Raw genomic sequence first — 57,671 nt, 5'->3', positions numbered from 1 at the left:
AAGCGAGCTGCACAAGCGCATCATCGGCCAGGATGAGGCCGTGTCCGCATTGAGCCGTTCCATCCGCCGCGCACGTGTTGGCTTGAAGGATCCGAAGCGTCCGTCCGGTTCGTTCATCTTCGCCGGCCCCACCGGTGTTGGCAAGACCGAGCTGGCCAAGACGCTCGCCGAATTCCTGTTCGACGACGAGGACGCGCTGATTCGTGTCGACATGTCCGAATTCTCCGAGAAGTATGCGGCTTCGCGCCTGTTTGGTGCTCCTCCGGGATACGTCGGCTACGAAGAGGGCGGCGAACTCACCGAGAAAGTGCGTCGCAAGCCGTTCTCCGTGGTGCTGTTCGATGAGATCGAAAAGGCCCATCCGGATATCTTCAACACGCTGCTGCAGGTGTTGGATGATGGTCACCTGACCGATGGGCAGGGCCGCAAGGTGGACTTCAAGAACACCATCATTATTCTGACCACCAATCTTGGTACTCGTGACATCGCCAAGGCCGCCAACACCGGCTTCAACTTGGGCGTCAACACTGAGTCGAGCTACCAGCGCATGAAGGATCAGGTCTCCGCGGAGCTGAAGCAGCAGTTCCGTCCGGAATTCCTGAACCGTCTGGACGACATCATCGTGTTCAAGCAGCTCACCGAGCCACAGGTGCGTCAGATCGTCGATCTTGACGTCAAGCAGCTCAATGAACGCTTGTTCGATCGCCACATGTCGCTCGAGCTTACCGACGCTGCCAAGGATCTGCTCGCGCAGAAGGGCTTCGATCCGTTGCTGGGTGCGCGTCCGCTGCGTCGCGTGATTCAACGCGACGTCGAAGACGCCATTTCGGAGAAGATCCTGATGGGCGAACTCGAAGATGGTCAGCGCGTGAAGGTCGATGCGGAAGGCGAAGGCATTCTGGGCGAGTTCACCTTTACTGGTGAAGCGTTCGAAGATCCAAACACGGAGCCTGTTGAAGCCGATACTGCTGAAACTGAAGTTGCACCGGCTGACGCTGAGGCACCTGCCGAATCGACGGAATCCGCAGAATCCGCCGAATAAGCAATCGGTACGCAAATAACGCAATAAACAAGAGGCCTTGAAATCATGTGCAATGATTTCAAGGCCTCTTTGTATGTCTTTCGCATACCGGAAATAATTCAGAATCCAATGAGTTACAACGTCAGCAAATCAAGATCAGTATCGATCGACGTGTTGCGGGTAAACAGCGTACGCCCCTCGCGTACCGAACGAAGCACTTCGCAACGCTCATATACGGCATCAAACACGCTGGAAGCATCAAGCACAATGAAGCTTGCCGGCTTGCCCGCCTCAAGACCATACGAATCTCGCATGCCGAGCGTGGTCGCACCATTGACCGTCAGGAACTTCAACGCATCATCGATCTCCTCAAAACTCATCATCTGCGCCAGATGCAGCACATAATCGAGAATCAGCATCATATTGCCGTTACCGACCGGATACCAGGGATCCTGCATGGAATCTTGACCAAGCGACACGTTCACTCCGGCCTCGGTGAGTTCCTTGACTCGCGTGATGCCGCGATGCTTCGGGAACGTGTCTTGACGCCCCTGCAGATACAGATTTTCCGTAGGCGCGCAGGCGAAATTGATATGTGAGGCCTTCAGCAACTTGGTCAGATGGAAGAAATAGGCATTGTCGGCCGATCCCAAGGAGCAAGTGTGGCTTGCCGTGGTCTTCGAACCAATACCGGCGCGATAGGCGAGTGCGGACAGCAATTCAAGATAACGTGAGTTTGGATCGTCGGTTTCGTCACAATGCACGTCGATGAGTTTGTTGTACTTCGAAGCCAGTTCGACCACGGTGTGCATGGAACGTTCGCCGAACTCACGGCACTGCTCGAAATGCGGAATGCCACCGACACAATCAGCACCCATTTTCAGACCTTCCTCAACCAAATCCGCTCCGGATTCGCCATGAGGACCTTCATAGGAGTACATGCCCTCCTGCGGGAAGGAGACGATCTGCAGCGTGACAGTATCTTTCAGTTCCTCCTTAAGCTCCAGCAGGGCTTTGAGCGAGGTAAGATTCGGATCGGTCACATCGGCGTGCGAACGAATGAACTGCACGCCATGACGCATTTCCTTGGCGATGCCGATTTTCGCGCGTTCTTTGATCTCGTCGACAGTGAGATCTGCTTTGGTTTCACTCCAACGCTGAATGCCTTCGAACAGGGTGCCTGACTCGTTCACCGCGCCGGGCTTGCGTGCGGTAAAGACGTAATCAAGATGCAGATGGGTGTCGCAGAATGGTGGACAGACCAGCTTTCCGCCCAAATCGATGACTTCCACGCTCGCCATATCTTTGCCTTGTGCTTCGAGTGTTGCTTTGAGATTGGGTGCAATGCTGATGAACTTGCCGTCTTCGACGAGAATATCTTGGATTGCCGCTGTTTCGGCTGCGGTGCTGTCTGGCATGCCGGTGGCGATGTGTGCGTTGGTGAACAGTTGCGTGTTCATAATCGCTCCTTCCAATACGAGTTTTCATGCGAGTTTTCGGGTTCCGGCAGACGTTTTGTCATATGTCCATTGGGTTACGGAAGGGAACCTTTGACGTAATCGTTGATGGTTATTGTCGGCGTATTGCTTTGCGGTCACGTTACTTGATGTGACATGTGTATTACTTCGGATTGGACGGTTTGTATGGCTGTTACGGTGAGGGAAGTGCTCGATGATGCCTTGGTTGCGACGGCGGAACCACAGGTTGAAGTTGCTGGCGATAGCTTGGATAATCCGGTGCGTTGGGTGTTCACCAACGAACGCGAGGACGTCGCCTCATTTCTGGCGGGAGGTGAGCTTCTGGTGGTGGAGGGGCGATCTTTAGTTGCGGACGGTCGTGAAAAACGTGCGGACGAATATGTGAAAAGCCTCGTGAATGCTGATATTGCGGCATTGATGGTCGAATTGGTTGAAGAAGTCACCCAACTGCCGAAAATGTTGGTGAAGGCAGCCAAGCATGAAGGGCTTACGATTATTGGATTGCGCCGTCGCATTCCTTTCGTCGATATCTGCCAGAGCGTCAATACCATGATTGTGCGTGGTCAGATGCGTATGCAGATGCAAGTGGACGTTATGTCAACTTCGTTGCGTTCTGAGCTTGCTCAGGTGTCCAATCCCAAAGCCGTTGCCGATAGCATCGCGAACCTGTTCGGTGAGGATGTGGTCATATTCGACGTGGACGGTCTTGAAGTCGCCCGAGCTGGACAGAACATCAATACCGCTACAGATTGCGGCATTGTGCTTGCATTGGAGGAACAGAAACGGCCTTTGGGTGCTTTGGAGATCAGCCAGCGCAATACGGTGTTCGATGAAGCGATGTGCAGAAGGATCGAACAGATTGCCGCTCCGGTTTTGGCACTGTATCTCGATGGAGGAGCGCGCGTCGGCATGGTGGCGCATCTGATTGCGGGGCCGGAAGATGGCGTGCATGTTTCGTCGATGGAGGCGCGTGAGGGCCATGCCATGCTTGATGCGTTGGGATTCGCCGCTTCGGGCGTGTATATGCCATTTGCCATGAAACTCAAGTCGGTGTCCAACGCCATGCCGGCAATCGTGTCGATGATCGACGATTTCGAATCCAACGGCGGTTGCGAATCGATCTGTTTGTTGGAAGGCGATTTAATGATCGGTTTTCTCGCAGCGCAAGACAGCGGCGGCGATGCGTCGGTATTTTCAGATCGGTGTTTGCATGCGTTGACGCAAGTCGCTGCAAACGAATACGTATATACCGTGCATGGCCGCGCAGCGTTGGACACGATTTCATTGATGGACGCGTTCGGTGCGTTGCGCAGTGTGATCCGAACATGCATTTCGAACGATGCGGAATGCCCGTATGGAACCCTCGAATGTGTGGATTCCTCTTTGCTGGAACGCATGTTGGGAATGGAACGTACCGATGAGGCCGTGCGCATGGTGATCACGCAGACGGTGGGGTATGAGCTTATGCATAACGCCATGCTGATCGACACGTTGTGCGCTTGCTTCGACAATCTCGACAACAAGACCGGCGCATGCGAGCAATTAGGTATCCAACGGCAGACGTTGTACAACCGATTGGACAAAGTGACACAGATCGTGGGTATATCGCCTACCGATAAAATCAGCTGGTCAATGCTGCTTTTAGGCGCGAAAATAGCGAAATCGCAACATAATCACACCGTATCTTCCACTTCGACGCTGTAAGCAAGGGGAACTTGGCAAAACGTCAAAAACAAATGGTTGCGGTTTAACAATCAGTTCACTTTGGCGCAAATACTTCGGGCGATAGTCAGAGTCACAACGTTCGCCGGGTATGAAGAAAATGCGAACGTACAGACAGATTCAGCAGAAGAAAGCAGGTGACATGATGAGTGCCAGTGCAACAATCGCAACCGCCAACAGGGCTTCCGTGTCTGAACAGTCCGAAGAGCAGAAGATGGTCAAGAAAGTGGCCGTCTCGTCTTTCCTCGGCAATTTCATTGAATGGTTCGACTACGCTTCCTATTCCTACTTCGCGGCCACCATCGCTCTGGTGTTTTTCCCGTCCGGCAATCACACGGTCGCCATGCTGCAGACGTTCGGCGTGTTTGCACTGTCATTCGTACTTCGTCCGATCGGTGCACTGTTTTGGGGCAATTGCGGCGATAAGAAAGGACGCAAGGGCGCTCTTGCGATTTCCATCATGTTCATGTCGGGTGCATCGTTCCTGATTGGCTGCCTGCCGTCATATGCTGTGATCGGCATTTTCGCTCCGGCACTGTTGCTGCTGCTTCGTATGGTGCAGGGCTTCTCCGCTTCCGGTGAATATGCCGGCGCCGCAACCTTCCTTGGCGAATACGCGCCGACCAAGAAGCGTGGCATCTACTGCTCGTTGATTCCGGCATCCACCGCCATCGGTCTGCTCGTAGGCTCCACGCTCGCCACCGTGATGACCGCTTCGCTGAGCTCTGATGCACTGACCTCTTGGGGATGGCGTATTCCGTTCCTCATGGCCGGCCCGCTTGGTCTGATCGTGCATTTCATCCGTACCAAGCTCGCTGATTCGCCGGTGTATGCTTCCATGACCGAAGCTTTGGACGACAAGCAGCAGTTCGCTTCCACCACTAAGAGCATCTCCCCACTGCGCGAGCTGTTCCAGAACCATTTCAAGACTCTGGTCATCAGCTTCGGCGCCTGCGTGCTCAACGCGGTCGGCTTCTACACGGTGCTCACCTACCTGCCGACCTATCTGAGCGACACGGTTGGCATGGCTGCCGCACAGTCGTCCACCATCACCACCATCTGCCTGGTACTGTATGTGGCTTTGGTGTTTGGCATGGGTCACATCTCCGACACGTTCGGACGCAAGAAGGTGCTGATTGGTGCATGCGTGGCCTTCATCGTGCTCACTGTTCCGGCCTTCATGGCGCTGAACACCGCACAGTTCTGGCCGGTGCTGATCGTTGAGCTCGCCATGTGCGCCACCTTGACCGCCAACGACGGTACGCTTTCGAGCTACCTGACTGAGACCTTCCCGACATCGGTTCGTTTCACCGGCTTCGCATTCAGCTTCAACCTTGCCAACGCCATCTTCGGTGGAACCGCACCGTTCATCGCAACCTGGCTGATCTACACCACCGGTTCGAGCATCGCTCCGGCCTGGTACATGGTGGCGGTGTCCGCCGTGGCACTGGTCGCCATGATTCTCTCTCACGAAAACACGGATAAGGATCTGAGCCGCATCTGAGAAGAAACGGTTTTATGAGACAATTCCTCGAAACAATAAACGCCGTCCCTGAAACATCGATTGCAACATCGATTCGCGGGGACGGCATCATCGCAATCATTATCAATTGTTGAAACGCAAACCAACAACAGCACATAAAGGAGCAATCATGAGCAGCAGCCGTCGGATGGACCATATGACCTGGCCGGAAATCGAAGCATCGAAATCAAAGCCGGTTATTGTGCCAATCGGCTCCACCGAACAGCATAGCCAGCATCTTCCCCTTGGTGTGGACGCCATGATCGCCAGCCATGTGTCTGAAGACCTCGCCGAACGCATCGACGGCATCGTGGCACCGACCATGAACTACGGGTACAAGTCGAAGCCACTTTCCGGGGGCGGCCCATTGTTCCCCGGCACCATCGACATGAACGGTGTGACGGTGATCAATCAAATGCATGATGTGCTTGGCGAGCTGATCGCGGACGGTTTCACCAAAATCGTGGTGATGAACGCGCATTTCGAAAACGAGGCGTTCATTATCGAGGCAATCGATCTGATCACCCGCGAAACCGGGGGAGTGGCCACCATCGTCGAAACCAACTGGTGGGATCCGCTGCCGGAGAACGTGGTCGAGCAGGTGTTCGACGGACTCGTGTTCCCCGGGTGGGCGTTGGAACATGCCGCAGTGACGGAAACCTCATTGATGATGCATTATGAGCCGGAACTGGTGCATATGGACCGTGTGATCGACGAAGGCAATGTTATACCGAAGGCTTACGTGCGCTATCCGGTGCGCAAGGGCGACGTTCCGGATTACGGCGGACTGGCCACTCCTGCAGGTTCCAGCGCCGAACGAGGCAAGCTCATCGTCGATGCCTGCATTGATGCGGTGGCCGATATTTGTGCTGCCGAATTCGGCGCATGATAGTTGAATATTCTGTATGGTGATTGCGCATGTGAGAGCACATGCGATCATACGAAGAAGGCTGGTATGTAACGGATTTTGTCACGTACCAGCCTTCTTGATTATGCCTGAGTGAAGTCCAACTGATATTTGACCGCATCTCTGTGGCGCAACCAAATATCAGGATTTGCGACTTATTTGATGGCGTTCAGCCACTGCTCCTTGGTGGCCTTCTCGGATTCAAGCTTGGCCTTCTTCTTCGGATCGGATTCGGCTGCGATCTTTGCGTCAAGCTCGGCGAGCTGCGCGTTGAGCTGCTCCTCGAAGGAGGATTTGCGGGCGTCGGCTTCCGGATCGGACTGCTTCCACGCGGCATCCTCTACAGCCTTGATCTGCTTGTCGACGGCGTCGAGGCGACCCTCGATACGGCGTACTTCGTCGCGTGGTACATAGCCGATCTGATCCCACTCCTCCTGAATGGAGGCGAGAGCCTGACGAGCCTGCTTGGCGCTTTCCTCATCCTTAACGGGAACAAGCGCCTCGGCCTTGACCAGCAGAGCTTCCTTCTTGGCGAGATTTTCCTTCTCAGAGGAGCTGATCTGATCACGATCGGCCTGACGCGCGTTGAAGAATGCGTCTGCGGCGGCGCGGAAACGCTCCCACATGGCGTCATCATCACGACGACCGGCGCGACCGGCCTTCTTCCAACGATCCATCAGCTCGGTAAACTTGCGGGAAGTCTCAACCCAAGCGGTGGAATCCTGAAGTGCCTCGGCCTCCGCGATGATGGCTTCCTTGGTCGCCTTGGCGGAATTACGTTCTTCGTCACGGCTCTGCACCCACTTGCGGCGGGCGAAATTAAACTTGGTGCGAGCCGCGGAGAAGCGGGACCACAGGGCATCTGCGTCTTCCTTATCGATACGGATGTTGTTGCGCTGGTGTTCCTGCCACTGCTGGAAAAGTGAACGGAACTTGTCGGCAGTGGAACGCCAGTTGGTGTTTTCGTCAAGGGAATCAGCCAATGCCTCGGCCTTCTCCACAATGGCGGTACGCTCCTCAAGAGCCTTGGCGATGGCAGCCTTGCGTGCCTCGGTCAACGCGGTTTTCTTAGCCGCGCCTTCCTCCTTCAGTGCCTCGAACTGGGCCTTGAGAGCGGCCAGATCGCCCACCACTGCCGGCTTTTCGGTTTCCACGGACAACGTCTTGATGGTTTCGTCGATTTCGCGGGACTTCACATTATTGGCCTTGAGCTTGTTGGCGAACAGGTCCAGCTTGGCCTTCAGATCAAGGTAACGGCGGGCATACAGGGCCAGCGCCTCTTCCTTGGAGGCGTCAGGGAACTGGCCGACCTCACGTTCTTCTTCGCCGTCCTTGACGAACACGGTGCCATCATCGGCGACACGGCCGAACGCTTCGGCGGCCTTCACATCAGTATCGGAGAATCCGGTGGACGCTGCAGCCGGGGCGGTGTGCTGCGGAGCCTTCTTGGCGAAGGCTGCAGGGCTCGGAGCGTGCGGCTTCATTGAAGCAGGGCTCGGAACGGCCGGTTTGCTGGCCTTGACTGCGGGCGTCGTCGCCTGCTCGGTGGTTTCATTAATGTTCTCGGACGCGGTGACATTCTCGTCGGCCATGGCCAGCTCCTTTAAGTAAGCTTCATGTAGTGCAGGGTATGCGGATCATACGAACGTGCTTCCAAAGCTTGAAAAACGCGATGCATTTTCCGCAACCTCATTTATTATAGGGAATCGTGGCAAAAGGCGCATCTATTTCAGGATTTCCAGAGTGGCTCCCCTCTGAACGTGTTGTGGAGCAGCGTGTTATCGACACGCTCCGTGAAGTTTTCGAGCTCAATGGCTTCATAGGCATTGAAACTCGTGCGGTTGAGCAGGGTTCGAGCCTGCTCAAAAAAGGCGAGACCAGTAAAGAGATTTACTTGCTGAGCCGTCTTCAGGAGGTCGGTCATGAGTCCGACACTCCGATTGAAGATCGCCTTGGTCTGCATTTTGATTTGACTGTTCCGCTGAGCCGTTATGTCGTTGAGCATTCGGGTGATTTGGCGTTCCCGTTTAAGCGTTGGCAGATTCAGAAGGTCTGGCGTGGCGAACGTCCTCAGGAAGGTCGTTTCCGCGAGTTCGTGCAGGCCGATATCGATGTGATCGGCAATGGTGATCTACCGGATCATTATGAGGTTGAGTTGCCGCTGGTCATGGTATCGGCTTTGGAACGTCTGCGCGAGTTCGGTCTGCCGAAGGCCACCGTGCACGCGAACAACCGCAAGCTCTCCGAAGGTTTCTACCGTGGTTTGGGCCTGAACGACATCGAAGGCGTGCTTCGTGAGATCGACAAGCTCGACAAAATCGGTGCCGACGAAGTGGCCAAGTTGCTGGTGGAAGGTTGCGGAGCCAACGAGAATCAGGCTCGTGCGTGCCTTGAGCTCGCGGAGCTTACCGCCGCCGATGGTGCGGAGCTGTCCAGCAAGTTCGACGCGTTGTGCGAGAAGCACGACATCGCCAATGATTCCGAGGCGTATGCGCTCGCACGTCAGGGTCTTGACACGTTGGCGATGATTGTTGACGAGGCCGCTCGTATTCGCCCGGGCTCCGTGATTGCGGATCTGAAGATCGCCCGCGGCTTGGATTATTACACCGGTTCCGTGTATGAGACGTTCCTTGACGGTGCAGCCTCGCTCGGATCTATCTGCTCCGGAGGTCGTTACGACAACCTCGCATCGCAAGGCAGCAAGAAGTACCCGGGTGTGGGCCTGTCCATTGGCCTGTCTCGCTTGGTTTCGTATATGCTGCACACCGCCGGTGCCCACGCGAATCGTGTGTCCCCGGCTTCTGTGCTCGTGGCCGTGTGGAACGAGGAGGACCGTTCCGCGTCCAACCTGATCGCCAACCAGCTGCGTGCCCGTGGCATCGCCGCTGACGTGGCTCCGACCGCGGCCAAGCTCGGCAAGCAGATCAAGTATGCCGACAAGCTCGGCATTCCGTACGTGTGGTTCCCTGCAGACGAGTCCGCGCAAGACGCTTCGGACGAAGTCAAGAACATTATCACAGGCGACCAGCAGCCGGCCGACGCACAGTCTTGGGAGCCGGATACTGTGTATGCCCAGCAAACCGTTACTGTAGAAGCCTGAAATCGCAAGACTTCAATCAAGAGAATAAGGAATAGGGGAAGCATGAGCCAGACGGCTTATAGAACACATCATGCAACCGAAGTGACCGAGGAACTCGTCGGTCAGAAGGTGACGCTCTCCGGTTGGGTTGATCGTCGTCGCGACCACGGCGGCGTGGCCTTCATCGATCTTCGCGACAACACTGGTTTGGTGCAGGTTGTCATTTACGACGAGGACATGGCACGCCCGCTGCGTTCCGAGTTTGTGATTCAGGTTGTAGGCGAGGTCCGCCTGCGTCCGGACGGCAATGAGAACGATCATCTCGCCACCGGCAAGATCGAGGTCGTTGCCGAAAGCATCGAGGTGCTTGCCAAGTCCGATGCGTTGCCGTTCCAGGTGTCCACCGCTTTGGAGAACGAGTCTGAGAACAAGCTGCCGGGTGAGGAAGTTCGTCTCAAGTACCGTTATCTCGATCTGCGTCGTCCGTCCATGCAGCGCAATCTGAAGTTGCGTTCCCAGATGTCGAAGGCCGCACGCCACGCTCTGGAGGAGATGGGTTTCGAAGAGGTCGAGACTCCGACCATGATCAAGTCCACGCCGGAAGGCGCCCGCGATTTCGTGGTGCCGGCCCGTTTGGTGCCGGGTTCCTGGTACGCATTGCCGCAGTCCCCGCAGTTGCTCAAGCAGTTGCTCATGGTCTCTGGCGTGGAACGCTACTACCAGCTGGCACGTTGCTACCGTGATGAGGATTTCCGTGCCGACCGCCAGCCGGAGTTCACCCAGCTTGATATGGAAATGGCATTCGTGGATCAGGAAGATGTGATGGCCATGGCCGAAAAGGTCATCGCCGCCATCTGGAAGTCCGCAGGCTATGAGATCCAGCTGCCGATTCAGCGCATCACTTGGCAGGAAGCCATGGATAAGTATGGCTCCGACAAGCCGGATCTGCGTTTCGGCAATCCACTGATCGAGCTGACTGACTACTTCAAGAACACTCCGTTCCGCGTGTTCCAGGCTCCGTACGTCGGCGCGGTGCTCTTCAAGGGCGGCGCAGCCACGCCTCGCCGCCAGTTCGACGCTTGGCAGGATTGGGCCAAGCAGCGCGGCGCCAAGGGCCTTGCCTACGTGGTGTTCGCTGAGAACGGCGAGCTCAAGGGACCTGTTGCCAAGAACCTGTCTGAAGAGGAACGCGCTGGCCTGAAGGAAGCCGTTGGCGCGGAAGACGGCGATGCTGTGTTCTTCGCCGCAGGCCGTCGCACTTCCGCTCAGGAGCTGCTGGGTGCCGTGCGCGTGGAATTGGCCGATCGTGCCGGTCTGCTCAAGCCCGACGATTTCGCGTTCACCTGGGTTGTGGACTTCCCGCTGTTCAAGGCCGCCGACGATCCGGATGATGACGATGTGGCGGTCGGCCACTCCAAGTGGACTTCCATGCACCACCCATTCACCATGCCGTCCAAGGATTGGATCGACACCTTCGACAAGGATCCGGAACACGCCATGTCCGATTCCTACGACATCGTATGCAACGGTAACGAAATGGGCGGCGGTTCCGTGCGTATCCACCGTGATGACATTCAGGACCGTGTGCTCGATGTGTTGGGCATCACCCCTGAAGAGGCTGCCGACAAGTTCGGCTTCCTGCTTGAAGCCTTCAAGTACGGTGCTCCGCCGCACGCCGGCATTGCTCTCGGTTGGGATCGTACCGCCGCCATCCTGGCTGGCGCCGACTCCATCCGCGACGTCATCGCCTTCCCGAAGGCTGGCGGCGGTCGTGATCCGCTGACCGGCGCCCCGGCTCCGATTTCCGACGAACAGCGTGCGGAAACCGGCGTTGATTATGATCCGGAAGAAGACGAAGACTGATAGCGTTTTCGCTTTGAGATAACAGGCTGTCTTTGCATGAGAGACCGTGCAAGGACAGCCTGTTTTTATTGTTTACGTTGTCTATTTTCTCTTGCTGCCGGTATGGTGGAGCAAAGATGAGTATCTGAAATATTATGAGAAAGAACTGAATCTGTAGTATGAATTTGAAACAATCGTTGGAAAAACATGATTTTCATGGTGTCTGGATGCGGCTTCTTGCGTTGGCGATGACACTGATTATGGCAGTGAGTGCACTCGTCGCATCCCCAGTCAGCGCTAACGCCGCCGAAATCGGAAATCCCTCCGCAGTCAAGGGCAAAACCTACGCGGTTGGTACTGATACCACGTTCGCACCGTTCGAATATCGGGAGAACGGCAAGATGACCGGTATCGACATGGAGCTGATCCGTGCCATCGCCCAAGAAGAAGGATTCGAAGTCACCATCCAATCATTGGGTTTCAATGCGGCATTGCAGGCTTTGAGCTCCAATCAGGTGGATGTGGTGATCGCAGGCATGTCAATCACCGACGAACGCAAGGCGACCTACGATTTCTCCAATCCTTACTTCCAGTCCGGCATTCAGATGGCCATCGCTGAAAACAACGATAGTATTACCAGCTACAAGGATCTTGACGGTAAAACCGTTGTTGCGAAAACCGGTTCGGAAGGCGAATCCTACGCCAAACAGCATGCGAGCGAGTATGGCTATGCCGTGACTTCTGTGGACCAATCATCAACCATGTATGAGATGGTCAAATCCGGTAATGCGGACGCGGTATTCGACGACTATCCGGTGCTTGCCTACGGTGTTTCCCAAAATAACGGTTTGAAGATCGTGACCCCGAAGGTGCCGCACGGCGAATATGGCATGGCCGTGAACAAGGGCAAGAACGCTGACCTTCTGGCCGCCATCGACGATGGTTTGAACAAGCTCATCGCTTCAGGCAAATACGAGACGATCGTCGCGCAATATCTGGGCGAAGCCGGCGCGAAGGAACAAGTCGAGGCGATTTCCGGCAAGGTCACCGATAATGGCCCCGATGGTACGGCTCAGAAAAAAATCGGTTTCTTTGGACTTGTCAAACAATCGATGCCGGCTTTGCTGACCGGTCTGAAGAACACGTTGCTGATCACCTTGCTGTCGTTTGCGGTCGCGCTGGTACTGGGTGTCGCTTTTGGCTTGATGAAGGTGTCCGAAAACAAGATTCTGGAAGGCATAGCCAAGGTTTACATCGCAGTGTTTCGCGGTACGCCGATTCTGGTGTGGGCGTTCTTCTTCTATTTTGGTGTGCCGCAGCTGATCGGGCACAGCGTGAACATTTGGGTTGCGGGCGCGTTGACGTTGTCGCTCAATTCCGGCGCATATCTGGCGGAAATCGTGCGTGGCGCCGTGCAGTCAGTTGACTCTGGTCAGATGGAGGGCGCACGTTCGCTTGGTCTCAACCATCATCAGGCCATGGCGCGCGTGATCATGCCTCAGGCCACTGCGATCGCCATGCCGTCGATCATCAACCAGCTGGTCATTATGATCAAGGATTCCTCGCTGCTGCTGGCCATCGGCTTCGGTGAACTGCTGTATCAGGCGCAGCAATTGTATGCGGCGAACTTCCGCGTCACCGAAACGCTGCTGATCGTCGGTGTGATGTACTTCGTGGCCATCACCATCCTCACATGGCTGGCCAATATCGTTGATAGGAAGGTGAATCGATGAGCGAGAACGGCAATCGCGGCAACAATGATGGCGAAGTGATCATCGACGTCAAGGATCTGCACAAAAACTATGGCCATACGGAAGTCATCAAAGGCGTCGATCTTACGGTACGCAAGGGCGAGGTAATCTGCATCATCGGACCGTCCGGTGCCGGTAAATCCACCATATTGCGTTGCCTGAACGGACTCGAACGGGCCTCCAGCGGCCAGATTGTGGTCAACGGCCATGATTTGGGCGATCCGCACGTGAATATCGACCAGGTGCGTGAGCAGGTTGGCATGGTGTTCCAGCATTTCAACCTGTTCAACAACATGAGCGTGATCGACAACATCACCCTCGCGCCGAAACTGGTGCATAAGGAAACCGACGAGCAGGCGCGTGAACATGCGATGGCATTGCTAAAAACCGTGGAATTGGCCGAAAAGGCCGATGTTATGCCGAAATCGTTGTCAGGCGGTCAAAAGCAGCGTGTGGCCATCGCGCGCTCCTTGGCCATGCGCCCGAAAGTCATGCTGTTCGACGAGGCCACATCGGCGCTCGACCCGGAAATGGTCGGAGATGTGCTCGAAGTCATTCGTGAACTGGCCGAAGAGGGCATGACCATGGTGTTGGTGACCCATGAGATGGGTTTCGCCCGCGAAGTGGCCACCCGTGTGATCTTTACGGATGCTGGCGTGATCGAAGAGGAAGGCACTCCGGATGAGATCTTCAACCATCCGAAGAGCGAGCGTTTGAAGGCATTCCTTTCCAAAGTGCTCTGACGGTTTTGACAGGGTGGCATGCGGATTACGGTGGTAACGTGATGAACGTGCCATCGTAAAAGGTTCGCATACGAATCTGCATGTAAAAGACAGGCGAATGTAGGATGAAATTCATCTTGCGTTCGCCTGTCTTGCTCATTCTCGTTGCTTGGCGTTCCTACGTTGGAATACATGAGTATTGGTGATATGTGGCGCCGCGTTGCGGACGGTTTCAAATCCAAGGTTTCCGAACGAGCGGTGTTCGGTGCGGTGGCCGTATTGTTCGTAATAGCCGTGCTGGCTATCGAATTGCCGCGATTGTGGTAGCTGCCATCATGGTGCGTGAGATATCAGCATTGCGTCCGATAACGCGCTATGATGCATTTTGAGATAACGCTGTCTCATATTCTGAGCATGTCAGGGGTGGTAACAGCCGCGGAAACATGTCTTCCATATACTGCCCATATGACAGATATCAAAGAAACGCAAGAGACGCGCCCAATCATGCCGGGTGCGGAAGACAGCGGCCGACCGCTGGTCGAATTGACCCACGTTGAAAAGCACTACGGTGACTTGCATGTGCTCAAGGACATCAACCTCACCGTCAAGAAGGGCGAGGTGCTGGTCATCGTCGGTCCATCCGGTTCCGGCAAGTCCACGATGTGCCGCACCATCAACCGTTTGGAAACCATTGATTCCGGTGATATTCGCATTGATGGAAAGCCATTGCCCCAGGAAGGCAAGGAGCTCGCCAGCCTGCGTGCCGAGGTCGGTATGGTGTTCCAGTCGTTCAACCTGTTCGCCAACAAGACAATTCTTGAGAATGTGACGCTTGCGCCGATCAAGGTGCGCCACATGGATAAGAAGGCGGCCGAGGATCTCGCCATGGACCTGCTCTCCCGAGTGGGAGTGGCTTCGCAGGCTTCCAAGATGCCATCGCAGCTTTCCGGCGGTCAGCAGCAGCGTGTCGCCATCGCCCGAGCGCTTGCCATGCAGCCGAAGGTCATGTTGTTCGATGAGCCGACGTCCGCGCTTGATCCGGAGATGGTCAATGAAGTGCTTGACGTCATGGTGGAGCTGGCTCATGAAGGTATGACCATGCTGTGCGTGACCCACGAGATGGGCTTCGCGCGCAAGGTGGCCGACAAGGTTGTGTTCATGGCCGACGGCCAGATTCTTGAGCAGAGCACGCCGGAGGACTTCTTTGAAAATCCGAAGACCGATCGTGCCAAGGACTTCCTGTCGAAGATTCTCACCCACTGAAATGACTGACGGGAATAAGACAGAAGAAGGATTTTCGATATGAAACTTTCTATGAGGGCGAAGCGTATGCTGCGCAGGGCTATGGCGGCCTTCTGCGCGTTTGCATGCGTGTTCGCAGTGTCCGCATGTGGTGCGGACGATGCCGATGGCAAGATTCGCGTCGGCATCAAATTCGACCAGCCTGGTCTGGGCTTCAAGAAGTCCGGCACCTATGTTGGCTTCGATGTGGATGTGGCCAAGTACATCGCCAAGAAGCTTGGCTATTCCGAAGACCAGATCGTGTGGAAGGAGGCGCCGTCGAAGCAGCGTGAGGCCATGCTGCAGAATGGCGATGTCGATTTCATCGTTGCAACGTATTCCATCACTGACGAGCGTAAGAAGGTTGTTTCCTTCGCGGGACCGTACTTCGTTGCGGGTCAGGATCTGCTGGTTCGCAAGGATGAAACCTCCATCAAGGGTCCGGAGGATCTTAACGGCAAGCGTCTGTGCTCCGTGACCGGTTCAACTTCCGCGGTTACCGTCAAGGAGAAGTTCGCCAACGAAGTGCAGCTCATGGAGCAGCCGGGTTACGCGGAATGCGCTACTGCACTGTTCTCGGGCATCGTTGATGCGGTGACCACCGACGATATTATTCTGGCAGGTCTTGCCTCCGCTTCGCGTGGCCGTCTGCGTGTGGTCGGCAAGCCGTTCACCCAGGAGTATTACGGCGTCGGCATCAAGAAGGGCGATACGAAGCTGGCCACCCGGATCGACAACGCCATCGCCGATATGATTCAGGATGGTTCTTGGAAGCGTGCCATCTCCGACAACACGAAGGGCACCGCATACACGCCGAACGCGAAGTACAATCCGCCGGAGCCGACTGAGGGGGAGAAGTAATGGAAGCGTTCATCTCATTGTTCAGCCAGTACAATGTGCCGGCTGCGTTCTTGGTGAACATCGAACTGACCTTGTGGTCGGCGTTGTTCTCCACGATTCTTGGCGTCATCCTCGTGATGATGCGCATTTCTCCGGTCGCATCGTTGCGTGTGGTATCGGGCGCTTATGTCGAGTTGTTCAAGAACCTGCCGTTGACCATCATCATGGTGTTCATGGTGCTAGGCGCCTATGCGCAGTTGAAGCTCAGCTTCTCCGACACGTTCGCCACGAACTTCTTCTGGCTGGCCGTCACCGGCTTGAGCCTGTATACGGCGGCTTTCGTGTGCGAATCGCTCCGATCCGGCATCAACACGGTGCCTCTCGGTCAGGCTGAAGCCTGTCGCGCATTGGGATTGAACTTCATGCAGTCCGCCACCCAGATCATTCTGCCGCAGGCATTCCGCGGCTCTGTGGCGCCGTTGGGTAATACGCTCATCGCATTGCTGAAGAACTCCACGGTTGCGGCCGCGGCATCCGTCGCCACCGAAACTTCGTCGTTGATGAGCGAAATGATCGAATACCGTTCTGACGTGATTATTCCGATCTTCCTTATCTTCGCGTTCGGTTATGTGATTCTGATCATTCCGATCGGCATGCTGACCACGTATCTGTCCAACAAGCTCGCGGTGAGGAGGTGACGCACCATGGCAAGCAATGAAAGCGCGGTGCTGTTCGACCAGCCCGGTCCTAAGAGCCGTAAAACCATTCGTATCGTCAATTGGATCGCAGGCATCGCCTTCGCGATCGTAGTTGTGTTGATTCTCATGAGGCTTCACAATCCGCCGGATGGCGAGAACCAGCTGAGCTGGGAACTGTGGAAGCCGGCTCTTGATGCCGAAGCGTGGACCGACTTCTATTTGCCGGGATTGTGGGCTACTATTCGCGCCTCCGTGCTGGCAGTGATTGGCGCGGTCCTGTTCGGTTTGCTGTTCGGTATTGGCCGTCTGCTTCCGAACATCGTGATTCGTGCGATTTCCGGCGCCGTCGTTGAGTTCGCCCGCGCGGTCCCTGTGCTGTTGCTCATGATCTTCTTCTGGCGTTGGTTCGCTTTTGCCGGCATGGCAAGCCCGGCATATTGGGCTGTTGTACTCGCATTGGTGATCTATAACGGTTCAGTGGTGGCTGAGCTCGTTCGTTCCGGCGTCGGCAACTTGCCGAACGGCCAGCGTGAGGCGTCGCTCGCCTTGGGTCTGACTCGCACGCAGTCGCTGATGGAAATCGAAGTGCCGCAGGCCATTTACGCCATGCTTCCTGCCGCTGTGACGCAGTTGGTGGTGGTGCTGAAGGATACCGCCCTCGGCTCGATCATCATGTATACCGATCTGTTGCAGGAATCACGCCGACTCGGTTCGATGTACTTCAATATTCTGCAGACGCTAGTTGTTGCCGCCGTCATCTACTTCATCGCATGCTGGCTGTTGAGCCGACTTGCGGAATGGCTGCCGGAACGCATGCAGAAGCACACCGCGGCACCTGCCGAACCGGAACCAGTTGCGCCGATCGCCATTATGGATCCGTCGAATGTGAACCAGATCGCCGTGGCCAAGGAAGTCATGCCGCTTGGCGGTGCCCAACGCCTGTACCATGTGCATCATCGTGGTTCCAACGCGTCGATCCGCCATTGGCGTCAGACCCGCTACGTTCAGGGATTCGACGAGACGCATCCGGAAAGCCAGGTTGAGTTCGACAAGAACGGCAGGCCGATCAAAGATACGGCCAAGCAGGACAAGCTGAAATTTGACAAGCCGAAGTCCGACAAATCAAAGGGTGATAAGCCCAAGCAGTGACGTCATTTGATCTGCGAAAACCGATAGGGCGCTGATTTCTTGCAGAGAGCGAGGAATCAGCGCCCTATTGCATGAAAGAAGTCAGGCAAAACGTAAGAAAAGCAGTATGCGGCGATTGGGTGTGGCGATGCCACGTTTCAATCGCCGCATAGCTTATTATCAGGGGATAAGCAAGGAGGCTTGTCATGCCAGACAAAGACAAGGATGCGAAGATGTCGTCCATTGCGAAGACGTTGAACAAGGTTGAGGACAGACTTGAGAAGGGGAAGAACTGCAGTTCCGTTGCCGAGGGGCTCGCGAACGTCGCCAAAGCGAGCGAATTGCTCAGCTCCGTATGGACGTTGCCTCCCGGTCAGCTGCTACGATTCCACCACGATACGAGGGTCGCTGGAATCGACGGCGATTCCACGCCGGGCTTTGACGGCAACAAAGACGATGCGGAACGGTTCATTGCGATCAGTTCTTCCGAAATCGCACGATATCAGCGGCTGATGTACGCCAATGGCATGAAGGGATCCCGCCGTCGTCTGCTAATTATTCTGCAAGGCATGGATGCATCCGGCAAGGGCGGCATCGTACGTCACGTGTTCAGCCAAGGTGATCCGATGGGAATGCATTATCACGGTTTCGGTGCTCCCACAGGCGAGGAAAAAGACCATGATTATTTGTGGCGCATCAAACGGGAACTGCCGCAGAATGGTTGGATCTCCATTTTCGATAGATCGCAATATGAAGATATCGTCATGCCACGCATTTACAAAACATATCCGGAGGAGGTATGGCAGGCACGATATGACGAAATCAACCGATTTGAATCGCAATTGGTTGCGGACGGATGCTCCATCATCAAAATATTCCTTGTGGTGAGCAAAGAAGAGCAGAAGGAGCATTTCCTCGGCAGGCTGGAAGATCCGACCAAATATTGGAAGTTCGACCCCAGCGACCTTGAAGCGCGTGCCCGTTGGGATGACTACATGGCAGCATGGCAGGACGTGTTCGCACGTACGAGCACTGAGCAGGCGCCCTGGTACCTGGTGCCTGCCGACAATCGTTGGTATTCAAGGGCGGTCGTGTCCGAACTGCTCCGCAACGTATTGAAGAACATGAACATGATCTGGCCGCCCTTGGAAGTCGATGCCGACGAAATGCGACGTCAGTTGGAAACGCTGTAGTCGAAGAACACGACTTCGCCGCTCGACTGTGTGGTATCCAGATCGACGGTTCCGGTGATGGCCCAATCATGGTCGCCATCGGAATCGTCGATGATCTGACGCACTTTCCAGCTGTGTTCGCTGTTCTCCTTGGAATCGTCGAGGATGAACAGCTCGCCACTACGGGCTTTCGCATCCGTGTTGACGTATTCGTGCTCATCGTAGAAGTCATCGAGCGCATCCCCCCATTCGTGCACGCCATAACCCCAGTCTTTGTCAAGCGCGCCAAGCTCATCGGACTTGTCGAGATCCATAAGCTGTACGCGGCGGAACATGGCATTGCGTACGAGCACGGTGAGGCCTCGACGATCTTCCACCACGGACTGCTTCGCACCGGGCGCGGCCAGGTTCGCGGCGGCTTCGGAAGCGTCGGTGCCGACTCCCGCGTTCTCCCACTCGTCGACCAGCGAGGAGTCGATGGAACGAACCACAACGCGCAGCCAGGAGATGATGTCCCGTAACTGTTCGTTACGCTTCTCCAAAGGAACGGTACGTGCCAGCGTGCGATATGCGTCAGATAGATAGCGCAGCAGCGTGCCTTCGGAGCGGGCGATGTTGTAGCGCGAGATGTAACCAGTGAAATCGGAGGCCGTTTCGACCATGTCCCGGATCACCGATTTCGGGCTCAACCAGTAATCGTTGGCCCAAGGCACATCATGGCGGTACTCGTCGAACGCCGCTTGAAGCATGTCTTCCAGTGGTTTCGGATAGGTGATTTCCTGCAAGCGGTCCATGCGCTCGTCATAGTCGAGGCCATCTTCCTTCATGCGAATCATCGCCGCATCGCGAGCTTGACGTTCCTGCGCGCGCAACACCTGCTTCGGGTCCTCCAACGTGGCTTCCACCATGGAAATCACGTCAAGCGCGTAACTTTCCGATTCCGGATCAAGCAGTTCCAACGCGGCCAGCAGGAACGGGCTCAACGGTTGGTCAAGTGCGAAATCATCCGGCATGTCGACGGTCATGAAATAGTCCTTGCCACCATCGTCGCGGTCTTCTGCTTCGATCACATTCGTGTCGAACAGCGTTTGGAAGATCTCGTCGGCACGATCATGAAGACGCTTCTTCTGTTCCGGAGTCTGCGCCGAATCGTCGATCAGGCGATCGATGCGGTAGCGTGCGTCGCCGCCCTGCGCTACTTCGTTCAACACCATGGAATGCGTGACCTTCATATGTGGCACCAAAGTTTCAGGGGCCGCGTCGATCAGCTTGTCGAACGTGTTCTCATTCCACGTGACAAAACCTTCTGGCGCCTTCTTGCGCTTGACTTTCTTGAGTTTCTTGGGATCATTGCCTGCCTTGGCGAGGGCCTTGGCGTTCTCGATTTCGAATTCCGGCCCTTCGGCAATGACCAAGCCTTCCGTGTCGAAGCCCATACGTCCCGCACGCCCTGCGATCTGATGGAATTCGCGGGCACGCAGTTTGCGCATTTTCGTGCCGTCAAACTTGGTCAATGCGGTCAACACCACGGAATGGATGGGCACGTTGATACCGACGCCCAACGTGTCGGTGCCGCAGATCACCGGCAACAAACCCTGCTGGGCGAGCTGCTCGACCAAACGACGATAGCGGGGGAGCATACCCGCATGGTGAATGCCGACTCCGGTGCGCAACAGACGTTGCAAAATCTTGCCGAATGCGGTGGTGAACTTCGTGCCCTTGATCGCCTCCGCAATGGCGGCACGTTGTTCCTTGCTGGACACGCCCGTGCTTGCCAGGGCGTTCGCCGTCTCCAATGCGGCGTCTTGGGAGAAATGCACCACATAAATCGGTGTTTCGCCTCTGCCGAACGCCAGTTCGACGGTCTTCTCCAACGGGTCGAGCGTGTACTCGTACGTCAACGGCACCGGGCGCGGCGCATTGGCGATGATGTCGACGTCCGTATCCGTCATATCCTCCAGTTTGTCGGCGATCGCATCGACGTTGCCCAATGTGGCGCTCATCAGCAAAAACTGCGTGTTCGGCAACGTCAGCAGCGGAACCTGCCAAGCCCAACCGCGCTCCGCATCGCCATAATAATGGAATTCGTCCATCGCCACACAGCCGACATCGGCATGACGGCCCTCACGCAATGCCTGGTTCGCGAGAATCTCCGCAGTGCAGCAGATGATCGGAGCATCGGCGTTGATGTGCGTGTCTCCGGTGATCATGCCGACGTTCTCACGACCGAACACCTCCACCAGATCAAAGAACTTCTCAGACACCAACGCCTTGATCGGAGCCGTGTAATATGAGCGACGGCCCGTGCACAGCGCCGCGAAATGCATGCCCAACGCCACCAGTGATTTGCCGGAGCCGGTGGGTGTGTTCAAAATGACATGGTCGCCCGCGAGCAGGTCCATGATGGCCTCTTCCTGATGGGGCCACGGCTCAACGCCTTTGATGTCCGCCACCCACTCGAAAAAGCGCTCGTAGATCTCGTCCGTGTCGATGTTGCGCTCGCCATCGCTCCAACTCGGCGCCAACGCGCCCAAAGAACCGTAATTCATATCGTCAGCCATGATTGCCAGTCTACCGTCTGGCATGAACTCGAACGTCGAACGTGTGTTCGAATTACTGCGTATGTTGCGGTACAGTAGAAGTTATGACTGAGGATTTGTTTGGCGCGATGGACGCTCCCGAAGACATGACGCGTCCGCTGGCCGTGCGCATGCGTCCGTCGAGCGTGGACGAAGTGGTGGGCCAGTCGCGGGTGTTAGGGCAGGGCTCTCCTCTGCGCAGGCTCGCCAATCCGGCGTCCAAAGGCTCGCTGACGGCACCGAGCTCCATTATTCTGTTCGGACCTCCAGGGGTCGGCAAAACCACGCTCGCCTATATTGTGGCCAAACAATCCGGTCGAGTCTTCGAAGAGCTTTCCGCAGTCACCTCCGGCGTCAAGGACGTGCGGGACGTGCTCAGACGAGCCCATGACCGTCTTGTCGCGGAAGGCAAGGAAACGGTACTGTTCATCGACGAGGTGCACCGGTTCTCCAAATCGCAGCAAGACGCATTGCTGCCAAGCGTGGAAAACCGTGACGTCACCTTCATTGCGGCCACCACGGAAAATCCAAGCTTCTCGGTCATCAAACCGCTGTTGAGCCGATCCGTGGTCGTCAAACTCGAATCGCTGGAACCCGACGACCTGAAAACGCTCATCAACAGGGCCATCGAAAGCGAGCGTGGACTTAAAAGCGAAGTCAAAATCAACGACGAAGCCGTTGACGAAATCGTGCGCATGGCCGGAGGTGACGCACGAAAAACATTGACGATCCTTGAAGCCGCCGCAGGGGCGCTCACCGGAGACAAGGCACGCAAAAAAGGCGCGAAACGGCCGATCATCACTCCCGACGTGGTGTCGCAGGTCATGGACGTGGCCACCGTGCGCTACGACAAAGACGGCGACGACCATTACGACGTGATCTCCGCATTCATCAAATCCATGCGTGGATCCGACCCGGACGCTACCATGCACTACCTGGCACGGATGTTGCGCGCGGGCGAGGATCCGCGATTCATCGCACGGCGCATTATGATCGCAGCTTCCGAGGAAGTCGGTATGGCGGCTCCGCAGATACTGCAGGTCACCGTCGCGGCGGCACAAGCCGTGGCCATGATCGGCATGCCCGAGGCGCGCATCATTCTCGCGGAAGCCGCGCTCGCCGTTGCCACCGCTCCGAAGTCGAATGCCAGCTACAACGCCATCAACAGTGCGCTCGCCGATGTGGACGCGGGATTGATCGGTCAAGTGCCATTGCATTTGAGGAATGCGCCGACCGCCCTGATGAAAAGTTGGGGCAATCATGAGGGGTATCGGTACGCGCACGATTGGCCAGGAGCCGTAGCTCCGCAGCAATACATGCCGGACGAGCTGGTAGGGCGGGAATATTACCATCCGAACGATCGCGGTTACGAGCATGAGATCAAACCGAGATTGGAGAAAATTCGCAAAATCCTGCATGAGAAGGATGGTGGTCAAACCGGTGACTCTGATCGAGCCTAGTGTGGTGTCAGTTCTCATTCTTCGTTGCCGTTGGACTAGGGGTCCGCTAAAATTCTTCGTTGGGGTTGATGCTTGCTTGCTATGAGCAAGGCCCATGCGTCAATCGCGGCGTCGCACATGGCCGCAGGAAAAAGTGCGCGGAAAGTGATTATGCAAGAACGGAATACAACGCTCGAAACCACCAGCCATATCAGTCGAAACAGTAGCGAAAACGTCAGAAAAATGCCAGACGAACGCATCCCCGGCAAACTCATCGGAGCGATTGTGGCGGTCGGCTCCCTCGCCTTCATTGGCATTCTCACCGAAACCGTCATGACGGTACTGTTCCCGCAACTTATGCGGGAATTCAACGTCGATACCGCAACTGTGCAATGGATCACCACCATCTATCTGCTGGTGGTGGCCGCAACCATGCCGTTGTCGTCGTACCTCAACCGTCGGTTCAAGCATCGCACGCTGTTCCTTGCCGCGGTGTCGCTTGCGGTGCTCGGTTCGTTGATCATGATCGTCGGCCATGCGTTCCCGGTCATTCTCACCGCCCGCGTGATTCAAGGCATGGGTTCCGGTGTGGCCACGCCGCTGATGATCAACATCATTCTTGAGCAGTCGCCAAAGAGCAAGGTCGGACGATTGATGGGCGTTGGCTCGCTGGTCATTACTGTGGCTCCGGCAATTGGACCGACCGTGGGCGGCGCGGTGTCGAGTATTCTGCCATGGCGTGCGATTTTCGTAATCGTCATTCCGGTTATTCTGCTGATTTCGCTGCCTGTCGGTTTGAAATGCATCGAACAGCATCGTCCGACGGAAGAAGCGCGTCTCAATCCGTTGCAGTTTGTTTCGATTGTGCTTGCGCTGTGCGGATTGGTGATGTTCCTGAATCAGGCTGGTGTTGCGGTCAGCGCTGCGGTTGCCGGCAGTAGCGCCACGGTGTCGGCGGTGTTCGCCGTGGTGAGTCTGATAGTTGGGTTGGGTTCGCTGTTGTTCTTCGGCTGGTCGTCGAAGCGTTCGTTCTCGCCACTGATTCGTTTGGGATGGCTACGTGATCCGATGGTGTTGTTGCATTTGGTCGCCTATATGCTGCTGCCGATCGTCGGCATTGGTTTTGGCTATGTGATCACCAATGTGGCGCAGCTTTCGTTGGGCACCAGCGCGTTCCTCGCCGGTGCTTTGGTGTTGCCCGGCGCTTTGATCGGTGCGTTCTTCGCACCGGTTGGCGGTATGCTGTATGACCGTTTCGGACCGGTACGTCCGATTCTCGGCGCGTTTTTCGCCGCGATTTGCGGGCCGATTCTGCTGCTGGTATTTTCCATGCGACTGACACCCGTCACGCTTGCTGGTTTCTACTTCATTTTCGGACTTGGTTATTCGCTCGGTTTTTCCAATATCATGACCAATGCGTTACGCAATATCGCGCCTCAGTTCATGCCGGACGGCAATGCGGTGTTCAATACCTGCCTGCAGTTTGGTGGTGCCGCCGGTACAGCACTCTTTTCCACGATTCTGTCGGTGGCTCAGGCCGGTTCGGGCGAAGAGGTCAGTGATGCGTTCCGTCATGCCACAGCCGTCGGCGGAAGTTGGACGTTCGCCATGATGATTGCCATTGTCTCCGTAGCCATCTGCTGTCTGATTGCGGCATTCCGAATCGGCGCAAAACGTAAATAGCCGGCTATAGAAAAAGCCTGTAGCATAATGTGAGGAAAGCGCTGCGTTAGGAAATGCCGGCTTGTTATGCTGTCTCTACCATTTATCGAGAGGACAGCAATGAACAATCAACGTCCGCGTAGCAGCATTACCGCCGGTCTGATCAAGTCAATCGCGGCAGCGCTTTCCATCGTCGCGCTGCTTGTGGGCTGCGGATCCGTGGGAGCGAAAGATACCGTAACCGAAGTCGCCAGTGCCGATAAGGTGGTCAGCGTCAACGTTACGGAACCGTCGAACGGTCTGCTGCCAAGCGATACCAGCGACATGTCCGGCTGGAAGATCGTCAGCCAACTGTACGACGGTCTGGTCACATTCGATGCGGAAGGCAATGAAATACTGGTCGAAGCCGAATCGATCACGCCAAATGATGACGCTTCCGAATACACCATCGTGCTCAAGCCGAATTTGACCTTCTCCAATGGTGAGAAGATCACCGCCGACACGTATGCGAAAAGCTGGTCGTTCGCGGCCAACGCGGCCAACGGACAGGTGGGAGCCTCCATTTTCGAAGACATTCAGGGCTACGATGAGCTGCAGGATGCTGAAGGCTCCAAAACCGCGCAGCTATCCGGCCTTACCGTGGTCGACGACACCACGCTGAAGGTCAAGCTCACAGCGTCGAACTCGGCGTTCCTGTACAAAATCGGAGACATCGCCTTCTTGCCCATGCCGTCCGAAGTTATCAAAAACCCCAAGGAATACGGGCAAAAACCGATTGGCAACGGTCCGTACAAGCTGAAGGCGTACAAAAGCGGCGAAGAAATCATTCTTGAAAAAGACGACTCCTACAAGGGGCCGCGCGAAGTCAAGAACGCAGGCATCGATTTCAAGGTGTATCAAAGCCTTGACGCGGCCTATTCGGATCTGCTGGCAGGCAATCTTGACGTGCTCGATTCCATTCCTACCTCCGCGATGAAAACCTATCAGAACGAAAAGAACATCACCGCCGTCAGCAAGCCCGGTCCGTCGTTCTCAGCATTTACGATTTCACAGAATCTCAAGCATTTCCAAGGTGAGGAAGGCAAGTATCGCCGTCAGGCCATCGCGCATGCCATCGATCGTAAGAACATCGCTGGCTCGATTTTCGGCGGTACCGTGACGCCCGCCGCCGATTTCCTCGCTCCCGTGATCAAGGGATACGATACAGATCTTGACGCTGATGGCGTGCTTACGTACGATGAGGCGAAAGCCAAGGGATTGTGGGCGAAGGCGGATGCGATTTCGCCATGGAGCGGAACGTTCCGCATCGCATACAGCGCCGATGGCACCGACAAGGAATGGGTGGAGGCTGCGGTCCATTCCATTCGCAACGCTCTTGGTATCGATGCTGAAAGTTACCCATTCGCCACGTCCAAAGAGCTGAGGAGCGCCATTCAGGAGCGCACCATCGATGCGGCGTTCAAGTCGGGCATGCAGTCAGACTATCCGCATCCGGAAGGCTACTTGGTGCAGGCATATGATTCTTTGGCCGCGGATGGCAAGGGACTGAACAACGGCGATTACAAGAGTGTTGAATTCGATGCGCTGATTGATCAGGCTGCGGCCGAAACCGATCTGGACAAGGCCGTGAGCCTGTACCAGCAGAGCGAGCGTGTGTTGCTGAAGGATCTGCCGGTGATTCCTTTGTGGTATACCAACGTGACCGCGGCTTCGACCAAAGGTGTGGAAGTGAACTACAACTATATGGGCGTTCCTGAATACAACACCATCGTCAAGTAAGTTCGTCAAGCAGTCCCTCAAAGACGCATATCGAGGTGCACGAAGACTCCACTGTCAGCGCAATTTCGTTCCCAGTCGCTTCGAAGCGGTAGGCTGTGAAGCTATAGAGAACACAGGAAAAGGAGACAAGGTGAGCAACTTCAGTGCACCTCTGCCCGTCATGGCCGGCGAAGACATGCCGGCAGGGCCCGCCGATCCGATTTTCAACCGTCTGCTGAAAGACCGCATCATCTGGATGGGCGAGGAAGTCAAAGATGAGATGGCCAACCGCATTTGCGCGCAGATGCTGATGTTGGCCGCCGAAGATCCGAAGAAGGATATTTGGCTGTACATCAATTCTCCGGGAGGATCCATCACCGCAGGTATGGCCATTTACGACACCATGCAGCTCATCGAGCCTGACGTGGCGACCGTTGGCCTGGGTATGTGCGCATCCATGGGCCAGTTCCTGCTGAGCTCCGGCACTAAGGGCAAGAGGTTCCTGACATCCCACGCCCGCGTGCTCATGCACCAGCCTTCCGGCGGCATCGGCGGTACCGCAACCGACGTGCGTATCAACGCCGAGCTGATCATGGACATGAAGAAGACCATGAGCGAACTGACGGCTGAGCAGACCGGCCACACGGTTGAGGAAATCTACCGCGACAACGAGTACGACCACTGGTTCACTGCGCAGGAAGCGTTGGAATATGGCTTTGTGGACAAGCTCGTCTCCACGCACGACACGATGAACGCCACCAAGGGAGAGTGAACATGGCAAGCGAAGAATCCCAGTTCGTAGCCCGAGCAGAGCGACTTGCGGGTCCGGCCGGAGTGGTCGGATTCCAGGCGGCGGCTGCTCGCGAAGCAGCTTTCGCGCCGCAGAACCGCTACGTTTTGCCGCAGTTCGAAGAAAAGACCCCGTACGGTTTCAAAAGGCAGGATCCGTACACCCGTCTGTTTGAAGACCGCATCATCTTCATGGGCGTGCAGGTCGATGACACTTCCGCCGATGACATCATGGCCCAGCTGTTGGTGCTCGAAAGCCAGGATCCGAACCGCGATGTGATGATGTACATCAATTCCCCGGGCGGATCCATGACGGCCATGACCGCCATCTATGACACCATGCAGTACATCAAGCCGGACGTGCAGACCGTGTGCCTCGGTCAGGCCGCTTCTGCGGCCGCCATCCTGTTGGCAGCCGGTGCCAAGGGCAAGCGTCTGATGCTGCCAAATGCCCGCGTGCTCATCCATCAGCCAGCCATCGACCAGGGTTTTGGCAAGGCCACGGAAATTGAAATCCAGGCCAAGGAAATGCTGCGTATGCGCGAATGGCTTGAAAATACACTGGCCAAACATACCGGTCGTGATGTGGAGAAGATTCGCAAGGATATCGAGGTTGACACCTTCCTGACCGCTCCGGAGGCCAAGGAATACGGCATCGTCGACGAGGTGCTGGAACATCGCGGCTGAACGGTTGTTGTGGCAATCTTGGCCGAAGGTCGAGTCGCGCATCTTCACAAATCAATACCCCTGCCAGGCGTCGGCAGGGGTATTGTGTTTTCAATGACGATCGCATGGCGTCAGTTGTTCAATGGCAGGTACGAAAAACAAAGGGGTGCGAATGGGACGAGTGGTCAGCTATAACGACGAAGTGTCACGATGCACGTTCTGCGGTAAAACGGAAAATCAGGTACGCAAGCTCGTTACCGGGTCGGGCGCGGCCATTTGCGACGAATGCATCGAGCTATGCGTCGACATCATTTCCGAAGAACGTGTCAAGGATGCCCAGCTGAATACGTTGCAGTTGCCGAAACCGGCCCAGATCAGCGCCTATCTCGACAACTATGTGGTTGGGCAGGAGTCAGCCAAACGTACGCTTTCCGTGGCTGTATACAACCATTACAAGCGCGTCAACATGGAAATGCACGAATCCACGGAATTAAGCGATCGTGCAACCCGCGAAAACGACGATCCGTTGGCTGGCGTGCAGGTGGCCAAATCGAATATTCTGCTGCTGGGACCTACCGGTGTGGGCAAGACGTATCTTGCGCAGACGCTGGCGAAAGTCATGAACGTGCCGTTCGTGATCGCTGACGCCACCACGCTCACCGAAGCCGGTTATGTGGGTGACGATGTGGAAACCGTGCTGCAACGCCTTATCCAGGCCGCTGACGGCGATGTGGCGCGTGCGCAGCAGGGCATCATCTATATTGACGAAATCGACAAGATAGCGCGCAAAAGCGGCGAGAACACGTCTATTACGCGCGATGTGTCAGGTGAGGGCGTGCAGCAGGCCCTGCTGAAGATTTTGGAAGGCACTGTGGCTTCCGTGCCTGTGGAAGGTTCACGCAAACATCGGGAAATGGAGACGGTGCAGATCGACACCCGCGACATTCTGTTCATTTGCGGTGGTGCTTTCGTTGGACTCGCCGATATTGTGGCACAGCGCCTAGGTGCTCGCGAAAGCGGATTTGGTGCGGCCTGGCATGATCACGAGGTGCCGAATCGTGAGCTGCTTGCCCAGGCCTCGGCCGACGATCTTGCCGATTTCGGTTTATTGCCTGAATTCATCGGCAGATTGCCGGTGGTGAGCGTGCTTGAGGAGCTTACGGAGGATGATTTGGCGCGCATCCTGGTCGAACCGGAAAATGCGCTGGTCAAGCAGTATCAGAAGTTGTTTGCGATCGATGGGGTGACGTTGACGTTCACCGAGGATGCGGTGCGGCAGATTGCGGCCACGTCGATTCGCAGGGGTACGGGAGCGCGCGGCTTGCGGTCGATTATTGAGAAGACCTTGGAAGATACGATGTTCCAGCTGCCGAGTATGACCGGCGTGTCGGAAGTGGTGGTGGATGAGGCTTCCGTCAATGGCTCCGGCACTCCGAAACTGCTGAAGGTTTCGACGGAGGAGATTCCCCGCAGGCGCGCCGCGTAGCGTTTGCGGCGTGTCGCATACACATTCGTAAGATTTCAGATTTCGTAGGGTTTTACGCAATTGCAATCCATATCTGAAATCCGCGGAAACAAGTGCGACACGCCGAGATTTTGCTGCGCGGCCATTTGGGTGTATCTTATTCGAGTTGCCGAAAACAAGCAACGTTGCGCGAGTAGCCCAGCGGATTAGAGCAGCTGACTACGGATCAGCAGGTCGCAGGTTCGAATCCTGTCTCGCGCACCGGCCACCGGTCATCAGGTGGCATAAACAAATGAGATGACGTTGCGCGAGTAGCCCAGCGGATTAGAGCAGCTGACTACGGATCAGCAGGTCGCAGGTTCGAATCCTGTCTCGCGCACATGAACCTCCCTCGCGAAATGCGGGGGAGGCTTTCGTTTTCTGAGAGTAACGGCGGCGCTGCCGTGAGTACTGTTCAACCAATGCAATCGACGCAAACCCACCAGCATGCCTATGTAAAGCGGCTTTTGCCGAGATACGGTCGGTTTCTCTCCGGGCGAACGGTGTGGTACAAGAAAAGCCGCCATGCCGAATAAAACTGTGAGCCCCAGTGAAAAAGACGGTTTGGAAACATAAACGCCGACACCTCTCGGTACACTGGAACCGCTATTGAAGCGTCTGCGCATGCCAATACCGCAGACGCTTTTCTTAAGTGAATGGCGGGCCGTGGATACTCACGGCAACAGACGGGAGAGCAATGACCGAACGTAAGCAGGGACTCTGGGCGAAAATACGATATATCGCCGCTTCCGATCGCATATCGGGTTTGATTATGCTCGGTTTCGCACTTGCCGGTCTACTGCTTGCGAACCTGCCATTTACGGCACATGCGTTCGAAGAGCTGGAGAGCTTCCGCATCGCCATTCCCCACACCAATATCGACATGGGATTGGGCCACTGGGTACAAGACGGCCTTTTGACGGTGTTCTTCCTGACCGTTGGACTGGAATTGAAGCAGGAACTTACTACCGGCTCACTGGCGAATCCCAAGGCGGCTGCGGTGCCGATGCTGTGCGCGGTCGGTGGCATGATGGCCCCGCCGGTGTTATTCTTATTGACGCTGTTCTTGTTCTCCGGTTTCGGTTCAGATTCGCTGGTCATCGCTTCCGGAACGAGTTTCACATTGGGTGAGATGTCCCACGGTTGGGCGGTTCCTACAGCCACGGATATCGCGTTTTCGCTGGCCGTGCTTGCCTTGTTCGCCAAGGCGTTGCCAGGTTCCATTCGCGCGTTCCTGATGACATTGGCTACGGTGGACGATCTGCTTGCCATCATTCTGATCGCGGTGTTCTTCTCCTCGGTGAACGCATGGTACTGGTTCGTCGGCATCGCCGTGTGTGCGGTCGTATGGTATTTCCTCGTGCGTATGCGCAAAGTGCCATGGTTTGCCGTGGCCATCGTCGGTATTCTGGCTTGGGTGATGATGTTTGAAGCCGGTGTGCATCCCACCTTGGCTGGCGTGTTGGTGGGTCTGCTTACTCCCGCGCATGAATGCTACGGCGAAAAGACTCCACGTGCCGAACGTTATGCGGATAAGCTGCAACCGTTTTCCGCGTTGCTGGCCTTGCCGATTTTCGCGCTGTTCGCCACAGGCGTGCATTTTGAATCGTTGACTTTGGCGCTGTTCGTTTCGCCGGTCGTTGTTGCCGTCATGGTGGCGTTGGTGATCGGCAAGCCTTTGGGCATCATGATTACGGCCTGGCTTTCCACGCACGTGGCTGGATTGAAGATGGCTAAGGGGCTGCGTGTGCGCGACATGTTCCCCGCAGCCTGCGCTTGCGGCATTGGCTTCACCGTGTCGTTCCTGATTTCCTCGCTCGCATATAAGGATGCCGAATTATCTGCGGAGGCACGCTTCGGCGTGCTTGTTGGCTCCATGGTCGCGGCGGTGATCTCCGGTATTCTGTTAAGCCGTCAATCGAAAAAGTTCGAACTGACCGCTGCCGCATCGTCGAAACATAAGCATCATACTGCCGACGAGGACGCTGCCGGGGAAGTGGAATCTGTGCTTGAAGACGGCACCGTTGTGGTCAGCCAGATGATCAACACACATCCAAAGGTCAAATAACGACGCTCTGGCGTATGGCATTCTGCGCCATACGCCAGACACAACAAAAGCCGACGCTTATCACATATTGTGAGCGTCGGCTTTTTGTATGAGGAAACGGTAGGCCGCTGGGAACGGCCATACTAGCGTTTGACTGCCACGAGCAGACCCGTACCGGTCGGAGTGAGCGCGGTGATGAAACGTTCATCGGATTCCACGGTTTCCAGCAGGGTACGCATGGCAATGGATTTAGCGTCGCGGTTGGCGGGATTCAATACGCCACCTGCGGAAGTCGCAGCGTCGAAAGCGAGCACATCTGTGAACACGATCACACCATGCTTCTTCAGCAGGCGGGGAGCCTGGTCAAAAGAGGCAGCATAATTTTCGGCATCGCCGGCAACAACGATCAAATCGTATGTTTCGGCGTTCAAACGCGGCAGAAACACGTTGACAGGAGCATTCACTGCGCGAAGCGTGGTCTGCGTTTCGTCGGAAAGACGATTGAACAACGTGCGAATCAGCGCAATGCCTTGGGAAGAGGAATCGACCGCGGTAAGCTGCCCCCTGTTATCCAAACCATTGACAAGCTGCAACGTTTCCACTACGGAACCGGTGCCGACGGCAATCACTGACGACGCATCCACCATATGCACCAGCATGCGCAACAACTCCGCCTGTGCCGCGGAACCCTGCGGAATGCCCGCTTCTTCGGCGTGGGTACGAATGGCGTTCAGATTGGTCGACTGGCGTGAGAACGCATGATCTTCAACGTATTCCCAAGACTTGGCGAGATTGGTGTACGACGTTCTATCCATGGGTTCAGCGTTCCTTGACTTGGGCGATTAGTTGCCAGATTTCCTCGCCGACGTCGATGCCACGTGGGCATTCGCGGGTGCAGGCGCGAACCGACTGACATGCTGCGATGCCGTCCGCGGAATCAATGGCATCCATACGAGCATTCGCCTGACCATCTCGCGAATCATTGATGAAGCGAGACGCGGTAATCAACGCCGCTGGACCGATGAACGCCTCGCCTCCGGCGTACACTGGGCAGCTTCCTTCGCAAGTGCCACAGGCAATGCAATTGGCGAGCAGCTCATATTTGGCAAGCTGCTGAGGATTCTGCAGATATTCGAAAGCGTTGATTTTGCCGTCTTTGGTGGTGGCTAATTCGTTATTGGCCTGCAAATACGGCTTAAGCTTCCTGATCTGATCGAGCATCTGATCGATATCGGCAACCAGGTCACGCTGTACGGGGAAACCCGGCAGGGGAGCGAGCTCGATTACGCCAAGATCGCCTGAAGAAACGGAAACGGCGTCATCTGCAAGCGACGCATCTGCGTCTCCGGTATGGCGGAATCCCTCATCGTCCACTAATACGGTATTCGGCTGCTTGGCCCAATCCCTGACGGAAGCGGTACATAATAGCGTCGGCGTGCCATTGATGGACACCGCGTCGGAGCCGCACATGCCATGACCGCAGGAATAGCGGAATGCCAAAGTCGGATCTACGGTTCTCTTGATCTTCAACAGGCAATCAAGCACCGTGTCTTCCGGGCGCACACGCAACGTGTAATCCTGCACCCACTGCTTGCCGCGGAGACGGCGACGCGCCGACGCGCCGGAATCTCCGAACGGAGAGCTTTTCCTGGCGAACGGGGAGCCCCCGCGTTCGCGGTCGCGGGCACGTTCGGGGCGCGGGGCGAACCTATTGACCCGCAACGTCACCGTGTTCATGCCGTTTTCCATGCCGCTCATCTACTCGCCTTTCCAATAAAAACCGACAACAAGTTTGCCATACACCGTGCCCAGAGGGATCAGTACTCACGGGCCTTTGGCGGCATGTTCACAATATGTACCGGCTGCCAGGAGATTTGTCCGGAAGCATCCACCATGGAATGGGCGAGGAACTGCTCATCATCACGTTCCGGGAAGTCAAGACGTTTCAATGATCCGCGGGACTCATGGCGAGCGTCGGACGCCGCAAGCACGGCCGAACCAAGCTCAAGCAGATGTCGCACCTCCCAAATGGCGGTGATCTCCTGATTGAACGTGGCGGAATCGGAATGCGCATGCAAAACCTGGGCGCGGGCTTCCAGATCGCTACGCAATACGGCCTGCGCCTGCTCGATGCTGTTCGCATCGCAGCGCACGGCGACCGCTTTTTCCATAACGGATCCTAAGTCGGCCATAAGCTGATACGGATTATCCGAAGCGTGCTCGTCGTCTTCGGGAAGCTGCGTCAGAAGATCCTTCAATTCAGAGGAACGTGCATCGGCGGCCTGCCGCACGTCGTCTGTTCCATCTTCGGCCTCTTCAACGGCTTCGGCCATCGGATCATTCACCGGAGCGGCGGCGATGCGTTCCGCAAGCGCCTTGCCGGAACGAGTGCCGAACAGGCAGGCATCCAGCAGGGAGTTGCCGCCAAGACGGTTCGCGCCGTGCACGGATACACACGAGCATTCGCCGGCTGCGAACAGGCCGTCAACGATGGCGCGTTCGCCGTCAGTCCAACGATATACCTCGCCGTTGGTGGTGATCGGAATGCCGCCCATGGTGTAGTGTGCGGTCGGTTTGACCGGCACATAATCCTTGGTCGGGTCAAGATCGGCGTACTTTTCGATGGTTTCCACCACCTGAGGCAGCACTTCATGCATATGGTCGGCATCAATGCCGGTCATATCGAGCCACACGCAATCCTTCGGGCCATCTGGATCCTTCGGATCCGCCACGCCACGTCCGGCGTCGATTTCAGCGGTGATGGAGCGGCTGACCACGTCTCGCGCAGCCAGATCGGCGTGCCCGGGAGCGTACTTTTCCATGAAGGCCTCGCCATCGGCATTACGGAGCACGCCACCTTCCGCGCGGGCCGCTTCCGACAGCAGAATGCCGGTATGTGCCAAGCCGGTCGGGTGAAATTGTACGAATTCGTTGTCTTCCAGCTGCAGCCCGGCATGCAGTGCGAGCGCCATGCCGTCGCCGGTCAGATCCCACGAATTGGATGTGGTGTGGAACAGGCGGCCTGCGCCTCCGGTGGCCAGAAGCACGTTGCGCGCATGAATGGCGTGCACTTGACCTTTATGGGTGTCGAATGCCACTACGCCTTCGGCTTTGGTGCCATCTTCGTTGATCACCAGATCGGTTACATACCATTCTTCCGCGAATTCGACGCCTTCCGCCACGCACTGTTGCCACAGCGAGAAGAGGATCTGATGGCCGATGCGGTCTGCGGCGTATGCGGCTCGGCGAACCGGTTCCTTGCCGAAATCCTTGGTGTGCCCACCGAAACGACGCTGGGCGATGTGCCCGTCTTCGGTGCGGGAGAACGCCACGCCGGCATGTTCCAGTTCGATGACCGTTGCCGGGGCCTCTTGCGCGAACAGTTCGGCCGCATCCTGATCGACCAGCCAATCGCCGCCTTTGACGGTGTCGTAGTAGTGCCAATGCCAATCGTCGTGTTCGACATTGCCGAGGCTGGCCGCGATGCCGCCTTCTGCGGAACCAGTGTGCGAGCGCAACGGCTGGAGCTTGGAAATCACTAGAATATTCGGTTCGATGCCGGCTTTCTTCAGCTCCTGCATCCGTTCGCTTCGCAACATTCCTAACGCTGCGGAAAGACCTGCCGCTCCTGCGCCGACGATTACTGCATCATACATATCTTCAACATGCTTCGGACTCATACCAACGATTTTCGCACAAGGTGTGACCTCGTTGCGGTTCGTTGGATGACGGGCATGTTGTCGTATGCGTGTTTTCACATGTTCTTGCGTGTTTGTTTGTCGGCGGCTGTGACGATTGGCGGTGTTAGTTGCGCTGTTGAGCGGTGTTTGCGTTGATGATGGTGATGTTGCCGTGTTGCGTGCTGATGAGCCCGTTGAGTTCCAGTACGCCGAGTTCCAATACGATTCGTGAGATCGGATATTCTTCGGGATTGGTCTTTGCCAGTATGGCGAGCAGCCCGTCAGTGGAGACATGGCCATACTTCGCGTCGCATTGTCGTATGGCTTTCAATATGGTTCTGGTGGTGTCGTCTGATTCCGGCAGGACGTCGTCGGCTGGTTCTTCCGTCTGTTCGTCGTCTATGACGACTGGTTGCGGGCGGTGCGAGGCATGGCAGAATTCATCGATGTCGGTCAGTGAGCAGATGATGTTTGCGCGTCTTTCTTGAATGAGCCGGTTGCAGCCCGTGTTGTGTGGCATGGTCACGTCTCCTGGCACCGCGAATACGCGGCGGTTGAGTTCGTCGGCCCATCCCGCGGTGTTGAGCGCGCCTGAACGTGCGCGCGCCTGGGCGACGATGAGGCTGGACGACAAGGCCGCTATCAGACGGTTTCTAATGAGGAATCGTCTGGCTTCCGGAGCGGTTCCTGGGCACAGTTCCGAGATCAGTGCGCCGGAGTGGCTGATGATGGTTTCAAAAAGGCGTCCGTTGCTTTTCGGCCCGATATGGTTGAGTCCTCCGGCAAATACCGCGACGGTGCGGCCCGCGAGGGGAGCCCCGATTTCGTCCATGGCTTGGATGGCACCCCAGTGGGCGGCCGCATCGGTGCCCAAGGCGCCCCCGGATACTATGAGGTGCCCGGCACGGGCTGCCTGTTTGGCAAGCTCGTGTGCACTTTGCCTTCCGTATTCGCTCACTCCGCGTGACCCGACGACGCCGATCGGTTCCGGACATGACACCAATGCTTGCGGGCTGCCTTGCCCCCAAAGGCATAATGGGGCGGCCCAATCCGTATGCATGGTGAGGTCGGCGAGCTGCGAAGGCCAGCAGGGATGGTGTGGTGCGACGATCCACTGTGTACCCCCTGTTGTGAACCAATCCTTGAGCTCGTCGGAATCGGTGCTGGGCAGTGTGGTCAAACGATGCTGCCAGGAAACCATCGCGCCATGGAATGAGGCCATGCCTCGGGAGTTGATGCTGCGCCCCCAACGCGTGATGCCGTTGATGAACGCCGCATCCAGGGTTTTGCAAGCGGCCGTGGCCACGTTTTCATGATTGCCTGGACCGCTGTCGGCGAGTAGTTGCAAGGTGTGCGTGGCTGATCCGATGCCTTTGATCAGCGCGTACATCATCGCGTCGGCGCTGTCCAGACAGTAGGTGAGCACCGCACGTGCCAGGGTCTCGTCGTCGATAGCGGCTGCGTTGCCGTTCGCATTCGTATTTTCGTTCATGTCAGCTTCGTCCTCATGGAGATTCCCTGCATCATCTCTTCCGGTCCCGGAGAGGTTTTGCCTGATAGGTCGGCCAGAGTCCATGCGAGCCGCATGGCACGGTCTGCACCTCTGAGACTGAGCCGTTCACTGGCCAACGCATGGTTCACCAGTTCGATGGCTTTCGTGGACGTGTTGGCGCGAAGCCATATTCCGGTGGCCTGCGCATTGCAGACCCACCCGAATTCATGAAAACGCTCCTGCGCGGTTTGCCTTGCCACGATGACCCGCAGGCGAATGGCGTGGCTGGATTCGCCGGAAGGAGCCATCCCTGGATTGATTCGTTCCACGGGAGGCACTTCGATTTGAATGTCGATGCGGTCGAGGATCGGCCCGGACAGTCGGCTGAAGTATTTGATACGGTCTTTTTCCTTGCATGTGCAGCGTTCACCGTTGCCGTAGGCGTAACCGCAGGGGCAGGGATTGGCCGCCATGATCAGTTGGAATCTCGCTGGATAGTAGGTGGTGCCTTTCGCACGCGATATTGCCACGTACCCGGATTCCAAGGGTTCGCGCAATGTTTGCAGGGTGCGTGCCGAGAATTCGGGCGCCTCGTCCATGAACAGAATGCCCCGGTGCGCCCGTGTGATCGCGCCTGGCTGCGCCAACCCTGCGCCACCGCCGACCAGGGACGCGGTGGATGCGGTATGGTGCGGCGCTTCGAATGGTGGAATGTCGCTGATGCCATAGCTGGGCAATGTGCCGCATAGGGAGCGGATTGATGCGACTTCCAGCTGTTCCGATTCGCTTAACGGGCTCATAATGCCGGGAATGCGCGAAGCAAGCATGGTTTTTCCGGTACCGGGAGGGCCGGTCATCATCAGATGGTGTCCACCTGCGGCCGCCACCTCCAATGCCCATTTGGCCGTTTCCTGCCCCATGACCTCATTCATGTCTCCCGGGGAAGGGTATATCGACATGGCGGCGTCGTTGGGGTTCACGTCCCTGATCAGGTCGGGAATCTCGTACTTCGCGGTGCCTCCCATCAGTTCGATCAATTCGCCCACGTGGCGCACGCCGATGGCGTTGACGTCGGGCACGAGGGCGGCTTCGTCCAGATTGGCATGTGGCACAATCACCTTGCAGATGCCTTGATCGCGTGCATGCAGCAGAATCGGCAGTAGGCCGTTGATGGGAAGCACCGTGCCGTCGAGATTCACTTCCCCGAGCACGACGGTGTCGTTCAGGCAATCGTGGGGTATCGTTCCGGATGCGCTGAGCACGCTCGCTGCGATCGCCAGATCATGAGAGGAGCCGCGTTTGGGCATGGATGCCGGTGAAAGATTGACCGTGACCCGTGTTTCCGGCCATTTTGCGCCGCTGGCCTGGCATGCGGATTTGACACGTTCCCTCGCTTCGGAAAGCGAGGTGTCGGGAAGTCCAATGATGGAGAAGTAAGGAAGTCCGGGGGAGACGAACGCCTGGATTTGGATGATGAAGGCTTTCAGTCCGATCAGCCCTACGGAAAGTGCGCTGCCGATGGCCATCAGAACGCTCCTTCGATATGGTGCATAAGCGGCTTGCCGTCACGTACGATGACGGTGATGACGTCGAATCGTACGCCGTTGTGTGGTGTGCGATGGTCGCTGCCCGACAGCCATTGCACGGCCGCGTGGCGCAGGTTGATCTGCTTAGATGGCGTCACGGCTTCCTGTGGAGTGCCGTAGCGGAGCGTCCGCCTGGTTTTGACTTCGACGAAGACGATGATTCCCGCTTCGTCGCGTGAGACGATGTCGAGTTCGCCATACCGGCAGTGCCAATTGCGGTCGAGCGTCTGCCAGCCTTGGCTTTCCAGCCATGCGGCCGCATACTGTTCGCCGAGTTCGCCGAGCTGCCGTGCGCACAGCGTACCGTCATGCAATCGCTGCGCGATGGAATCAAGAAGCTGTTCCGAACGCCGCGTTGCGGTCGGAGAGTCATGTGTTGTGTTGCCGTTCATGGTTCAAGTCCAGCAGAAAGAACCGGTGTGAAGCAAGCGTGAACGGCAAATGTGGATAAAGGATACGGTTTCGGGCGTGTTTGGGATAGTCGGTGGATAACTTGCCGTTATCCACATTGCTCCACGGGACCAATGGCTATGGAACGCCCGAAACCGTATGCGATCGGAATGCTCAGCGATGGACCAGCTGCGTCAGCTCGTCAAGATTCAGTTCGAAGCTCACGCCACGTTCATCATGATGCGGCTGATACTGCGTGTTTTCCATGGCATGACGCACGAACTCGCCTGCGATATGCGCCGATTCGGCTAACGGCTTGCCCGTCATCAGCGCGCCGCAGAGTGCGGAAGCGAACGCGTCGCCGGTACCATGCGTCATGAACGGCAGCTTGCTGTGAGCAAGCTCCTGCTTGCCGGAAGCCCCCGAAGCGGCTGAGGCAACATAATTGCGAATCATGCCATCGTTATGGTCGATGCCTTTTAAAACCACGTTTTTCGCACCCAAATCAAGCAATGCGTCAATCATGTCATTTACTTCGGCATCGCTCAGATCACGCCCCGGATATGCGCGCTTCGTCAGTATGGACGCTTCCGTCAGATTCGGCATCAGCACGTCGGCGCCATCCACCAGCGTGCCCATAGCTTCGCAGAGTTCCGGTGTGTATGTGGCGTAGATTTCGCCGCCGTCTCCCATTACCGGATCCACCAAACGTAGGGCATGCGGATATTGCGAATACAGTCGTTTGATGATCGCAACCTGTTCGGCGGAGCCAAGAAAACCGGAATACACGCCGTCCAAATCGACGTTTTCCTTACGCCATGCGTCCAGATAGCCGTCCAAAATCTCAGTCGTATCGTGGAACGTGAATACGCTGTAGCGCGTGTGTGCCGAAAATAGCGCGGTCGGCACCGGGCATACGTCGCATCCGGCCGCCGACAGGATTGGAATGGCCGCCGTCAGCGAGCAATTGCCGTAGCCGCACATGTCATGCACCGCCGCAACGCGCGGAACATAATGCGGGTCGCGATCATACAGAATCACGTCATCCATGTTGAAACCCTCTCTTGCGATTGTCTGACCACGACTTTAGCCTCCCGTCTGACTTCGGAGTCCTGACGCTTCGCACGGTGTATCACCGCAGCACCGTTTGCCGGCGTGTCGCAGATTTTCAAACGGTTGTCAGAACGGTTTTGCAGGGCTCGAATGGCAATGATTGCAACGGTTTATAAAGGGGTATAGGCAAGTGCGATAACGTTCGGCTTGCATTGCAGAGAGCGGCCGGATTATTGTCACTACCAACACCTGACCAACCGCCACACACGGCAAGGCGGGTGGCCAGCAAGACAAGCAACGAACCATTCCACACAAGGAGCAGAAACCATGGCAGATTCCAAAAACTACCGCTTCGAAACCCTGCAGCTTCACGTCGGCCAGGAGCAGGCCGACCCGGCAACCGATTCCCGTGCGGTGCCGATCTACCAGACCACCAGCTACGTGTTCCATAATTTCGACCATGCCGAGGCCCGTTTCGGACTGGCTGATCCAGGTAACATCTACGGCCGCCTGACCAACTCCACCCAAGGTGTGTTCGAAGACCGCATCGCAGCCCTCGAAGGCGGCACCGCAGGCCTGGCCGTCGCATCCGGCGCAGCCGCGGTCGAATACGCGGTGCGCAACATCACCCAGTCCGGCGATCACATCGTCGCCGCCAAGAACATCTACGGTGGCACCTTCAACCTGCTGCGTCACACCCTGCCGCGTGACGGCATCACCACCACCTTCGTCTCCGCCGAGAATCCGCAGGAGTTTGAGGACGCCATCCAGGACAACACCAAGCTCGTCTACTTCGAGACCTTCGGCAATCCGAACGCCGACCTGCCGGACTTCGAAGCCATCACCGCCATCGCCCACAAGCATCATCTGCCGGTGATCGTCGACAACACCTTCGCCACCCCGTACCTGTTCCGCCCGCTGGAGCACGGCGCTGACGTCGTAGTCGAATCCGCAACCAAGTTCATCGGCGGCCACGGCACCACACTCGGCGGTGTGATCGTGGAAGGCGGCAACTTCAACTGGGCCGAAGTGCCCGGCAAGTTCCCGACCCTGACCGAGCCGGATCCGTCCTATCACGGATTGAACTTCTACGAGGCCCTGGGCGGTTCCGCGTTCGTGACCCGCATCCGCGCCATCCTGCTGCGCGACACCGGCGCCACCCTGTCTCCGTTCGCGGCCTTCCTGCTGCTGCAGGGAACCGAAACCCTGTCGCTGCGTGTCGAACGCCACGTTGAGAACGCGCTGAAGGTCATCGACTACCTGAAGACCGTTCCGGAAGTCGAATCCATCTCCCACCCGTCCATCGAAGGCCGCAAGGACAATGAGCTGTACAAGAAGTACTTCCCGAACGGCGGCGGCTCCATCTTCACCTTCGACATCAGGGGCGGCAAGGCCGCGGCACGTGTGTTCATCGACAACCTGCACCTGTTCAGCCTGTTGGCCAACGTGGCCGACGCCAAGAGCCTCGTGATCCACCCGGCCTCCACCACGCACTCCCAGGAGACGCTGGAGGAGCTCGAGGACCAGGGCATCCACCAGGGCACCATCCGCCTGTCCATCGGCACCGAGAACATCGAAGACATCCTCGATGATCTCAAGGGTGGTTTCGCGGCCCTGCGCGAATCCGGCCTCGCCAAGTGAAACACATCGGATCGGCGGAATAACGCCATTCTAAACAAATGAAACGGTCTGCGACACCGAAAAGAAGGGGAGGTGTCGCAGACTGTTTCGTCGTATCTGCAAACGATGTCATCTCAATGTATTACAGGTGGTATAGAATCTGCGACTGTTACGAAAAGCAATATCTCAATTCTTTTCTTTGAAAGAGAAGAGCATTAGATTCTTTCAAAAATACAAGTATTACTGATGATATTGAGGATAACGTAAAGAGAGAAGAGATCATGGCCCAAGAAGTCAAGAACGATATCAAAAAGGCGTTGCAGGTCAACACCATTCCGCTAGTCGCCATTATGACCGCGGTCACCACGGTGCTGACCATGCTTGTGAAGATCCCGACCCCGATTCGTGGCTACCTTAACCTGTCTGACACCATGATCTATTTCAGCGCGTATGCGTTCGGACCATGGGTGGGCGGCATTATCGGCGGTCTCGGCCCGGCGTTGAGTGATCTGATCTCCGGTTATCCGCAGTGGGCCATCTTCACGTTCGTCATCGATGGCCTGCAGGCCGTGCTCGTGGGCCTGCTCGTCAAGAAGTTCAATCCGGCGAACATCATCATCGGCTCGGTGGTCGCAGGCGTGTGGAAGGTGTTCGGCTATTTCATCGCAGGCGGAATCCTTTCCGGATTCGGCCCGGCTCTGGGCGAGATCGCGGGCAACTCCTTCCAGATGGCGGTGGGCCTGATTGTGGGCTTCGCGCTGTTCATCGCCGTTCGCCAGGCTTATCCGCCGCTGGTGCGTTTGGGCAATCTCAGTATCAAGGCGGGGGAGTGATACATTAATATCATGTGAAGGCAGGCCCGTGGATTTGCCGATGAATGGCGATTCCACGGGTTTTATTGTGAAACGCGGCTGCCGGCTGCGAAAAAAATGTGGAAGCACGGGGTGGACGTCATGATTACGGTTCGCGACTTAGGGTGGAAGTACGCGCCACTGGCCGACGGGGGTAAGCCGGTGGAAAGCCTCAAGCATGTCAGCTTCGACATCCGGTCCGGATCCTTCGTCGGCATCATCGGACCGACCGGAGCCGGCAAATCCACGCTATGCATGGCATTGGCCGGCATCATTCCGAACCTGGCCGACGGCACCATGAGTGGCGTTGTGGAAATCAACGGCATGAATACGAGTAGGCACTCCGTCTCGGCGCTGTCGGAGCGCGTCGGCTACGTGCAACAGGATCCTGAGGCACAACTGTTTTGTTCGAGTGTCGAGGATGAGATTGCTTTCCCTTTGGAAAACCGTGGAGTCGCACCGAGCCTCATCGATAAGCAGATCGACATCATGCTTGACTTGGTCGGCATGACCGGATACCGCAAACGCATGCCGACCAGCCTGTCGGGAGGTCAGATGCAGCGTGTGGCCATCGCGGCCGCGCTCGCTGCGGAACCCGATGTGCTCATTCTTGACGAACCGACTGCGGCACTCGACCCCGCAGGCAAGCAGGAAGTGTTCGACGTGCTCGAACGCATTCGCCAGACCCGTTCCATGACGGTGATCATAGCCGAACAAGATACCGAACACATCGCCTATTGGGCCGATCAGGTGCTGTTCATGGTCAACGGCGAAGTGATACGCAATGGAGACACAAGCCTATTCACCCGGGAACGCGGACTGTTGGAGTCCTCCGGAGTGCAGGTGAGCGACGGACCGTCCCCCGTCATCAAGGCGCTGCCGGTAAGGAACGACGGCAAGCCGAAGCATGCGGTCATCAGTCTGGACCATGTGACGCACCGTTATGGACAGGGTGGCAATGCGTCTCCCGCACTGGATGATATCAGTCTGGATATTGAACAGGGCGCCTTCGTGGGGCTTATCGGGCGCAACGGGTCAGGCAAGACTACGCTCGCCAAGCATTTGAACGGGCTGATCCAACCCACACAGGGAATCGTGAAGGTGGATGGGCTCGACGTATCGAAGCATAGCGTGGGCGAAATGGCCGCGCACGTCGGATTCGTATTCCAAAATCCCGACCATCAGATCTTCTGCTCCAGCACCAAAGAGGAGATCGCGTTCGGTCCGACCGCGCTCGGACTTGACGCGGCCACCGTGTTCAAATGTGTCGACGAAATGATGACATTGTTCGACCTGCACCGGTATGAGGACGTTTCGCCGGCCACGCTCGGTTACGGCGAACGACGTGCGGTGGCATTGTCTTCGGTGATCGCCATGCGCACGCCAATACTCGTCCTCGACGAACCTACAGCGGGTCTCGACCATCGTCTCGCATCACGATTCCTTGGAACCGTGGAAAAACTCAATCGGCATGGCGTCACCGTCATCATGATCAGCCATGACATGCGTGCCGTATATCGGTACTGCACGCACGTGCTCGAATTGGAAGACGGTCATATCGTGCAATATGGACCGATCGACAAATCGCAGGAAGCGCAACAATCGCCCGCGCGACAAGCGCGGCAACCGCACAAGTCGCGCGGTCCGGTATCAGCGACCCACGTATTGTTGAAAATCGCCAAGGATGAATGCGACAAGGAGGAACGCTGATGGATGCCGACCTGTATGTGCCAGGCGACGGATGGTTGCATCGCACCGATCCGCGCGTCAAATTCCTCATCTCCATCGTCATGCTGGCCCTTTGCCTCGTATGGCGTAACTGGGCGTTCATCCTCGGCATCCTCATTCTCGAACATGTGATGCTCGCCACCGACCGTGTGCCCGCCGAACGCATTGGATGGGTGTGGAAGATCCTCGCCGTGCTCATCGTGTTCATCGTGGTGCTTTGGCCGGTCTTCGACCAGAGTGGAACGCACGTGCTCTGGCAGTGGGGATGGCTGCGTCTCACGCAGGAGAACCTGCTCATGGCGGCGGTGATGGGTCTGCGCATTCCAGCGCTCGGCTTTGCATGCTTCATCACGCTGTTCACCACCAGCCAGACCAAACTGGTTCGTGGCCTTACCTCGCTCGGTGTGCCCTACAAGGCCGGGCTTACCTTGGCAACCGCATTACGGTATATTCCTGTGTTCTTCTCCATCTTCCAATCCGTGTCCGAAGCGCAGCGTGCTCGAGGGCTTGATCTGAGCGGCAAAGTCAATGCGGCAGGTAAAAAACGCAACATATTCGTACGTCTCGTAGACCGGTTCAAATCGTATCTGCCGATCATCATCGCCGTATTGATCCGCGCCTACAAAATGAGCCAAAGCGTGGGCTGGGCCATGGAATCGCGCGGACTCAACCTGAATCGGAACGGCGTGAAACGCACCTATCGGGTCAACCTTACGATGAGAATTGCCGACTGGATTATTCTCGTGATTACCATCGCCGCCACCGCAGGCAGCGTGTGGTTGATGACATGGCTGTCATAGGGAGGCGTGATGACGCAGGATGAAGGGCGTACCACAATCACCGCACGTGATTTGAAGGTGGTATCGGCGCTGCAATGCAACGGACGCATGACCATGCAGGCGCTTGCCGATAAAATCGGCATTTCCGTATATGCGGCGACGGAAAGCTACAAACGGCTCACTGATGCGGGCATCATGACCATTGTGCCCGTATGCAATCCGTTGAGTCTCGGAAATTACAGTCAGGTGCTTGTGGGACTTCGCATCAACGGCAATCGCAACGAGGCGCTCGCCATGCTCAAAGCCATGCCTCAGGTCACCTATGTGGTCTGCACGCTGGGCGATGCCGACATCATCGCCGAAGCCGTGGTGTATTCAGCCGAAGGTATGGACCATTTCCTGAAGTACGATTTGCGCGCACTGCCCGGATTGACCCGTCTGCAAGTGTTCTCCTGCGGTCGATTGGTGCTTGACGACCATAATGTCAGCGTAGTCAACCGTCTGCTGGCCGAACGCGGCGAAACTGGATTCATGACTAAACGTGAGGCCAGCGTCGGCACCGATATTCCCGTGCATCGGTTGGACGCGCGATTCGTGCACACGTTCAACGAATTGCAGAAAGACGGCAGGGCAAGTTACGCCATGCTGGGGGAACATCTTGGTGTGACGCACACCGCGATTCGTGGGCGCGTCAAAAAACTGGAGGATTCCGGTGTGATGCGCATTATGGCCACGGTAAGCCCCATGCGTTTAGGTGGATTCCGCCAAGCGTTTCTCGGCATCGGTGTGAAGCCTCCGTATAGGCTCGACGTCGAACAGTTGTTAGCAATCGACGAGGTGACATATGCAATGAGCGGGGTCGGTTTGAATGGCGCCGACTATCTCATCGAAATCATCGCCGGAGATGACGAGGACTTATGGCGTGTGGTGGATGAGTCCATCCGTTCGCTGCCAGGCGTGGATCAGACATGGTGGGCTTCCACCGTCAGCGTGGAAAAAGAGTCGTACTGGCTCGAACCTCCGCAGGATGGTGTGCTCCTCGACGATTGATGAATCAATGGCATTAGGCGCCTCGTCTTTGCTCATTCTCAAGGATGAGATGATAATTCAGACCAACGCATGATATTCGAATCAGCTGTTTTTCCGTAATTTTGGAGGTAATCCAAAGAAAGGAATGACAGCATGGATATCAGGGACACCATCAAAGCTACCAATACGGCCATTGCAACCGTGGATCTTGTGAAGGACTACGGTTCCGGAAATAACACGGTGCATGCGTTGCGTGGCGTCAACGTCGCTTTTGAAAAAGGAAAATTCACGGCGATTATGGGACCTTCCGGTTCCGGCAAATCCACGTTGATGCACACGTTGGCAGGACTGGATTGTGCAACCGGCGGGCACATCATATTCAATGGCGACGATCTGACGCGCATGAACGACAACCAGCTTACGTTGCTGCGCCGCCGCGATATCGGATTCATCTTCCAAAGCTTCAATCTGCTACCGATGTTCACCGCCGAACAGAACATTCTCATGCCATTGACCTTGGCTGGAGCGAAACCCGATCGACAGTGGTTGCGTCTGCTGGTGGAAACGCTTGGCCTTAAGGAACGTCTCAACCATCGTCCGAACGAACTATCGGGAGGTCAACAGCAGCGTGTGGCCATCGCACGAGCATTGATCACCAAACCGAAACTGGTGTTCGCAGACGAGCCTACCGGCAATCTTGACTCCGTATCAAGCGCCGAAGTGCTGAGCTTCCTGAAACGTTCCGTCAACGAACTTGGCCAAACCATCATCATGGTCACGCATGATGCGGTCGCCGCGTCTTACGCCGACCGTGCGCTCGTGTTCGCCGACGGCCAGATCGTGGCGGACGTGAACAAGCCGACAGCAGACCAGATGAGTGAACTGCTGATGAAGGAACGCGAAGCCGCCACAATGAATGTGGCTTCCGCGAGACATTCCCACTAAACGCACTGTAGAAGCATTCGAAGAAGGGAACAGAATCCACCATGTGGTCCATCACTTTGAAACTCATGCGAAAAACCAAGCGCATGCTCATACCCGCAGGCATCGCCATCATGATCGGCACGGCGTTCATCGCCAGCACCTTCCTGTTCGGCAATGCCATGAATGACTCCCTGACACGGCGGCTGACTGCCATGTTCGGAAACGCCAACTATGCGGTGAGCATCAACAGCTCCGACCTGAGCGATAAGGAACTCAACGAGGCGTATTCCAGCACTGTCGGCGACTTTCATCTCGACCAGATCGCCGGCATCGAAGGGGTTGGCGGCGTCCGTGCCTCGGTGGAATCCGGCGTCAGCGTTTCCAAGGGAGACAGCACCGTCAGCGGCGAGATCATTTCCACCGCGGCACAGAAGAACATGCTCCCCGTGAATATCACGGAAGGGGACCAGCCGAAGGATTCCAACGAAGTCGCGCTGCCGGAAGACATGGCGAAACAGTTGAACGTCGGCATTGGCGACACTGTAAGCCTGACCTCCCGATATGCGGTAGGCGACGATGGCAAAGCCAAGGCGGACAACGTGCGCGTGGTAGGACTCACATCCGATCCGAACGGCGCCTACTCATACTATGGTGGTGCGATCGTAGGATCCAACAATCTGCTTGCCGCAATGCAGGGAGTGGACGATTTCAACGCCACCGGAACAACAATGGTGTATCTCGACCTTGCCTTGGATGGAAACAGCGTATCCGCAAAAACCATCAACGGTGTGAAAGCGTTGCTGCCAAAGCATTTCGATCTGATGTCACGACAGCAAATCAGTGACGAAAGCATCAAATCCTTAAGCGGCAACCAAACCAACATCGCCACCACATTCCTTATGTGCTTCGGCGTGCTTGCCATGTTCGTGGCGGCTCTGGTGATCGCCAACACGTTCCAAGTGCTCGTGGCGCAACGCCGCCGCACACTCGCCTTGCTACGCACCATCGGCGCGAAGAAAGGCCAACTGTATGGTTCCGTGCTGTTCGAAGCGGTGGTGCTCGGCTTCGTCGCATCCGTGCTTGGCGTGGTGCTTGGAAGCCTGCTCATGTGGGGCATGTGCGTCAGCGACATCATGCAGGCGGGTATGCGGTTCAACTTCTCCTGGCAAGCCGCCGTCGTACCGATTCTCTTCGGCATTGTGGTGACGGTGCTTGCATCCATGGGATCCGCACGCTCCGCTACTGCGGTGACGCCATTGGAGGCATTGCGCCCGATTGAACTGACCGACAACCGTCGTTCCAGCCTCGCGCGAGCCATAATCGGTATTCTGATGGTGGTGGTCGGTATCGCCATGGCAGTATTTTCCATCTGGCAGGTACAAGCCACCAATGGCGGCGAGGAAGCGACCCGCGATCAATTCACGATGATTCTGCTCATGGCCATCGCCGGCGCTGCACTGGTGTTCCTCGGCATGGTGGTCACCGCGGTGTTCTGGATGCCGACCCTCATGAAGGGCGTTGGAGCGTTGGCCTCACTGACAGGACCTTCCGCAACAGTTGCACACGCCAACATTCAGAAGAATCCGCGACGCATCGCAGCAACCGGTGCCGCTCTGCTTATCGGCGTCACCTTGGTTTCCACCATCGCAACCGGTGCCGCTAGCGCCAAAGAGACTATGAATGGTGCGCTCGCCACCCGTTATAGCGTCGACATCGTGGCCATGGGCGATGACATCAGCCAGCAAATGGCCAAGGATGTAGCCGACATCAACGGCGTGTCCGACACGTTGTATGCACCGGCGGTTTCCGTGACCTTGGAGAAAGCGGATGGAACCCAGCCTACGTCCGCATTGCTGGTCGGCGTGAAAAACATCGATCAGGTCAAGCAGGTCATGCGTGTCAACTTGGGTAACGCCTCCATCGACAGTGATAGCGTGCTCATGCCAACATACAATGCGCAAACCGGCAAGGAACTGCAGTTCGCCAATGGCACGGCTGATTTCTCCACCGAATGGAACCAGGACGGCGACGCTACGCGTTCGCTGACATTGCAAGCAAAGCAAGCCGATTACCGTCGCGTATCCGCACAGTATGGAGCTGTCGGATTCGTGGATGAAAGCCATTTCACCAATGGTGACCTTGACGCCGCCACCCATGTGTTGCTGGTCAAGGCAGATACTGACAAATCGGGAGTTTCCGTCGACGGCATCTACAACAACATGCAGGCCGCATTGGAAAAGAGCACTGATGCAACAGTGACCGGACCGATCGCCGAACGCATCGAATGGGCGAACATGATCGACTCCATGATGATGCTTCTGGTGGGATTGATCGCCGTGGCCGTGCTCATCGCACTTGTCGGCGTAGCCAACACGCTGTCGCTGTCAGTGATCGAACGCACCCGAGAATCCGCCACACTGCGTGCCATCGGCATGACTCGAGGTCAGTTGCGACGCTCCCTCGCGGTGGAAGCCCTGCTCATCTCGCTGGTATCCGGCATCTCGGGCGTACTACTTGGCACACTGTTCGGCTGGCTGGGCGCATACGTGGTGTTCAGCATGTACGGCAAAGTGGTGTTCCCGTTCGAATGGGGCATTAACGGCATCGTACTCGCCGTGGCAGCCGTGGCAGCACTGCTCGCCAGCGTATTCCCCGCACGCAGGGCAGTGAGCACGCCTCCTGTTGAGGCGCTCGCCGAAGCCTAAGCTTCATAGCAAACACAACGAAAAGGACTCCTGCCACAAACATGGTAGGAGTCCTTTTTGCGTATCATGCATACGCAAAACAACAAATCAATCAGACCAAATGGTTTTCGTAAGCGAACACCACCGCCTGCACACGGTCACGCGCATTGATCTTCGCCAGAATATGCGCCACATGCGTTTTCACCGTCGGCAGACTGATGAAAAGCTTGTCGGCAATCTCCTGATTCGACAATCCATGCGCGATCTCAATAAGCACTTCGCGCTCGCGATCGGTCAGTTCATCTAATTCCGGATCGGTGTACGTCGAATCAAAAGTGGAAGCAGCAGCGGAATTTCTATGTGCGCCAACATTCGCAGCCATGAAATCGCCTTCCATCATTTTCTCGATAAGACGTTTCGTGGCGGACGGTGCGATAATCGCATTACCTTGAAAAACCGTGCGAATCGAATTCAGCAATGTTTCCGGTTCCGTATCTTTCAGCAGAAAACCGGAAGCTCCGGCAGTGATCGCAGCCATAACATATTCATCCAAATCGAATGTCGTCAGAATGATCACTTTGGTATGAGTGACTTCTGATTGCGTTCCATCGGCAGCAAAGCGATGCTGCAACGCACTGATCTGCCGAGTCGCCTCAATGCCATCCATGCCGGGCATACGCACATCCATCAACACCACGTCAGGATGCAGCGTTTCCGCCAACGCCACAGCCTCTGCACCATCGCGAGCCTGCGCCGCAACCGCCATATCAGGTTGGGACCCGATTACCATGGCGAAACCGGCACGTACCAATTCTTGATCATCGGCAATGACCACACGAATCTTCTGTTCTTCACTCATACTCTCCACCTTATCGGCATTGTTCCGCTCATAGCGCGAAACAAACCCTTAAATCTCCCTGAAAAACTTGAATCGGCTATCGAGACACGCGCTGCAGCTGCTCCTCCAACGGTGCTGCGGGCCTCAACTGCAGTTCGCTCGCACTACCGGCATGAGTGTCATCGCTGAAACCAGTCTCACGAAGCACGCCAAGCAATTCGCGCATACGTTTGAGCGCGGCGCGCCCCTGCTCGCCAATGGCTTTGAACGCTGCGGAAATCTCGTCGGTGGTAGGCTCTTTGCCTTGTGCCTCGGCGCTATCCAGCATGCGGATACCATCGACGGCTTGACTAATCACGCTGTTCAACGTGGCGGTGACTTCAGCCTGAATGCTGGCACTGATACGGTCACGTTCCATATTCGCCGCGAGAATGCGCTGCTTCTCCTGCTCTGCCACCAGTGCCTCTTCGCGAGCCTGCAATACCAGTGCGTTTGAATCGCTGGAACGAGCCCAACGTGCCCACGCCATGATGCCGGCGCACAGCATCAGCATCAGCACCGCAACCGTATACATAACGCCGGTAAAGAACGCTGCACTACTACTTGACGTGGCTGAAACCGGTTTTGTCAAGCCCACGGAAGCGGCGATGGCGCCGAACAAGGTAGTGTATCCGTGTTGAACAGCTGCGATTTTCAAGCCCATCAGAGCTGAACAGGTGACAGCGGCAAGACCGGTCCAACGCCATACATGTTCACGCCCATACAATACGGCTGAATACAGCGCACACAGCGACGCTACGATATGTCCAACCTCAATCGATTCCAAAAACACCAATTGCACAACCGACAATACGAACACAATAAGCGCACAAGTCTCGGGGAACCTGCGTCGAAGAGCCAGCGCCAGCAAGCAGCATGCGGAGATCGCATGAGAGAGCTGCACATGAGGTGAACTATCAAAAAAGAACGTAATCGGCATGCGATTCAGCAGCATGACCAATATCACGGCATCAACGGAATCCATGAGCACATAATGGCGCTGCGTCCACGCGGAAACACGTTCCACCCAATTCAGTCCTCGTGAATTGGATGTATTTGCAAGTTCTACGGATTTCAGTTTCAACGATGTGAGCAAATCATGCAGATTGGGTGCGGTGATGCGCAAATGTTGCAGGGCATTCGAACGATGATCGCGACCGGTCGGTTGGTTGGTTTCCTGCGTCTGTTCCGATGGTTGATCTGGGATTCGCGCCGATATGTTGACGACTGTGTGAGGTGCGATTGCTTCGTCGGATAATTTCGCTTTGCTGGATATGGCAGTTGTGTTGCACGATTCGGACTGTTCCGAGGCATACTGTTCGCCGGTTTCGTCTGTCACATGTTCTTTACCGCCGTAAGGCAGAGTGGCCATGACTTCGAAGCCTCCGCCGAGTTGAGGGCCAGCCTGCAACGAGCCTCCGGCCGATTCGATGCGTTCCTTCATGCCCAGCAGGCCGTAACCTGGCGTATGCCCGTCGATATTGGCCGCTGCGCCATGACCATTGTCGGTGACGGTCAAAGTGAGTAAACCGTTGTTCCATGACTCTTCAATATGCACATCGACGTGCGGCCCTGCATACTTGCGGATATTCGTCAGCGCTTCCTGCACTACATGGTAGGAAGCTATCGAGGCTTGTTCGCCGAGTTGTTCCGGGCTGGCGGTGCCGGTGATATTCCGTCGGATTCGAATGTCGGGGGAGACGTTTTGCGCTTGTTCCACAAGATTGCCGATATCGTTATAATCGGCGTGCGGTGAACCCCCGAATACTCCCAGAAGACGTTGCATGTCATGCAGTGCGCGTTCCGATTCGTGTCGAATCGTCTCCATGGTGTTTCTAGCCACCGCGGGATCATGCGTGCCTGCATAGCGGCCGCCATCAGACTGCACGATGATGATTGATAGGGTGTGCGCCACCACATCATGCATGTCGCGTGCGATGCGTGCTCGTTCCGCCAACGCGGCGATATCGCGTTCGTCCTGGTCTCGTGCGGCGATCGCCTCATTGCGTTCCCGCATCATACGAACGGTTGCCAGACGGGCACGCTGCCAGAACGCTACAATGACGGTGGAAATAATGCATACTTCGAAAATCGGCGTCAGCACCAACATGTATTGCGCCACCATGTTGGCGACTTCCGACATGGATGTTCCTGTGTAGATGGAGCCGAGAGTGTCTTCCGTGACCATTGAGCCATTTGGATTTGAGCCATTCCAACTGCTCCACGTATGCACTTTGCCACCGGTGAGCAGCGGCCCATTGGTCATGGTCCATGCCATCAACGCCGAAGCCAGAAGACCGATGGCCAACGCTAGAATAATGAAGGCTTTCGTGTTTTTGGGATTGCCGTAGACGATCACCGAATACAGCATGACCAATGCCAGAATATCGGCGCCCAATATGCAAGGGCCGAATATGAGATGCGTCAAGGCCAATGCCACACAGAGCAACGCTCCGGTCTGTGGCCGCCATCGGCGGATCAGCAGCGGGATCAGCATTGCCGCTTCCCACGCCATCTGTATGGAAGGATTAAGGTCAAACAGCAATCCCGGATTATAGGTGATGCTGCCGGTCACGCCGAACAGCAGAACACCTATAACAAGCGTGAGGATGAGATCGCCTGCGAAGACATGACCATGCATCCACGACAGGAAACGCTGCTTGAAATTCGACATACGCTCCACCCTAGCGCCAGATATGCTGTGACGCCATCGTGCGCAGGAATGAAATAACGGTAAGATAAAGCCGCTTTTGTGAGGTAAGGTTGTCTCCGCATGTGGGTGAGATGGAATCCATCAAGAAGTCACTACCCGCATTGAATATGCCGATGACGCCAAAGGAAAGGTGAATGCATGACGTTGCTGAGCGAATACTACGTGCCCGGATTGCATATTGAGGATCGTTCCATCAAGGTGCCGTTGGATTGGGCGGGTCACGAGCCCGGTCATGGGTTCGATGGCGAATCGATCAGCCTGTTCTACCGTGTGGTCACCGCTCCCGAACATGTGCATGACGACCTGCCGTTGCTCGTGTTCCTGCAGGGTGGTCCCGGTGGTTCCGGTCCGCGTCCGCTCGGCCCAAGTTCCGATGGTTGGATCGAGGAAGCGATCAAGCATTTCCGCGTGGTGTTGCCGGATCAACGTGGTACGGGGCGTTCGTCTCGTGTCGACACGCATGTGATTGAGGGCATGGACGGCGACGGCAAGGCCGGTGCCGCGTTTTTGAAGCGTTTCCTCGCTGATTCGATCGTTCGTGATTTCGAGCATCTGCGTCGCACCGAATTCAGGGGCGCACGTTGGGTCACGCTTGGTCAAAGCTATGGCGGATTCCTGACGTTGACGTATCTTTCGCTGTTCCCGCAAGGAGTTATCGCCAGTTTCACCACGGGCGGCATTCCTCATGTTCCCGCCGATGCGACCGACGTGTACCGTCATACGTTCCCGCGCATGGCGGCAAAGACGAAGCAGTTCTACGAGCGTTACCCGATCGATATCGAACGTGTCGTGGCCGTCGCCGACATTCTGCAATCGCGCAAGGTCACATTGCCGAACGGCGATCCGCTCACGGTGGAACGCTTCCAATGCTTGGGATCCGATTTCGGTATGAAGCCAAGTTTCGAACGCGTGCATTGGATTCTTGACCAGGCATTCCTTGACGGCGACGGTTCGGCCTCGACCTCGGCGGAACTGTCTGACGAATTCCTATCTTCCGTGATGGAGGCGACCTCGTCTCGCCCACTGTATTGGCCGTTGCAGGAGTTCATCTACGCTAACGGCGAGCTGAAAACGCCGATTTGCTGGGCCGCCCAGCGCGTGCGCGGCGAGCATCCGGAATTCGCGGGTGACATTCGTCCGCTTAATTTCACCGGCGAGGCCATGTTCCCGTGGATGTTCGAGCAGGAACGTGCGTTGCGTCCGTTCAAACCAGCCATGGACGTGCTTATGGAAGACACGCATTTCGGCACGATCTACGATGCCGACCAGTTGGCGCGTAACGAGGTGCCGTTGCAGACCGCCGTCTATTTCGACGACATGTACGTCGACTCCGGTCTGCAATTTGATACGCTGTCCCGTGTGGGACGATCGCACTATTGGACCACCAACGAATTCGAGCACGACGGTGTACATGGTTCCGTGGTGTTCAAGCACCTGTTCGACGAGGCGTTGAACAGGGGAGACCTGGAAGAACTGTTCTGACATTCCCGAAATTCTCCGAAACCATCGCATCCAAAACAATTACGTCCATTAGAAAAGACGACAAGGAGGACACCATGTCCAATCCAACCATCGGATTCATCGGATACGGCAACATGGCGCAGGCGATCGCCGAAGGCCTGGTCAATGCCGGCACAATCAGCGGCAACGACATTGTGGCTTGTGCGGCACACTATGACAAGCTGAAATGTAACGCCGCCAAACTTGGTGTGAAAGCGGTGCATACCGCTGCACAAGTGGCCGAAGCCGCCGACGTGGTCGTTATCGCCATCAAACCGTATCAGATTGAAGCGGTGATTTCACCGATTGTTGATAAGCTGGCGCAGCCAAACACCATCGTCGTGTCCATTGCGGCAGGCTGGGATCTGAACAAATTCCGCGACCTGTTCGGAACGTCTTTCGAACAGGCACACATCCAATGCACCATTCCGAACACGCCGATGGCTGTCGGCAAAGGCGTGCTGGTCACGGAAATCGACAACACGCTCACGCAGGAACAGACGGAAACCTTCGAAAGCCTGTTTTCGTCAATCAGCCTGATTGAACGCGTGGACACCGCACACATGGGCATCGGCATGTGCATCGCCGGCTGCGCGCCGGCCTTCACCGACATGTACATCGAAGCATTGGGCGATGCCGGTGTGAAATATGGATTGCAGCGTGCCACCGCGTATCGTCTGGCCGCCAAAATGGTGGAAGGCGTGGGCGCGCTCTATTTGGCCAACGAAACGCATCCGGGTGCCATGAAAGACGCTGTCTGCTCTCCAGGGGGCACCACCATCAGGGGTGTCGCATCGTTGGAGGAAAGCGCGTTCCGTGGTGCCGTGATCAAAGCGGTCGACGCCATCGAAGCCTAATACTAAGCTAAGGAACCATGTCTCTTACTATCGGAATCGTCGGACTGCCGAACGTCGGCAAGTCCACCATGTTCAACGCATTGACCCGTAACAACGTGCTGGCGGAAAACTATCCGTTCGCCACTATCGAGCCGAATACTGGCATTGTGCCGTTGCCGGATGACCGCCTGCCGGTGCTCGCCAAGCTCGTGCACACGGAGAAGATCGTGCCGGCCACCGTCACGTTCGTCGACATCGCAGGCATCGTCAAAGGTGCTTCGGAAGGCGAAGGCCTGGGCAACAAGTTCCTCGCCAACATTCGCGAAGCCGATGCGATCTGCGAGGTCGTGCGTGCCTTCGAAGACGATGATATCGTGCACGTCAACGGCAAGGTCGATCCGTCCGACGACATTGAAACCATCAACACCGAGCTGATTCTCGCCGATCTGCAGACCATCGAGAACGCGCTGCCGAAGCTGGAGAAGGATCTGCGCGGCAAAAAAATCGAACCGGCCTACATGGAAGCCGTCAAGCAGGCGAAGACCATTCTCGAAGCCGGCGAAACCATTGATAAGGCGGCTCGCGAAGGCCGTTTCGACAAGGATTCCGTCTACGATCTGCACTTGATGAGCGCCAAGCCGTTCATCTACGTGTTCAACGTGGACGATGCCGAACTGCAGAACAAAGATATGCAGGCCAAGCTCGCCGCATCCGTGGCTCCGGCTCCGGCCATCTTCCTCAACGCGCAGTTCGAAGCCGATCTGACCGAACTTGATGAGGCGGACGCGCGCGAAATGCTCGCCGACGCCGGTCTTGAGGAGTCCGGCCTGGATCAGTTGGCGAGAGTTGGCTACGATACGCTTGGCCTTTCCACCTTCCTCACCGCAGGCGAGAAAGAAGTGCGCGCATGGCAGATTCACAAGGGCTATACCGCTCCGCAGGCTGCCGGCGTGATTCACACGGACTTCGAAAAGGGCTTCATCAAGGCCGATATCGTCTCCTACGACGATTTCGTGGCTGCCGAAGGCTCCATGGTTAAGATCAAGGAGGAAGGCAAGCTACGTCAGGAAGGCCGCGACTACGTGATGCAGGACGGCGATATCGTCGAATTCAAATTCAACGTCTCCAAAAAGTAAGTGTTTCTCTGGCTCCTCTCTTTGAGGGGAGCTGTCGCTACAAGCGACTGAGGAGCGGCACGGATAAGGCCTGAGAAGTCGTCTTCTCAGGCCTTTGTCATGACATTGTTCTGCAAGGACTGGCTGCTGCGGCAGCATAATGTGTGTTTTATTATTCGGCCTTGGCGGCTTGCTGGTCAATCCAATTGTTAACGTCGGTGACCGCCTCGTCAAGGGTTGCTTTGGCGGCTTTGTAGTATTTGGAATCTACAGGTTGACGATTTCCGCGCCGAACGGCCAGAGTGCGAGCTTGGCCATCTTGAACGATTGCAGTCCGAACGGAATACCGATAATGGTGATGCAGTTGAGTACGCCGGCTCCCAGATAGCCGAGCGCCATCCACCAGCCGACCAGCACCACCCACAGGATGTTGGCCAAGGCAGAGCCGACTCCGCCGCCGTATTGCACGGTTTTGCCAAACGGCGTCAGGGTGAGTCCCGCCATCTTGAACGCTTGAATGCCGAGCGGGATGCCGATGATGGAGATGCACAGAATCAGTCCCACCAATGCCCATCCGATTGCGATGGCCAATCCACCAAGAATGATCCACAGGATATTGCCGAGAACTCGCATGATTAGTCCCTTTCCGATTCCGGTCGATGCCTCGCATGTTCAGCTTCACTATTTTGCCAGACATCATGACGGAAACACGAGACGCAACCCTTAGCTCGCCCCTGATTCATCCCCGGACCGTTATTCAGGCGTAGCGTATGCGTAAGCCCAATCCTCTTGTGAAGATTTTGTGTATTGTTGAGCATGCGTGGGTTTCACCGTCTATTTGAATGATGATAGGCTTCTCGATACCTGCCATACGAAAACCCATCAAGGAGATGCCATGAACCTGTATCGCTACGCGATGTTCATCGCACGCGCCTGCCGTGGGTCGTTCATCGGCAATGTTCTGTTTGCCAATCCACAAATGGCCCTATTCTCGATGCTGGTGTAGCGGGGACACGCCTTATGCCGGGATGTACCGATGGCCCATCCGCAGTCGACGTCGCATGAATCGCTCACCATAGCCATCAACTTACGCAAAGCCGCGAATCGTTTGCCGTATATGAATGCGGAACGGATGGCGGCTTTTCCTTTACCCCGGACTCATCGGTGTCCTCGCGTCTTGACACAAGCATGGGGCCGGATCGCCCAC

45 protein-coding genes and 2 tRNA genes (1 of these 47 cut by a window edge) are annotated in these 57,671 nt (G+C 56.4%); 34 read left to right on the top strand and 13 right to left on the bottom strand.

The features are described from left to right. Window positions 1–1,042: the 3' portion of an ATP-dependent Clp protease ATP-binding subunit gene (locus CE153_RS05450; protein WP_099595436.1), read on the top strand. It extends 1,544 nt beyond the left edge of the window; only the last 1,042 of its 2,586 coding nucleotides appear in the window; its start codon lies beyond the left edge, outside the window; the stop codon is at window positions 1,040–1,042. A 113-nt stretch (window positions 1,043–1,155) separates the two neighbouring features. Here the strand turns inward: CE153_RS05450 and CE153_RS05445 are convergent, their stop codons facing one another. Next, window positions 1,156–2,481 (bottom strand): amidohydrolase family protein, encoded by a 1,326-nt coding sequence (locus tag CE153_RS05445; RefSeq protein WP_099595435.1) that lies wholly within the window; start codon window positions 2,479–2,481, stop codon window positions 1,156–1,158. Between the two features lie 183 nt (window positions 2,482–2,664). On the opposite strand from CE153_RS05445, the gene CE153_RS05440 reads away from it, so the two are divergent. The 3 genes from CE153_RS05440 (at window position 2,665) to CE153_RS05430 (ending at window position 6,632) form a co-directional block, all read left to right on the top strand. Beyond that, window positions 2,665–4,203, top strand: coding sequence for a PucR family transcriptional regulator (locus CE153_RS05440; protein ID WP_099595434.1), 1,539 nt, complete (start codon window positions 2,665–2,667; stop codon window positions 4,201–4,203). Between the two features lie 163 nt (window positions 4,204–4,366). Further along, window positions 4,367–5,725, top strand: coding sequence for an MFS transporter (locus CE153_RS05435; protein WP_099595542.1), 1,359 nt, complete (start codon window positions 4,367–4,369; stop codon window positions 5,723–5,725). A gap of 148 nt (window positions 5,726–5,873) precedes the next feature. After that, window positions 5,874–6,632, top strand: a complete 759-nt coding sequence (locus CE153_RS05430; RefSeq protein WP_099570768.1) for a creatininase — start codon at window positions 5,874–5,876, stop codon at window positions 6,630–6,632. 173 nt (window positions 6,633–6,805) lie between these two features. Here CE153_RS05430 and CE153_RS05425 read toward each other — a convergent pair whose 3' ends face one another. Further along, window positions 6,806–8,242 (bottom strand): DUF349 domain-containing protein, encoded by a 1,437-nt coding sequence (locus CE153_RS05425; protein ID WP_099595433.1) that lies wholly within the window; start codon window positions 8,240–8,242, stop codon window positions 6,806–6,808. Window positions 8,243–8,358: 116 nt separating this feature from the next. Between CE153_RS05425 and hisS the strand changes: the two genes are divergently transcribed. From hisS to CE153_RS05380, 10 genes are all read left to right on the top strand, one after another. After that, window positions 8,359–9,750, top strand: a complete 1,392-nt coding sequence (gene hisS / locus CE153_RS05420; protein ID WP_099595432.1) for a histidine--tRNA ligase — start codon at window positions 8,359–8,361, stop codon at window positions 9,748–9,750. Window positions 9,751–9,792: 42 nt separating this feature from the next. Next, on the top strand, window positions 9,793–11,592 hold the full coding sequence (gene aspS / locus CE153_RS05415) for an aspartate--tRNA ligase (protein WP_033501290.1): 1,800 nt from the start codon (window positions 9,793–9,795) through the stop codon (window positions 11,590–11,592). Between the two features lie 158 nt (window positions 11,593–11,750). Next, window positions 11,751–13,304 carry an ABC transporter substrate-binding protein/permease gene (locus CE153_RS05410; RefSeq protein ID WP_099595431.1) on the top strand — a complete coding sequence of 518 codons (1,554 nt, stop codon included), beginning with the start codon at window positions 11,751–11,753 and terminating at the stop codon, window positions 13,302–13,304. After that, a complete protein-coding gene (locus CE153_RS05405; protein ID WP_099595430.1) occupies window positions 13,301–14,065 on the top strand; it encodes an amino acid ABC transporter ATP-binding protein in 765 nt (254 codons plus the stop codon). Before CE153_RS05410 ends, CE153_RS05405 begins: the two co-directional genes overlap by 4 nt. Window positions 14,066–14,236: 171 nt before the next feature. Beyond that, on the top strand, window positions 14,237–14,371 hold the full coding sequence (locus tag CE153_RS09100; protein ID WP_260847261.1) for a hypothetical protein: 135 nt from the start codon (window positions 14,237–14,239) through the stop codon (window positions 14,369–14,371). 177 nt (window positions 14,372–14,548) lie between these two features. Then, window positions 14,549–15,307 carry an amino acid ABC transporter ATP-binding protein gene (locus tag CE153_RS05400; protein ID WP_180753424.1) on the top strand — a complete coding sequence of 253 codons (759 nt, stop codon included), beginning with the start codon at window positions 14,549–14,551 and terminating at the stop codon, window positions 15,305–15,307. A gap of 39 nt (window positions 15,308–15,346) precedes the next feature. Continuing rightward, the gene (locus CE153_RS05395) at window positions 15,347–16,186 is read left to right on the top strand and encodes a glutamate ABC transporter substrate-binding protein (protein ID WP_180753418.1); all 840 of its coding nucleotides are present in this window, start codon (window positions 15,347–15,349) and stop codon (window positions 16,184–16,186) included. Continuing rightward, window positions 16,186–16,863: an amino acid ABC transporter permease gene (locus CE153_RS05390; RefSeq protein WP_099595428.1), complete on the top strand. Its 678-nt coding sequence runs from the start codon at window positions 16,186–16,188 to the stop codon at window positions 16,861–16,863. Before CE153_RS05395 ends, CE153_RS05390 begins: the two co-directional genes overlap by 1 nt. 6 nt (window positions 16,864–16,869) lie before the next feature. Further along, window positions 16,870–18,012, top strand: a complete 1,143-nt coding sequence (locus CE153_RS05385) for an amino acid ABC transporter permease (protein WP_099595427.1) — start codon at window positions 16,870–16,872, stop codon at window positions 18,010–18,012. 185 nt (window positions 18,013–18,197) lie between these two features. Further along, window positions 18,198–19,184, top strand: a complete 987-nt coding sequence (locus tag CE153_RS05380) for a PPK2 family polyphosphate kinase (protein WP_099595426.1) — start codon at window positions 18,198–18,200, stop codon at window positions 19,182–19,184. On the opposite strand, the gene CE153_RS05375 is transcribed toward CE153_RS05380, so the two are convergent. Continuing rightward, on the bottom strand, window positions 19,166–21,724 hold the full coding sequence (locus CE153_RS05375) for a DEAD/DEAH box helicase (protein ID WP_099595425.1): 2,559 nt from the start codon (window positions 21,722–21,724) through the stop codon (window positions 19,166–19,168). The genes CE153_RS05380 and CE153_RS05375 overlap by 19 nt on opposite strands. Window positions 21,725–21,807: 83 nt before the next feature. Between CE153_RS05375 and CE153_RS05370 the strand changes: the two genes are divergently transcribed. The 9 genes from CE153_RS05370 to nhaA all read left to right on the top strand — a co-directional run bounded on the left by CE153_RS05370 (window position 21,808) and on the right by nhaA (window position 31,628). Then, complete coding sequence (locus CE153_RS05370; RefSeq protein WP_099595424.1) at window positions 21,808–23,202, top strand: replication-associated recombination protein A; 1,395 nt, start codon at window positions 21,808–21,810, stop codon at window positions 23,200–23,202. Window positions 23,203–23,424: 222 nt separating this feature from the next. Next, window positions 23,425–24,864 carry an MFS transporter gene (locus CE153_RS05365; RefSeq protein ID WP_099595423.1) on the top strand — a complete coding sequence of 480 codons (1,440 nt, stop codon included), beginning with the start codon at window positions 23,425–23,427 and terminating at the stop codon, window positions 24,862–24,864. Window positions 24,865–24,963: 99 nt separating this feature from the next. Next, window positions 24,964–26,622 (top strand): peptide ABC transporter substrate-binding protein, encoded by a 1,659-nt coding sequence (locus tag CE153_RS05360; RefSeq protein ID WP_099595422.1) that lies wholly within the window; start codon window positions 24,964–24,966, stop codon window positions 26,620–26,622. Window positions 26,623–26,752: 130 nt separating this feature from the next. Further along, the gene (locus CE153_RS05355) at window positions 26,753–27,373 is read left to right on the top strand and encodes an ATP-dependent Clp protease proteolytic subunit (RefSeq protein ID WP_172620097.1); all 621 of its coding nucleotides are present in this window, start codon (window positions 26,753–26,755) and stop codon (window positions 27,371–27,373) included. A gap of 2 nt (window positions 27,374–27,375) precedes the next feature. Further along, entirely contained in the window at window positions 27,376–28,077 is a 702-nt protein-coding gene (locus CE153_RS05350; protein WP_039197652.1) for an ATP-dependent Clp protease proteolytic subunit, read from the top strand. Window positions 28,078–28,228: 151 nt separating this feature from the next. Continuing rightward, entirely contained in the window at window positions 28,229–29,542 is a 1,314-nt protein-coding gene (gene clpX, locus CE153_RS05345; protein ID WP_099595421.1) for an ATP-dependent Clp protease ATP-binding subunit ClpX, read from the top strand. Between the two features lie 166 nt (window positions 29,543–29,708). After that, window positions 29,709–29,782: transfer RNA gene (locus CE153_RS05340), tRNA-Arg, on the top strand. A gap of 44 nt (window positions 29,783–29,826) precedes the next feature. Then, window positions 29,827–29,900, top strand: a tRNA-Arg gene (locus CE153_RS05335). A 357-nt stretch (window positions 29,901–30,257) separates the two neighbouring features. Further along, a complete protein-coding gene (nhaA, locus tag CE153_RS05330) occupies window positions 30,258–31,628 on the top strand; it encodes a Na+/H+ antiporter NhaA (RefSeq protein ID WP_099595420.1) in 1,371 nt (456 codons plus the stop codon). A 122-nt stretch (window positions 31,629–31,750) separates the two neighbouring features. On the opposite strand, the gene CE153_RS05325 is transcribed toward nhaA, so the two are convergent. From CE153_RS05325 to CE153_RS05295, 7 genes are all read right to left on the bottom strand, one after another. Further along, on the bottom strand, window positions 31,751–32,422 hold the full coding sequence (locus tag CE153_RS05325; protein WP_099595419.1) for an O-methyltransferase: 672 nt from the start codon (window positions 32,420–32,422) through the stop codon (window positions 31,751–31,753). Window positions 32,423–32,426: 4 nt separating this feature from the next. Next, window positions 32,427–33,365: a succinate dehydrogenase/fumarate reductase iron-sulfur subunit gene (locus CE153_RS05320; RefSeq protein ID WP_099595418.1), complete on the bottom strand. Its 939-nt coding sequence runs from the start codon at window positions 33,363–33,365 to the stop codon at window positions 32,427–32,429. A 59-nt stretch (window positions 33,366–33,424) separates the two neighbouring features. Beyond that, a complete protein-coding gene (locus CE153_RS05315; protein ID WP_099595417.1) occupies window positions 33,425–35,287 on the bottom strand; it encodes an FAD-binding protein in 1,863 nt (620 codons plus the stop codon). Between the two features lie 124 nt (window positions 35,288–35,411). Continuing rightward, window positions 35,412–36,779 carry a DNA-processing protein DprA gene (locus CE153_RS05310; RefSeq protein WP_099595416.1) on the bottom strand — a complete coding sequence of 456 codons (1,368 nt, stop codon included), beginning with the start codon at window positions 36,777–36,779 and terminating at the stop codon, window positions 35,412–35,414. Next, a complete protein-coding gene (locus CE153_RS05305; protein WP_099595415.1) occupies window positions 36,776–38,305 on the bottom strand; it encodes a YifB family Mg chelatase-like AAA ATPase in 1,530 nt (509 codons plus the stop codon). The genes CE153_RS05310 and CE153_RS05305 overlap by 4 nt, the downstream gene beginning before the upstream one ends. Further along, window positions 38,305–38,757, bottom strand: coding sequence for a YraN family protein (locus tag CE153_RS05300; protein ID WP_099595414.1), 453 nt, complete (start codon window positions 38,755–38,757; stop codon window positions 38,305–38,307). Before CE153_RS05300 ends, CE153_RS05305 begins: the two co-directional genes overlap by 1 nt. A 172-nt stretch (window positions 38,758–38,929) precedes the next feature. After that, the gene (locus tag CE153_RS05295; RefSeq protein WP_099595413.1) at window positions 38,930–39,805 is read right to left on the bottom strand and encodes a pyridoxamine kinase; all 876 of its coding nucleotides are present in this window, start codon (window positions 39,803–39,805) and stop codon (window positions 38,930–38,932) included. 330 nt (window positions 39,806–40,135) lie between these two features. Between CE153_RS05295 and CE153_RS05285 the strand changes: the two genes are divergently transcribed. The 7 genes from CE153_RS05285 (at window position 40,136) to CE153_RS05255 (ending at window position 49,444) form a co-directional block, all read left to right on the top strand. Further along, window positions 40,136–41,449 carry an O-acetylhomoserine aminocarboxypropyltransferase/cysteine synthase family protein gene (locus CE153_RS05285; RefSeq protein ID WP_099595411.1) on the top strand — a complete coding sequence of 438 codons (1,314 nt, stop codon included), beginning with the start codon at window positions 40,136–40,138 and terminating at the stop codon, window positions 41,447–41,449. 260 nt (window positions 41,450–41,709) lie between these two features. Continuing rightward, the gene (locus tag CE153_RS05280; protein ID WP_099595410.1) at window positions 41,710–42,261 is read left to right on the top strand and encodes an ECF transporter S component; all 552 of its coding nucleotides are present in this window, start codon (window positions 41,710–41,712) and stop codon (window positions 42,259–42,261) included. Between the two features lie 120 nt (window positions 42,262–42,381). Continuing rightward, a complete protein-coding gene (locus CE153_RS05275; RefSeq protein WP_099595540.1) occupies window positions 42,382–43,989 on the top strand; it encodes an ABC transporter ATP-binding protein in 1,608 nt (535 codons plus the stop codon). After that, window positions 43,989–44,807: an energy-coupling factor transporter transmembrane component T family protein gene (locus CE153_RS05270; protein WP_003836602.1), complete on the top strand. Its 819-nt coding sequence runs from the start codon at window positions 43,989–43,991 to the stop codon at window positions 44,805–44,807. The genes CE153_RS05275 and CE153_RS05270 overlap by 1 nt, the downstream gene beginning before the upstream one ends. Window positions 44,808–44,816: 9 nt before the next feature. Continuing rightward, on the top strand, window positions 44,817–45,836 hold the full coding sequence (locus CE153_RS05265; RefSeq protein ID WP_099595409.1) for an Lrp/AsnC family transcriptional regulator: 1,020 nt from the start codon (window positions 44,817–44,819) through the stop codon (window positions 45,834–45,836). 132 nt (window positions 45,837–45,968) lie between these two features. Continuing rightward, window positions 45,969–46,760, top strand: a complete 792-nt coding sequence (locus CE153_RS05260) for an ABC transporter ATP-binding protein (RefSeq protein ID WP_080789545.1) — start codon at window positions 45,969–45,971, stop codon at window positions 46,758–46,760. 41 nt (window positions 46,761–46,801) lie between these two features. Beyond that, window positions 46,802–49,444 (top strand): ABC transporter permease, encoded by a 2,643-nt coding sequence (locus CE153_RS05255; protein WP_099595408.1) that lies wholly within the window; start codon window positions 46,802–46,804, stop codon window positions 49,442–49,444. Between the two features lie 91 nt (window positions 49,445–49,535). On the opposite strand, the gene CE153_RS05250 is transcribed toward CE153_RS05255, so the two are convergent. After that, entirely contained in the window at window positions 49,536–50,282 is a 747-nt protein-coding gene (locus CE153_RS05250) for a response regulator (protein ID WP_099595407.1), read from the bottom strand. A 76-nt stretch (window positions 50,283–50,358) separates the two neighbouring features. Further along, window positions 50,359–52,974 (bottom strand): sensor histidine kinase, encoded by a 2,616-nt coding sequence (locus tag CE153_RS05245; RefSeq protein WP_180753417.1) that lies wholly within the window; start codon window positions 52,972–52,974, stop codon window positions 50,359–50,361. A gap of 177 nt (window positions 52,975–53,151) precedes the next feature. Here CE153_RS05245 and CE153_RS05240 point away from each other — a divergent pair, with 177 nt between their 5' ends. From CE153_RS05240 to ychF, 3 genes are all read left to right on the top strand, one after another. Beyond that, entirely contained in the window at window positions 53,152–54,495 is a 1,344-nt protein-coding gene (locus CE153_RS05240) for an alpha/beta fold hydrolase (RefSeq protein WP_099595406.1), read from the top strand. A 74-nt stretch (window positions 54,496–54,569) separates the two neighbouring features. Then, complete coding sequence (gene proC, locus CE153_RS05235) at window positions 54,570–55,370, top strand: pyrroline-5-carboxylate reductase (protein ID WP_099595405.1); 801 nt, start codon at window positions 54,570–54,572, stop codon at window positions 55,368–55,370. A 17-nt stretch (window positions 55,371–55,387) separates the two neighbouring features. Next, window positions 55,388–56,485 carry a redox-regulated ATPase YchF gene (gene ychF, locus CE153_RS05230; protein ID WP_003836618.1) on the top strand — a complete coding sequence of 366 codons (1,098 nt, stop codon included), beginning with the start codon at window positions 55,388–55,390 and terminating at the stop codon, window positions 56,483–56,485. Between the two features lie 246 nt (window positions 56,486–56,731). On the opposite strand, the gene CE153_RS05220 is transcribed toward ychF, so the two are convergent. Further along, window positions 56,732–57,097 (bottom strand): YccF domain-containing protein, encoded by a 366-nt coding sequence (locus CE153_RS05220; protein ID WP_025221493.1) that lies wholly within the window; start codon window positions 57,095–57,097, stop codon window positions 56,732–56,734. A gap of 187 nt (window positions 57,098–57,284) precedes the next feature. Between CE153_RS05220 and CE153_RS09130 the strand changes: the two genes are divergently transcribed. After that, window positions 57,285–57,470, top strand: a complete 186-nt coding sequence (locus tag CE153_RS09130) for a hypothetical protein (RefSeq protein WP_180753416.1) — start codon at window positions 57,285–57,287, stop codon at window positions 57,468–57,470. Window positions 57,471–57,671 lie beyond the last annotated feature (201 nt).

It is taken from the genome of Bifidobacterium sp. N4G05, from assembly GCF_002742445.1.
GTDB classification, from domain to species: Bacteria; Actinomycetota; Actinomycetes; order Actinomycetales; family Bifidobacteriaceae; genus Bifidobacterium; species Bifidobacterium hominis.
Note: the sequence above shows the minus strand (reverse complement) of the source record. Positions and strands in the feature narration are given on the sequence as shown.

What these genes read in the sequence shown, in the direction of transcription:
- CE153_RS09100 (WP_260847261.1), top strand. Translation starts at nt 14,237, where the DNA reads ATGAGTATTGGTGATATGTGGCGCCGCGTTGCGGACGGTTTCAAATCC.
- CE153_RS05280 (WP_099595410.1), top strand. Translation starts at nt 41,710, where the DNA reads ATGGCCCAAGAAGTCAAGAACGATATCAAAAAGGCGTTGCAGGTCAAC.
- CE153_RS05400 (WP_180753424.1), top strand. Translation starts at nt 14,549, where the DNA reads ATGCCGGGTGCGGAAGACAGCGGCCGACCGCTGGTCGAATTGACCCAC.
- CE153_RS05325 (WP_099595419.1), bottom strand. Translation starts at nt 32,422, where the DNA reads ATGGATAGAACGTCGTACACCAATCTCGCCAAGTCTTGGGAATACGTT.
- CE153_RS05295 (WP_099595413.1), bottom strand. Translation starts at nt 39,805, where the DNA reads ATGGATGACGTGATTCTGTATGATCGCGACCCGCATTATGTTCCGCGC.
- CE153_RS05265 (WP_099595409.1), top strand. Translation starts at nt 44,817, where the DNA reads ATGACGCAGGATGAAGGGCGTACCACAATCACCGCACGTGATTTGAAG.
- CE153_RS05430 (WP_099570768.1), top strand. Translation starts at nt 5,874, where the DNA reads ATGAGCAGCAGCCGTCGGATGGACCATATGACCTGGCCGGAAATCGAA.
- CE153_RS05315 (WP_099595417.1), bottom strand. Translation starts at nt 35,287, where the DNA reads ATGAGTCCGAAGCATGTTGAAGATATGTATGATGCAGTAATCGTCGGC.
- CE153_RS05255 (WP_099595408.1), top strand. Translation starts at nt 46,802, where the DNA reads ATGTGGTCCATCACTTTGAAACTCATGCGAAAAACCAAGCGCATGCTC.
- CE153_RS05350 (WP_039197652.1), top strand. Translation starts at nt 27,376, where the DNA reads ATGGCAAGCGAAGAATCCCAGTTCGTAGCCCGAGCAGAGCGACTTGCG.
- CE153_RS05305 (WP_099595415.1), bottom strand. Translation starts at nt 38,305, where the DNA reads ATGGCCATCGGCAGCGCACTTTCCGTAGGGCTGATCGGACTGAAAGCC.
- ychF (WP_003836618.1), top strand. Translation starts at nt 55,388, where the DNA reads ATGTCTCTTACTATCGGAATCGTCGGACTGCCGAACGTCGGCAAGTCC.
- CE153_RS05410 (WP_099595431.1), top strand. Translation starts at nt 11,751, where the DNA reads ATGAATTTGAAACAATCGTTGGAAAAACATGATTTTCATGGTGTCTGG.
- CE153_RS05250 (WP_099595407.1), bottom strand. Translation starts at nt 50,282, where the DNA reads ATGAGTGAAGAACAGAAGATTCGTGTGGTCATTGCCGATGATCAAGAA.
- CE153_RS05375 (WP_099595425.1), bottom strand. Translation starts at nt 21,724, where the DNA reads ATGGCTGACGATATGAATTACGGTTCTTTGGGCGCGTTGGCGCCGAGT.
- CE153_RS05300 (WP_099595414.1), bottom strand. Translation starts at nt 38,757, where the DNA reads ATGAACGGCAACACAACACATGACTCTCCGACCGCAACGCGGCGTTCG.
- CE153_RS05270 (WP_003836602.1), top strand. Translation starts at nt 43,989, where the DNA reads ATGGATGCCGACCTGTATGTGCCAGGCGACGGATGGTTGCATCGCACC.
- CE153_RS05275 (WP_099595540.1), top strand. Translation starts at nt 42,382, where the DNA reads ATGATTACGGTTCGCGACTTAGGGTGGAAGTACGCGCCACTGGCCGAC.
- CE153_RS05320 (WP_099595418.1), bottom strand. Translation starts at nt 33,365, where the DNA reads ATGAGCGGCATGGAAAACGGCATGAACACGGTGACGTTGCGGGTCAAT.
- CE153_RS05245 (WP_180753417.1), bottom strand. Translation starts at nt 52,974, where the DNA reads ATGTCGAATTTCAAGCAGCGTTTCCTGTCGTGGATGCATGGTCATGTC.
- aspS (WP_033501290.1), top strand. Translation starts at nt 9,793, where the DNA reads ATGAGCCAGACGGCTTATAGAACACATCATGCAACCGAAGTGACCGAG.
- clpX (WP_099595421.1), top strand. Translation starts at nt 28,229, where the DNA reads ATGGGACGAGTGGTCAGCTATAACGACGAAGTGTCACGATGCACGTTC.
- CE153_RS05445 (WP_099595435.1), bottom strand. Translation starts at nt 2,481, where the DNA reads ATGAACACGCAACTGTTCACCAACGCACACATCGCCACCGGCATGCCA.
- CE153_RS05260 (WP_080789545.1), top strand. Translation starts at nt 45,969, where the DNA reads ATGGATATCAGGGACACCATCAAAGCTACCAATACGGCCATTGCAACC.
- CE153_RS05385 (WP_099595427.1), top strand. Translation starts at nt 16,870, where the DNA reads ATGGCAAGCAATGAAAGCGCGGTGCTGTTCGACCAGCCCGGTCCTAAG.
- nhaA (WP_099595420.1), top strand. Translation starts at nt 30,258, where the DNA reads ATGACCGAACGTAAGCAGGGACTCTGGGCGAAAATACGATATATCGCC.
- CE153_RS05285 (WP_099595411.1), top strand. Translation starts at nt 40,136, where the DNA reads ATGGCAGATTCCAAAAACTACCGCTTCGAAACCCTGCAGCTTCACGTC.
- proC (WP_099595405.1), top strand. Translation starts at nt 54,570, where the DNA reads ATGTCCAATCCAACCATCGGATTCATCGGATACGGCAACATGGCGCAG.
- CE153_RS05240 (WP_099595406.1), top strand. Translation starts at nt 53,152, where the DNA reads ATGACGTTGCTGAGCGAATACTACGTGCCCGGATTGCATATTGAGGAT.
- CE153_RS05370 (WP_099595424.1), top strand. Translation starts at nt 21,808, where the DNA reads ATGACTGAGGATTTGTTTGGCGCGATGGACGCTCCCGAAGACATGACG.
- CE153_RS05310 (WP_099595416.1), bottom strand. Translation starts at nt 36,779, where the DNA reads ATGAACGAAAATACGAATGCGAACGGCAACGCAGCCGCTATCGACGAC.
- CE153_RS05435 (WP_099595542.1), top strand. Translation starts at nt 4,367, where the DNA reads ATGAGTGCCAGTGCAACAATCGCAACCGCCAACAGGGCTTCCGTGTCT.
- CE153_RS05395 (WP_180753418.1), top strand. Translation starts at nt 15,347, where the DNA reads ATGAAACTTTCTATGAGGGCGAAGCGTATGCTGCGCAGGGCTATGGCG.
- CE153_RS05360 (WP_099595422.1), top strand. Translation starts at nt 24,964, where the DNA reads ATGAACAATCAACGTCCGCGTAGCAGCATTACCGCCGGTCTGATCAAG.
- CE153_RS05405 (WP_099595430.1), top strand. Translation starts at nt 13,301, where the DNA reads ATGAGCGAGAACGGCAATCGCGGCAACAATGATGGCGAAGTGATCATC.
- CE153_RS05440 (WP_099595434.1), top strand. Translation starts at nt 2,665, where the DNA reads ATGGCTGTTACGGTGAGGGAAGTGCTCGATGATGCCTTGGTTGCGACG.
- CE153_RS05390 (WP_099595428.1), top strand. Translation starts at nt 16,186, where the DNA reads ATGGAAGCGTTCATCTCATTGTTCAGCCAGTACAATGTGCCGGCTGCG.
- CE153_RS05380 (WP_099595426.1), top strand. Translation starts at nt 18,198, where the DNA reads ATGCCAGACAAAGACAAGGATGCGAAGATGTCGTCCATTGCGAAGACG.
- CE153_RS05365 (WP_099595423.1), top strand. Translation starts at nt 23,425, where the DNA reads ATGCCAGACGAACGCATCCCCGGCAAACTCATCGGAGCGATTGTGGCG.
- CE153_RS05425 (WP_099595433.1), bottom strand. Translation starts at nt 8,242, where the DNA reads ATGGCCGACGAGAATGTCACCGCGTCCGAGAACATTAATGAAACCACC.
- CE153_RS05220 (WP_025221493.1), bottom strand. Translation starts at nt 57,097, where the DNA reads ATGCGAGTTCTCGGCAATATCCTGTGGATCATTCTTGGTGGATTGGCC.